Origin of the sequence: Chryseobacterium sp. 6424 (assembly GCF_003692615.1) — a bacterium.
GTDB lineage: Bacteria > Bacteroidota > Bacteroidia > Flavobacteriales > Weeksellaceae > Kaistella.
In genome coordinates, this window is the sequence record NZ_CP023540.1 from 1,557,127 (window position 1) to 1,614,797 (window position 57,671).

At 36.8% G+C, this 57,671-nt stretch carries 51 protein-coding genes and 1 pseudogene (2 of these 52 only partly in view); 30 read left to right on the plus strand and 22 right to left on the minus strand.

The features are described 5' to 3' along the window. Window positions 1–2,156 carry the 3' portion of an outer membrane beta-barrel family protein gene (locus tag CO230_RS07245; protein ID WP_122027986.1) on the plus strand. The gene continues 7 nt to the left of window position 1, outside the view, so 2,156 of the gene's 2,163 nt are visible here — the last part of the coding sequence; its start codon lies off the left edge, out of view; its stop codon occupies window positions 2,154–2,156. Window positions 2,157–2,537: 381 nt separating this feature from the next. Here the strand turns inward: CO230_RS07245 and CO230_RS12620 are convergent, their stop codons facing one another. The 6 genes from CO230_RS12620 to CO230_RS12200 form a co-directional block, all read right to left on the minus strand. Continuing rightward, window positions 2,538–2,810 (minus strand): GIY-YIG nuclease family protein, encoded by a 273-nt coding sequence (locus CO230_RS12620; RefSeq protein ID WP_122027987.1) that lies wholly within the window; start codon window positions 2,808–2,810, stop codon window positions 2,538–2,540. A 466-nt stretch (window positions 2,811–3,276) separates the two neighbouring features. Then, window positions 3,277–4,098: an HU-CCDC81 and SPOR domain-containing protein gene (locus CO230_RS07255; protein WP_122027988.1), complete on the minus strand. Its 822-nt coding sequence runs from the start codon at window positions 4,096–4,098 to the stop codon at window positions 3,277–3,279. Beyond that, window positions 4,095–4,979 (minus strand): AAA family ATPase, encoded by an 885-nt coding sequence (locus CO230_RS07260; protein WP_122027989.1) that lies wholly within the window; start codon window positions 4,977–4,979, stop codon window positions 4,095–4,097. The genes CO230_RS07255 and CO230_RS07260 overlap by 4 nt, the downstream gene beginning before the upstream one ends. A 2-nt stretch (window positions 4,980–4,981) precedes the next feature. After that, complete coding sequence (locus tag CO230_RS07265; RefSeq protein WP_122027990.1) at window positions 4,982–5,491, minus strand: hypothetical protein; 510 nt, start codon at window positions 5,489–5,491, stop codon at window positions 4,982–4,984. An 8-nt stretch (window positions 5,492–5,499) separates the two neighbouring features. After that, the gene (locus tag CO230_RS07270; RefSeq protein ID WP_122027991.1) at window positions 5,500–6,486 is read right to left on the minus strand and encodes a CBASS oligonucleotide cyclase; all 987 of its coding nucleotides are present in this window, start codon (window positions 6,484–6,486) and stop codon (window positions 5,500–5,502) included. Between the two features lie 249 nt (window positions 6,487–6,735). Beyond that, entirely contained in the window at window positions 6,736–6,912 is a 177-nt protein-coding gene (locus CO230_RS12200; protein ID WP_162989998.1) for a hypothetical protein, read from the minus strand. A 166-nt stretch (window positions 6,913–7,078) separates the two neighbouring features. On the opposite strand from CO230_RS12200, the gene CO230_RS07275 reads away from it, so the two are divergent. The 5 genes from CO230_RS07275 to CO230_RS07295 all read left to right on the plus strand — a co-directional run bounded on the left by CO230_RS07275 (window position 7,079) and on the right by CO230_RS07295 (window position 11,149). Then, the gene (locus CO230_RS07275) at window positions 7,079–7,774 is read left to right on the plus strand and encodes an RNA polymerase subunit sigma (protein WP_122027992.1); all 696 of its coding nucleotides are present in this window, start codon (window positions 7,079–7,081) and stop codon (window positions 7,772–7,774) included. Continuing rightward, the gene (locus CO230_RS07280; RefSeq protein WP_122027993.1) at window positions 7,761–8,105 is read left to right on the plus strand and encodes a hypothetical protein; all 345 of its coding nucleotides are present in this window, start codon (window positions 7,761–7,763) and stop codon (window positions 8,103–8,105) included. The genes CO230_RS07275 and CO230_RS07280 overlap by 14 nt, the downstream gene beginning before the upstream one ends. Next, entirely contained in the window at window positions 8,098–8,898 is an 801-nt protein-coding gene (locus tag CO230_RS07285; protein WP_122027994.1) for an ImmA/IrrE family metallo-endopeptidase, read from the plus strand. The genes CO230_RS07280 and CO230_RS07285 overlap by 8 nt, the downstream gene beginning before the upstream one ends. Window positions 8,899–9,271: 373 nt before the next feature. Continuing rightward, window positions 9,272–10,294, plus strand: coding sequence for a hypothetical protein (locus CO230_RS07290; protein ID WP_122027995.1), 1,023 nt, complete (start codon window positions 9,272–9,274; stop codon window positions 10,292–10,294). Between the two features lie 15 nt (window positions 10,295–10,309). Further along, window positions 10,310–11,149, plus strand: coding sequence for a hypothetical protein (locus CO230_RS07295; RefSeq protein ID WP_122027996.1), 840 nt, complete (start codon window positions 10,310–10,312; stop codon window positions 11,147–11,149). 354 nt (window positions 11,150–11,503) lie between these two features. Here the strand turns inward: CO230_RS07295 and CO230_RS12625 are convergent, their stop codons facing one another. The 11 genes and pseudogenes from CO230_RS12625 to CO230_RS07350 form a co-directional block, all read right to left on the minus strand. Beyond that, the gene (locus CO230_RS12625) at window positions 11,504–11,860 is read right to left on the minus strand and encodes a phospholipase D-like domain-containing protein (protein WP_122027998.1); all 357 of its coding nucleotides are present in this window, start codon (window positions 11,858–11,860) and stop codon (window positions 11,504–11,506) included. Then, window positions 11,860–12,006, minus strand: a complete 147-nt coding sequence (locus CO230_RS12205; protein WP_162989999.1) for a hypothetical protein — start codon at window positions 12,004–12,006, stop codon at window positions 11,860–11,862. The genes CO230_RS12625 and CO230_RS12205 overlap by 1 nt, the downstream gene beginning before the upstream one ends. After that, complete coding sequence (locus CO230_RS07310; RefSeq protein WP_122027999.1) at window positions 12,006–12,842, minus strand: hypothetical protein; 837 nt, start codon at window positions 12,840–12,842, stop codon at window positions 12,006–12,008. The genes CO230_RS12205 and CO230_RS07310 overlap by 1 nt, the downstream gene beginning before the upstream one ends. Continuing rightward, window positions 12,839–14,434, minus strand: coding sequence for an AAA family ATPase (locus CO230_RS07315; RefSeq protein ID WP_122028000.1), 1,596 nt, complete (start codon window positions 14,432–14,434; stop codon window positions 12,839–12,841). Before CO230_RS07315 ends, CO230_RS07310 begins: the two co-directional genes overlap by 4 nt. Next, window positions 14,431–16,047: a restriction endonuclease subunit S gene (locus CO230_RS07320; RefSeq protein WP_122028001.1), complete on the minus strand. Its 1,617-nt coding sequence runs from the start codon at window positions 16,045–16,047 to the stop codon at window positions 14,431–14,433. Before CO230_RS07320 ends, CO230_RS07315 begins: the two co-directional genes overlap by 4 nt. After that, window positions 16,044–17,465, minus strand: coding sequence for an N-6 DNA methylase (locus CO230_RS07325; RefSeq protein WP_122028002.1), 1,422 nt, complete (start codon window positions 17,463–17,465; stop codon window positions 16,044–16,046). Before CO230_RS07325 ends, CO230_RS07320 begins: the two co-directional genes overlap by 4 nt. A gap of 13 nt (window positions 17,466–17,478) precedes the next feature. Then, window positions 17,479–18,282 (minus strand): nucleotidyl transferase AbiEii/AbiGii toxin family protein, encoded by an 804-nt coding sequence (locus CO230_RS07330; RefSeq protein WP_122028003.1) that lies wholly within the window; start codon window positions 18,280–18,282, stop codon window positions 17,479–17,481. Next, the gene (locus CO230_RS07335) at window positions 18,279–19,100 is read right to left on the minus strand and encodes a type IV toxin-antitoxin system AbiEi family antitoxin (RefSeq protein ID WP_122028004.1); all 822 of its coding nucleotides are present in this window, start codon (window positions 19,098–19,100) and stop codon (window positions 18,279–18,281) included. Before CO230_RS07335 ends, CO230_RS07330 begins: the two co-directional genes overlap by 4 nt. A gap of 502 nt (window positions 19,101–19,602) precedes the next feature. Beyond that, the gene (locus CO230_RS07340; RefSeq protein ID WP_122028005.1) at window positions 19,603–19,920 is read right to left on the minus strand and encodes a hypothetical protein; all 318 of its coding nucleotides are present in this window, start codon (window positions 19,918–19,920) and stop codon (window positions 19,603–19,605) included. Between the two features lie 91 nt (window positions 19,921–20,011). Then, window positions 20,012–20,167 (minus strand): annotated as a pseudogene (locus CO230_RS07345) (DUF1016 N-terminal domain-containing protein); the annotation flags it as partial. Between the two features lie 332 nt (window positions 20,168–20,499). Further along, window positions 20,500–21,351, minus strand: a complete 852-nt coding sequence (locus CO230_RS07350) for a hypothetical protein (RefSeq protein WP_122028007.1) — start codon at window positions 21,349–21,351, stop codon at window positions 20,500–20,502. A 36-nt stretch (window positions 21,352–21,387) separates the two neighbouring features. Between CO230_RS07350 and CO230_RS07355 the strand changes: the two genes are divergently transcribed. Then, the gene (locus tag CO230_RS07355) at window positions 21,388–21,873 is read left to right on the plus strand and encodes a hypothetical protein (protein ID WP_122028008.1); all 486 of its coding nucleotides are present in this window, start codon (window positions 21,388–21,390) and stop codon (window positions 21,871–21,873) included. Window positions 21,874–22,064: 191 nt separating this feature from the next. On the opposite strand, the gene CO230_RS07360 is transcribed toward CO230_RS07355, so the two are convergent. The 5 genes from CO230_RS07360 to CO230_RS07380 form a co-directional block, all read right to left on the minus strand. Next, window positions 22,065–23,204 (minus strand): hypothetical protein, encoded by a 1,140-nt coding sequence (locus CO230_RS07360; protein WP_122028009.1) that lies wholly within the window; start codon window positions 23,202–23,204, stop codon window positions 22,065–22,067. Continuing rightward, window positions 23,185–25,245 (minus strand): AAA family ATPase, encoded by a 2,061-nt coding sequence (locus tag CO230_RS07365; RefSeq protein ID WP_122028010.1) that lies wholly within the window; start codon window positions 25,243–25,245, stop codon window positions 23,185–23,187. Before CO230_RS07365 ends, CO230_RS07360 begins: the two co-directional genes overlap by 20 nt. 311 nt (window positions 25,246–25,556) lie before the next feature. Continuing rightward, entirely contained in the window at window positions 25,557–26,936 is a 1,380-nt protein-coding gene (locus CO230_RS07370) for a helix-turn-helix domain-containing protein (protein WP_122028011.1), read from the minus strand. A 218-nt stretch (window positions 26,937–27,154) separates the two neighbouring features. Further along, window positions 27,155–28,222: an argonaute/piwi family protein gene (locus CO230_RS07375; RefSeq protein ID WP_162990001.1), complete on the minus strand. Its 1,068-nt coding sequence runs from the start codon at window positions 28,220–28,222 to the stop codon at window positions 27,155–27,157. A gap of 671 nt (window positions 28,223–28,893) precedes the next feature. Next, the gene (locus tag CO230_RS07380; RefSeq protein WP_122028013.1) at window positions 28,894–29,703 is read right to left on the minus strand and encodes a DUF4365 domain-containing protein; all 810 of its coding nucleotides are present in this window, start codon (window positions 29,701–29,703) and stop codon (window positions 28,894–28,896) included. A 1,176-nt stretch (window positions 29,704–30,879) separates the two neighbouring features. Between CO230_RS07380 and CO230_RS07385 the strand changes: the two genes are divergently transcribed. The 23 genes from CO230_RS07385 to CO230_RS07495 form a co-directional block, all read left to right on the plus strand. Beyond that, window positions 30,880–31,245, plus strand: coding sequence for a hypothetical protein (locus tag CO230_RS07385; protein WP_122028925.1), 366 nt, complete (start codon window positions 30,880–30,882; stop codon window positions 31,243–31,245). Next, window positions 31,235–32,665, plus strand: a complete 1,431-nt coding sequence (locus CO230_RS07390) for a relaxase/mobilization nuclease domain-containing protein (protein WP_122028014.1) — start codon at window positions 31,235–31,237, stop codon at window positions 32,663–32,665. Before CO230_RS07385 ends, CO230_RS07390 begins: the two co-directional genes overlap by 11 nt. Beyond that, window positions 32,665–33,306 carry a ParA family protein gene (locus CO230_RS07395; RefSeq protein WP_122028015.1) on the plus strand — a complete coding sequence of 214 codons (642 nt, stop codon included), beginning with the start codon at window positions 32,665–32,667 and terminating at the stop codon, window positions 33,304–33,306. Before CO230_RS07390 ends, CO230_RS07395 begins: the two co-directional genes overlap by 1 nt. Window positions 33,307–33,351: 45 nt before the next feature. After that, complete coding sequence (locus CO230_RS07400; protein WP_122028016.1) at window positions 33,352–33,867, plus strand: hypothetical protein; 516 nt, start codon at window positions 33,352–33,354, stop codon at window positions 33,865–33,867. A gap of 44 nt (window positions 33,868–33,911) precedes the next feature. Continuing rightward, the gene (locus tag CO230_RS07405; RefSeq protein ID WP_095074545.1) at window positions 33,912–34,226 is read left to right on the plus strand and encodes a DUF4134 domain-containing protein; all 315 of its coding nucleotides are present in this window, start codon (window positions 33,912–33,914) and stop codon (window positions 34,224–34,226) included. Further along, on the plus strand, window positions 34,226–34,531 hold the full coding sequence (locus tag CO230_RS07410; RefSeq protein ID WP_122028017.1) for a DUF4133 domain-containing protein: 306 nt from the start codon (window positions 34,226–34,228) through the stop codon (window positions 34,529–34,531). Before CO230_RS07405 ends, CO230_RS07410 begins: the two co-directional genes overlap by 1 nt. Then, complete coding sequence (locus CO230_RS07415; protein WP_122028018.1) at window positions 34,512–37,577, plus strand: TraG family conjugative transposon ATPase; 3,066 nt, start codon at window positions 34,512–34,514, stop codon at window positions 37,575–37,577. The genes CO230_RS07410 and CO230_RS07415 overlap by 20 nt, the downstream gene beginning before the upstream one ends. Then, window positions 37,564–38,220, plus strand: coding sequence for a hypothetical protein (locus CO230_RS07420; protein ID WP_122028019.1), 657 nt, complete (start codon window positions 37,564–37,566; stop codon window positions 38,218–38,220). The genes CO230_RS07415 and CO230_RS07420 overlap by 14 nt, the downstream gene beginning before the upstream one ends. Continuing rightward, window positions 38,220–38,906, plus strand: a complete 687-nt coding sequence (locus CO230_RS07425; RefSeq protein ID WP_122028020.1) for a hypothetical protein — start codon at window positions 38,220–38,222, stop codon at window positions 38,904–38,906. The genes CO230_RS07420 and CO230_RS07425 overlap by 1 nt, the downstream gene beginning before the upstream one ends. 3 nt (window positions 38,907–38,909) lie before the next feature. Then, window positions 38,910–39,581, plus strand: a complete 672-nt coding sequence (locus CO230_RS07430; RefSeq protein WP_122028021.1) for a hypothetical protein — start codon at window positions 38,910–38,912, stop codon at window positions 39,579–39,581. 9 nt (window positions 39,582–39,590) lie between these two features. After that, window positions 39,591–40,430 carry a hypothetical protein gene (locus CO230_RS07435; protein ID WP_122028022.1) on the plus strand — a complete coding sequence of 280 codons (840 nt, stop codon included), beginning with the start codon at window positions 39,591–39,593 and terminating at the stop codon, window positions 40,428–40,430. A 1-nt stretch (window position 40,431) separates the two neighbouring features. Continuing rightward, window positions 40,432–41,658: a type IV secretion system protein gene (locus CO230_RS07440; protein ID WP_122028023.1), complete on the plus strand. Its 1,227-nt coding sequence runs from the start codon at window positions 40,432–40,434 to the stop codon at window positions 41,656–41,658. 5 nt (window positions 41,659–41,663) lie between these two features. Beyond that, window positions 41,664–42,278, plus strand: a complete 615-nt coding sequence (gene traK, locus CO230_RS07445) for a conjugative transposon protein TraK (RefSeq protein ID WP_122028024.1) — start codon at window positions 41,664–41,666, stop codon at window positions 42,276–42,278. Between the two features lies 1 nt (window position 42,279). Then, entirely contained in the window at window positions 42,280–42,633 is a 354-nt protein-coding gene (locus tag CO230_RS07450) for a hypothetical protein (protein WP_122028025.1), read from the plus strand. Then, window positions 42,623–43,837: a conjugative transposon protein TraM gene (locus tag CO230_RS07455; protein ID WP_095073861.1), complete on the plus strand. Its 1,215-nt coding sequence runs from the start codon at window positions 42,623–42,625 to the stop codon at window positions 43,835–43,837. Before CO230_RS07450 ends, CO230_RS07455 begins: the two co-directional genes overlap by 11 nt. Before the next feature lie 4 nt (window positions 43,838–43,841). Beyond that, window positions 43,842–44,711: a DUF4138 domain-containing protein gene (locus CO230_RS07460; RefSeq protein WP_122028926.1), complete on the plus strand. Its 870-nt coding sequence runs from the start codon at window positions 43,842–43,844 to the stop codon at window positions 44,709–44,711. Window positions 44,712–44,730: 19 nt separating this feature from the next. Further along, window positions 44,731–45,165 carry a hypothetical protein gene (locus tag CO230_RS07465; protein ID WP_122028026.1) on the plus strand — a complete coding sequence of 145 codons (435 nt, stop codon included), beginning with the start codon at window positions 44,731–44,733 and terminating at the stop codon, window positions 45,163–45,165. Then, entirely contained in the window at window positions 45,165–47,156 is a 1,992-nt protein-coding gene (locus CO230_RS07470) for a type IV secretion system DNA-binding domain-containing protein (RefSeq protein WP_122028027.1), read from the plus strand. The genes CO230_RS07465 and CO230_RS07470 overlap by 1 nt, the downstream gene beginning before the upstream one ends. 5 nt (window positions 47,157–47,161) lie before the next feature. Then, window positions 47,162–47,989, plus strand: coding sequence for a M23 family metallopeptidase (locus CO230_RS07475; protein WP_122028028.1), 828 nt, complete (start codon window positions 47,162–47,164; stop codon window positions 47,987–47,989). Then, the gene (locus CO230_RS07480; protein ID WP_122028029.1) at window positions 47,979–48,713 is read left to right on the plus strand and encodes a hypothetical protein; all 735 of its coding nucleotides are present in this window, start codon (window positions 47,979–47,981) and stop codon (window positions 48,711–48,713) included. The genes CO230_RS07475 and CO230_RS07480 overlap by 11 nt, the downstream gene beginning before the upstream one ends. A gap of 12 nt (window positions 48,714–48,725) precedes the next feature. Beyond that, complete coding sequence (locus CO230_RS07485; RefSeq protein WP_122028030.1) at window positions 48,726–51,488, plus strand: JAB domain-containing protein; 2,763 nt, start codon at window positions 48,726–48,728, stop codon at window positions 51,486–51,488. Window positions 51,489–51,561: 73 nt separating this feature from the next. Continuing rightward, a complete protein-coding gene (locus CO230_RS07490; protein ID WP_122028031.1) occupies window positions 51,562–52,224 on the plus strand; it encodes a hypothetical protein in 663 nt (220 codons plus the stop codon). Window positions 52,225–52,763: 539 nt separating this feature from the next. After that, a protein-coding gene (locus CO230_RS07495) for an Eco57I restriction-modification methylase domain-containing protein (RefSeq protein ID WP_122028927.1) crosses the window boundary here: on the plus strand, window positions 52,764–57,671 show its 5' portion. 183 nt of this gene lie beyond the right edge of the window; 4,908 of the gene's 5,091 nt are visible here — the first part of the coding sequence; it begins with the start codon at window positions 52,764–52,766; its stop codon lies beyond the right edge, outside the window.

The following is a 57,671-nucleotide window of genomic DNA, read 5'->3' on the forward strand; positions in this document are numbered from 1 at the left end:
AAACTATTATTATCGCCGCACTGCTTTGTGGTGTGATTACCCAAGCGCAGGAAAGCAAGACTGATACTGCCAAAACTGAAAATATAAAAGAAGTGGTGGTGATCGCCCGCAAACCTACGATTGAGAATAAAGCCGACCGCACCGTTTTTAATGTGGCTAACAGCGCTATCCTCACCGGAAATTCTACTTGGGATGTACTGCGAATGACGCCCTTGGTGAATATTGATAATAATGATAACGTACAGGCAGAAGGCAGTAGCGTGACGGTGTACATTAACGACAGAAAATCGGTTTTTACAGGGAAGGAGCTGAAGGAATATCTAAAAACCATCCCTGCGGACAATCTTATGAAGATTGAAGTCATCACGACCCCGTCAGCGAAATATGAAACTCCCGGCGCCGTCATCAATATTGTTTTGAAAAAGAATGAAAATGAAGGCTTAAAGGGCAGTGTTACCATGAATAATTCGCAGAGTTCCAAAAACTCTCAGTCATCAAGCCTTAATCTCAATTATCACAGAAAAAAAATTACACAGTCGCTGAGCGCAAGCTTCAATAACAGTAATAGTTTGCAGAGTTCGTATAACGAGAACCTGATTTACGCGGACCGTTCGCTAACCAAAATTAATACCGTCAACAACAGCAACTGGCAATCGCCTTCCGCATCGTCCTCCACAGAGTTCGAACTTGATGATAAAAACAATATAGGACTGGTGATGCAATATTATGGCTCTGAAAGCACCGCAACTTCTGAGGCAAAAGGAGAATATTACCTAAACGATTTGCTACAAAACTATTACACTAAAAATGTAAACTCTAAAGGCCACAACCATTTTATCGGCAGCAATATTTTTTACAAATACTACGATAAGGAAAAGAACAAGATACTTGATTTGAACGCAGGCATCAACTACGAAAGCCGCGACAACAACAGCCTACACTCCACCATACTAAGTACACCAGCTTATGAGGATATAAAAACCCTTTCTGATGACCAAAACCGCGAATATTATCTGAAACTCGACTATTCACAACCTGTAGGAAAGGCTGGGGACCAACTTGAATTCGGTGGGAAAACAAGTTTCCGTAACAATGTAATGCCCTATGAATACTTTAATGATGTAAACAACAACTGGATCACTGACGCCACAAGAAGCAATACGTTTCATTACCTTGAAAACCTGAGTTCAGCCTATGCTAATTTCAGTAAGACTTTCTTTAAAAAATTTGAAACCCGCATCGGACTAAGGTATGAATACATCAATTTCACTGTAAAACAAGAGGTCGGAAATATCGAAAAGAAAGAGTCCTATGGGACGCTGCTGCCAGATTTATTGATAAAATATTCCTTCAACGAGAATTACAATATAACAGCTACATACAAACACAGCCTTTGGCGACCTTGGTACACTGAATTTAACCCGTTCCTGATGCCTGCAGAAAACGGAACCTATTACCGCGGAAATATGGAGCTACAGCCAAATCCTAACGACAGGTTCGGGCTGAAACTGGGACTATACAAGAAATACTTTATTGCGGCTAACTTTTCTACAACTAACCAAGATTACTGGACTTCTTACTCTATCGAAGACGGAAATACTATCCTGATGCCTACCACTTATTATGGGCGGGTAAATAATTACTCCGTTTATGCCAATACCAACCAAAGCTTCCTTAAAAACAAACTGAACATCAATCTTAATTTAGGAGTTTCATATACAGACAACAGCGATTTCAAGCAGCGAAATAATTTTGTGGGTATGAAGGAATATATCACCAACTTCAGTGGCTCTTCTAATTTTTCGTACACCAATCTTTTCAACAAAAACATCAACCTAAATGGCTGGGTGGGCGTACACTCCCAGAACTGGGGAAATTCGGTAGGTAATAAAATGAACGTGTTTCACAGCATCGGCGCCACTAAGATCTTCCCCAAAACACAAATGGAAGCCGGCATCCGCCTGAATAACATCTTCCGCAGACCCGGAAACGATTTTGTCAGCTATTCCCCGATCGGCGCCTTCAAAAATGTAGGAAAATGGGACTGGTACGGGCTAAATGTATCGTTTGTGAAACGGTTCGGCAATCAAAAAGTAAAAGAAAGCACCAAACAAAATGTAGAAAAAGAAAGCGGCGGCGGAAAAAGCAATAATTAGCCGATAACCACCATAAAATTATTTAAGCTCTTTAGATTGTTTTATCTAAAGGGCTTTATATTACTTTCCCTCGCCTTTCGGATTGGTAATTCCTGTTTTTCTGAAATTCGGTATCCTTTTTTTCAAGGAACACCACTTTCAGGAAGATATTTTTTGTACACTGCGCAAATACCAAAACGGGACAGAAATCTAAAAAAAGGGGTCTTTTTCAGTTTAGCAAAAAAATTGGGACACCGAATTGGACATCTGATCCTTGCGTTATATTGCCGTATTATGCATTTTGCAAAAAAGAAAAACCCTCTGAATACACAAGATTCAAAGGGTTTTTGTAGCAATTTATGCTTTTGCAAAGCGATCCGGACGGGACTCGAACCCGTCTCGTCATGCATGACGAGATGACAGGGCGGCATTATAACCACTGATTAATTTTAGAATGGAGGTCCTGTTCAGTCGTTTTAAGCGTTTCTCCTCTATTAGGGCCTCCTTCTTGGTTTGATAAGCTGCTGTATAAACAATTTTCCAGTCACGTGCGGAAGAGGTGAATTTATGTAAGCCTTTCAGATGATATTCGAGACGTTGAGATACATCTGTTGAAAATCCCTTGTTATAGACATCTAATTCTGCCGAATACAATATGTAAACAAAATAAGGCATATACAAAAAAATCTCCCCAAGTAAGGGAGATTTTGCGATCCGGACGGGACTTAATTTATTTTCGTAAATGCCCTATCCATCATCTTTATGCTGCTTTGGCTTTTAACAGGTCACTAAATAGGTCACTGAAAATATACCAATAAGAGCGTCGTTTTCAATGGTGCAAATATAGGTCTTTTTTTAGTTTTACCAAAAAAAAGACAATTTTTCAAGACTAAATTTCACTAAAACACAGACTTTCAAAGACAAAAAATTCCTCTCCATATTTTTCATTCTTAAAATAATAATCATGATAACAAAAATTGTCAATTATATATTTGAATAAACGAAATTAAAAAACTAGGAAATTACTTTTGTGCTAATCTGGTTTATATTTGATAAATTGTAAAAATTTAATTAAGTAAATTCAATGCAATTACCTCCTAATGATTACGTACTATGTCATAAAAATCAACAGTTGATGTTTTTATTTACTCCATTTTAAGTTTTGTGCATACTTTGTATGTGGCCCAATTTCATGCGGAAAAGATTTCGACCCGGTCTCATGCCCTAGTGTTTGAATAACTTCATCTGTAACCCAAATGTAATTTTCAGATGTTTTACTCTTTAAATCTTTAAGTAATGGCATTTGCTCATCATTAATTACTAAGTCAAAAACTTCATAAATAAAAAGACCTTTACCTCCCATATCCAGATCAATTATAGGTGATTGAATTTTTTTCTTAAACTTGTAGTCGATGTATCTAAAAGGCCTCCACTCTAAAATTTCTGTCGCAATTAATTCTTCACAAAATTCTCTCCAAGGCGAAATCTCACGATCCTCTTTTGAATCGAACCATTTAAGAAATTTAATTAGATTTTTACCTTTTACATGAACACGGAGATCATTTTTTGCTATTCCTTTTTCAGTTTCAAATTTTCTATCAGGTCTAACATCTAATTCTTCGAATATTTTTTCACAGCCAGGTAACGTTTTATAACAACCACCCACAGGCTGAAAATATTTTCTTGTTCTGCTTTTAACAAGTAAGTATTCATTTTCAACTTTTATTCTATACAGATATGAAATAGAAACACGAACATCAGTATTTTTTAATAAAACCTTTGACTGGAAATAAAACCCAAGTCTATTGTAGTTTTCATATACAAAAGTTACAATGAAGGTAAGTAAAGTGATATATCCCGTGGTGGAATATTTAGATTCTGTCCAGTTTCCTTTTTCGATATATCCTCCAACGATTAGAATAACAGACAGAATTATTTGTAGAAAGATAGGTCCTTTTTTCATACAATTTTGGGGCTTGGATTAAGTTTTTTAATTGTCTCGGCAACAGTTTCAAAATCTAAAGCTTTATCCGGGAAACATTTTGCAACAGCTTCTGGCAATATTCTTAATCTTATATCTGAAAAAGAAAAAGAAAGTCCATTGTTCGATTCCTCTCCTGACAGGTTAGCCAATTCCTCTAACTGCTTATCTGTAATTTCAACACCAGCGAGAGAGGTTTTAAAAAGAAGCACTCTTTCCTCAAAGGTGGGACGCTCAAATTCTAAAATAATTGCCGCCCTTCTCACAATAGCTTCATCAAGAAAATGCAATCTGTTTGTCGACATAAACAATATTGCTCGCCCATTTAGTTCACGAATTTCATCAATTTTTTGAATCAATGTATTTACAGCTGCTTTTTCTTCCTGATGCATCTGCATAGTAGATCGTGTTGAAGCAATTGCATCTGCTTCGTCAATTAGTAAAAATGCTATTCTTTTCTTACCTGCTTGGGTTTTTAGTTCAGCAAATGCATCATTTACTAAATTGCCCATTTGCCCATGAAGACCTTCTCCTCTTACTCTAGTACTCAGTTTTAGAAAAAAGCCCTCCTTTTTTAATTCTCTAAGCATTCTATCCGCAATAGCTTCTGCAGAAACAGTTTTACCAGTTCCCGCATCACCTGTTAATATAATTAAAGGATATTTCTCTTTGAGTTGTGAGATTACGGGTAGTTCCGTTTTGTGGAATTTCTTACTCCACTCAACTAGACCTTCCTGATCCAACAATAGTTTTAAGTTTGAGAATATCCTACTATACTTGTCTTCAAAACCTATTAAGTGTTTAGCTCTTTCTGCAATTTCTCTGCTAGGAAGTTCTGTTATATTATCGAAAATTGTGCTCATATTTATTTGAAATTCTTTTTTTGTAATTCATATCCATTGCTTGCGTACAACTGTGCGTCTGACTGTTGTAGATGTGGAAAATTAGTATTAATATCTGTACTCCCCCAACTCAGTTTTAATTCCTTTTGAAAATTTGCTTTGTCTTCAAAAGTTAAGCTCCTCCATTTCTGAGTATGAGATAATATGATTGATAGTGAAGTGTTATCAGTATCTGGCCAATCATTATTTTTCCCAGCACGTTCGCTATCGGTTGCATCACCTAAATCATTTACAATAAATTTAGCTGCTTTCACAGGTAAACCCGTATTAGTATTAATCAAGGTTATACTTACTGATTGTAAATAATATTTTTCTGCAAATTTGAGCACATCATGGAAAACCTTATCTACATATTCCATTGTCCACTTATTAGTGCGTCTGGCAATTGTTCTGATATCTGCCTCACAGCTTTCAAATGTTTTTCGTATATCAAGGACAGTATAAGTATTGGTTTTTGTATTTGTTCCGTACATAGTTTAATTTATTTAATGTTAAAGGTTGGGCCGAAGACGCTTTTCCATTCTTGTATAGTATCTCCTTCATTATTTCTTGCTTGAGCAAAGTTCAAAGTATCAAATGCCTCTTCAGCCTCTTCAATAATTTCGTTCCATCTTGGTTTGGTCATTCTCTTTGCAACATTGTTTTCCTTATTAGTGTTGTCTGCTACATAAATAGCTGAATCGTATTGCGACGGAACACTACGAATGGAATCTTGAAAAATAATTTCGGGAAATTCAGTTGAACTTACAAATTCAAAAAACCGAATGATTCCTTCTTCGATATTTGTTTGGATTCCTTTATTTATGTCAAGATAGGCAACAATCAATTCAATCGTAAAAGAAGATAATCCTGGTTCATTATCAGAAGGTTTTAATTCTTTGTAATTTCTCCACCATTTTATAGCTCTTACAATTGAAGTGTAAGCAGAATTTTCCTGTCTTCTGTTAAGTGAAAAACTTAACTGTTTGGAAATACTGGTAATATACTTTTTACCATTTCCGTGTCTGCTGGGTTGCCATACATAATCCTTTGGTGTGCTTAATGGGACTACAGGAACAATATCAACACTTAATCCTGAGCCTGAAAAATAAATGGTTACCGACTTTGTATTTCCAGCAGCATCCACATCTTTAGAAATGTCTTTTTGTGGATAAATTTCTTTCAAATATTCTACAATAAAATCAAAAAGCTTCCCAATATCATTATGGATATCTTCATCACCAGTAACAAAAAGCACAAGATCAATATCTATGGGATGGTCTCCTGTAGGCTTCAAAATCGTATGCTTTTTCCACGAACCAGCAAGAAGATATTTCTCAACCTTTAATCCGTGTCTGTCATCTTCAGCAATTTTTTTATCTAATTTTTCTTTTAGGTTGTTTACCTGATCTCTATACTTGCCCATGTTTTCAGGCTGCAGTTTGATTTTACTAATAAAAAACTGTAAATCTTTGTCTGATAATTTCATTTTTTTGTTTATTAAATTTATTACATCAAACTTTTCTCCTACAATCGTAGTAATGACAAACTGTCATAAAAGTCTGATTTTAATATAAATAGAGCCAAATGTAATTTTATTTTTCAAAAATATATTACGGAAATCCGTAAGCATATTATAATCTTTTAAAGAACTACACCTCTTTCTCATTTATATAATGATATTAAAAATTGGTAAACTCCAAGTATCATTTTTAGGATACCTGGAGCTTAAATGGAGTTACTTTTCCTTGGTAACTCCTTTGAAGGGAGTGTTACTAGAAGTTTTTACATCCATAAATCTACCTGTAGCAGTATCGCGTTTCACCCAAGAATCTGTTTGTGGATTGTAGGTTTGGGAACGCCCCTTAACTGCTCCGTTTCTGTGACCGTCTCCAGCCGGTTTGTTAGTTGCCATAATTAGTATGCATTTTTTCCTTTAACATTCTAGGCCATAAAGGAATTGACCATTGAAAAAACTTCAAACATATACTAATTCCATTAGAAAGATTATTTTAACTTTGAAGTATATGAGCCTATCCACTCATATACTAATTCCATTAGTAATGCTTTTTGGTATATAGATGAATGTAGAACAAAAAAAAACCGATGAAATAGTTTTTGAGACATTACCCAGTGATGAGCTTATAGATTATATTTCTTTTAAAGAAGAATATCCTGAAGAAGCTGCTGCAGCGTTTACTGAGTTTTGTAGTAGGTTTGAAAGAGATATTTTGCAAAAAGCAGAAATATATTGTAATAAATTTAATTACAGTGAGGTTGTTGCACTTGAAATAGCAACTTGTGCTTTTGCCCGCGTTTGGAAATATCACTCTTTTAATAAAAGTAAAGCCAAGTATCCGGATGATATTGATCGGTCGATTTTGTTATGGCTTTATCCAATAGTATATACTCAATTGGTAAAATATGGAGATCTAAATACCTGTGCGGAACCTGATGAAGACGATTTATCAATTGTAGAGAATATTGATGATCTAATTTCTTTAACAGTAGGAGACGACGATATACAAAAGAAAAGAGAGCTGAAAATTAGATTAGAAATCATTGAGAGAGCTATTCTAGGTTTATCTGAAAAACATAAGATTGTGTATCTTACATATAAAGCTTACGAAAATACCGGAAAAAAAAATATACCAAGGTCGGTGGGTAAAAAATTGAGAGACAGATTGAATTTAGTTCAAAATTCAATTCAGGTTTATAAAAAAGAAGCTAACGATCACATTAATAACTATCTAAAAGCTTTCAATGGGAATAGATAAAAAATATATAGGAAAGGTTACAGAGACTAACCTTGATGATTGGTTACACTCAACAGGTTTTTTATTTCCTCAGACTAAAACTCAGATAGAGAGGTTTAATAAACTTTATGAAGATTATGATTTTAAGTTGAAAAACACAGGTATTAATGTCAAATCAATTATTGATGGTTCTTTTTGCGTTGAAAAAGAATCAAAAATTATATCAATTGACACAAACCTAAGTCATGAAATAGAAAGTTTGAAAATGGTCGCCAGAAAAGGGCAAAGCAATATTTCTCAAAGCGTCTTTGACAAAATGAAAGAGAATCAGAAAAAGAAGAAAGGTGATTGATAGCAGTTCCTTATCAAAAATTAAAAAGATTGCTGGGTCCATTAGTGGAAATTTCAATACTGAAAAAATAATTCCATTACATCTTATTGCAGAATCTGAGGACATTGAGGTGTTTTATGACCATTATGACAAAGGGACTTTTGATGGAATGACTGTATATGATGATAATGAATTTTATATTCATATTAATATAGATAATCATAATAGGTTTAATTCTCCACGTTCTAGATTTACACTAGCTCACGAACTTGGACACTATTTTATAGACACACATCGCGTTGGGCTAAAACTGGGAATTTTAGAACCTCATCCCTCGAAAATTGACAAGGTTCAATTCGATAAAATTGAAAGAGAAGCAGATTATTTTGCGGCTTGTCTCTTAATGCCGGAAGAATCTTTTCAACGAGATTTATGGAAGAGAAAAAAATTTAGTTTTAAAGTAATTGATGAGTTAAGCAAGGAATATAATGTTAGTAAAACTTCATGTGCACTCAGATTTGCAGAAATAGGAAACCATCCTATCAAAATAGTTTATGCTGAGAATGGATTTGTGAAATGGCAAAAAAACAGTCAGGGCTTCCCTTTCTGGAACTTACTTAATGATAAAAAAGTTCCTGAAGGTTTAGCTATGGCTGATTATTTTAATAATGTAAAAACTTCAATTGAAAATCCAGAAGAAATTTTTGCTATAGATTGCTTTGAAGGTGTAAAATCTGAAGATTCCAGAAGAATTTTTTATGAACATTGTATAGTGTATGAAAATTGTGCACTAAGTATTATTTGGGAAGATTAAATATTCCTTAAATTGAAAAATTCAATCTAAATACACTTTATACATTATAGTAAATATTCAAAATTTTAATCTAAAGTTATCATAGATAAATTAGAAGTAAATCAAGTGACTATCTATTCGAAGTAAAATTATATTTTAATAAAAATCAACTCTATTCCTTTCATAGAATTAAACTGGATAGAGTATCAAATAAATAATATTTGGTAACTACATCCAAATATTTCAATTATCTAACGATGCGGTGTAAAAACTTCTTCTTTCCTTTTGATTTTAATGGTTTTATATGTGATCGGAAAAATAAAAACAAATATTGGTACTTTGAATATCTTAACAAGAGAAAAAACAATTAAACATCTGATTTACGGTGAGTGAAATGTCCGATTTTAAAAAGAATTATTTTAAGCATCTTGAAGAAGAAGCCACGGCGATATTGAAAGAAAATCAAAATATTATATCTGCATTTATCAACTTTGCACAATCAAAGAATATTGATTTGACTGAGCACGAATTTAAGTATAGTCAGGTATCAGGAATAACCGTTAACTCAAAAAATTTATTCTTAAAATTTAACGAAGATATTATACCTGACAAAGATGGTTTATTAGATTACAAATATCTCAATTCAAAATTTAAAAAACACGTCTTTAGTGATGGATATTTTTTTGCTGACAATTACATAATTATGGCTGACTATTTATTTAGACGAGCATACTCTCCCCATAATGGTTTTCAACCAAGATTTATTGAAAAATTTTGGAGAATGGATCCTGCGGATTATGATGAAATAAAAATTAGATTGGATGTTGATAATTTAAAAATAGATATACAAGATTCTTCCCTATTAGAACTTGATACTTGGTATGGTGCAACTTTTAATCAAGATGTTGGGAAAATTTCCGATCAAGTAGTTAAACTGAGACCTTCTTATGATTTTGACGATTTTGATATATCTTCATTATTCGGAGGTACTTATTCCGTAGACGTTAAGTGGTCTTCATCACAAAATATTAAAACTTTTCAGGCAGAGGAATTTAAAACAGAAAGTATTAATTTGACAATTGCTGAAGAATTATACTTCCCAGTTCGCTATGTTCATGCAGAATTTGATATGAATACAAATACTTTCAGACACTTTGATGGTGCATTCCATTTCTACACAGAACAAGAGTATTATCAAAGAAGAGATTCAGATCTCAACTACAATAAAAAGGAATACTCTCAAATTAAATCGAGATCAAAAAAATTATTTAAAATTAATGGTCAAATTTCAACTGAAACTTTTGTAGATCTCACAAGTCATTTTTTCTCAAAAAATCCTCTGATATATGAGTACTTTACCGGTCAATACCCTCAACATATAAAAGATGTTTTAGAGAAAATAAGAAATAATAATTAGTAACACTTGTAAAATATGAAATGTTGGATCTGTCAAATTAACGAAGCAAATTCGGAGGAACATAAATTTAAGGCATCTGATATAAGACGCCAATTTGGTAAATCTTTTGACGCTGTTTATTATGACGGAGAAAAGCTATACCCTTTTAATTCTCCAAAAGATAAACTGATTAAATTCCCAAAAATCATTTGTATTGATTGTAATAACAACAAGGCGAGAAATGCTGATGATGCCTACACTATATTTTTTGAGAATATAGACAAAATCAACAATATGATTGAGCAAACAGGACATATCAATTATAACGAGATTTTTCCGAGTAATTGGAAATCTTCAAAAATTGACATACATCGTTATTTTGCAAAGCACGCAGGATGTAAAATAATGACTAGCAATTTTGTCGATCAAGTGGATATTTCTCAGCTTCGATTATTTATATTGGGTAAAGAAAATGTTCCTAATTTTTATGTCAGAATTTTTCTCAACGAGATTACAAAAGAATTTACTGAACAACTTAAAATAAATCCTCGTGATAAATACCGGAGTAATATAGCATTTGGATCAACAATCTATGTTGGAGAAAGTAATGATATTGGTTTTGCAGGGAGCATTATCAATGGTTCGTTACGAATAGAATGGTATTATGGAAATCAAAATCACTTTAATAGAAGTATTGACTTTAGTACAGAATCAGATTTTGTTAAAAAAGTCAATATTGAGGATTACTATCCTAAAGCTTTCACCGATTTTATTAACGAAGACTTTTTTTCATATTTAAATTTTGGAAAATATCATTTGAATGAAGAACTTCTTAAAAACCATTATCGAACTATGTTTAGATTCTTATATTATTAATGAATGAGTCGGGTCTATTAATAGATTTATCACCATTTGAATATTTAGATATTTCAGCTTTTGATTTTCCGTAATGAAGCCAAATTGAATTAATATAATTTCCACTATATTTATTAAAAAAATGACGGCTAACAATTTCGCGAGAATTATGATGACAAAATAAGTCAGACATACCAAAATTTTTGAATTGAGGATATATTATTTCATGAACAACTTTAAATTTATCATGAATTTTTTTTCTAGTATGCATTAAATCAGCACTGTTGATTTTATGATATCTTTCTTCAAAAATTTTGTGTTCTGACGCTGAAAAGAACTGCCCTGCATCTTCTCCAATTTCAGAATTTAAATCGATTACTGCCTTTTCAATAAATTTATATTTAGTTTTATGTGACTATACATTGTTTTATATTTTTCAATAAAATCCTGAGTAATAATGTAACCTCTCTCGTAATGTTCATTAAACCATTTTAATAATTTCACACATTCTGCCTGATCATTTACTTGAAAATTCATTTCAACATTTTTTTCAAGACCCCAATTAGTTGTATTTGATGAGCCAATATAGGCAACATATGAATTGTCTAGTTTTTGAAAAATATAAACTTTAGGATGAAAAGTAAAATTTGTTTGATATACTCTCGCATTAATGTTTAGATTGTCTAATAGTGAATCAAAAACTATTGGATCTGTTGCTAAATCAATACCAATTAAAAATACTGTTCAGTATTTTTAGAAATATTTTTTTGAATAAAACTCCAACCATTATTGCTTATCATAGCTGTTGCAACCCAAAAAGATTTAGCATCTATTAGTTCAGATTTGATTTTTGATTTTATATTAGTTTCAATTATCATTAAGCAGCCATTCTAATTTTATTTTTTTCAATACAGGCAAGTGCAACAGCCGAAAATTCAGCATTTTTAGATATCATTTCGCGTAAATCTTGCCGAATATTTGCAATACGTTCTTCATCTCTTGATGTTCTATGAGCTTTTCTAAAAATTTCTCTTAAATCATCAATCTTTCTTTGGCAATAATTCCATACAACTTGACGAGCCTCTTTTAATGGAGTGTGGTTCAAATGATATATATCAATAGAAATTTTTGCTCGTTGAAAATTCCATGGTTCTTCTTCTTCAGAAACAGATGGAATAGCTATACCTTCTTCCGTGAAAAACAATAAATCAGGATCATTTGGATTAATAGGATCAAGCAATAGAATAATTTCATCATCAATTTCATCAATACAAGTTGCTGCATTACATCCTTCACGTAATGGAAAGAAAGAACCTTTTCCATAGGATTTTTTATCAACAGAATGTTTATCTTTTCGTAATCTATTAGAGTATATAGAACTAAGTCGGTAGTTTTTCCATTCATAAGCTAACCACCAATAACCATCTCGAACTATCTTTTTTCCATTAATATTAATTTGTAAAGCTTCCATTTTTGGCCGAAAGTGATCCACATCCATATCTGACATCACCTCTTGTGCTTCAGAGTACCAACACTTATTGTTTGATAGTTTTTTTAATTGAACTAACAAATCCTGCCAAATTGGATTGTCTTTAAATATTTTTACTCTTTCTTCTTTTGACTTATCAACAAGTTGAACGCTAAGATCTTTTGCTCTTTCTAACCATCCATCTGGTAAAAGACTCTCCACTTCTAAAATGTTAATAGTTCTCATTTTTTTGATTCTTTTAAAATATCTTCTAAAATTGAAAATGCTAGCTCATTTTGTTTTATGCGTTCATCTTCATTTAAAGGTATTTGTTGAAATTCTTTTAATACTGACAATTTTTCAACAAATAGATTATATAGTGGGTCACGTGTAAACTTATTAAAACCTGCTTTTTCAAAAAATTCTGAATACTTTTCTAAACTTATTTTTTGAGTTGAAGTCAATGTTCCTTGTTGTTCAAGAACTTCTAATTTACGGTATTCATTAAGTTCATTTTGTGTTTCTGGTCCTAGTGTTGTGGATAATCCAAAAATTGGACTCATTAAAACTCCTGCAACACCTAATCCTTTAGGATCAAAATCTGGTTCTAGAGCTTCTGTTTTTACAAATTCTTTACCTTCCTCGTCAACAAACTTATTTGTTTGGAAAATACGAATTTCTTCTTTTGTCAAATCACCTATAACTAAAGGATCATGCGTAGTCATTATTATTTGAGAACGATCATTTTTATCAACAATATTTTGCAATAAACTCATGTATTTCCATTTCCAAAGCGGATTCAAATGAGTATCAGGTTCATCTAAAAGAAATAAAGACTCTTTTTCTTTTGTAAAGCGAATTAGACCTAATACAGTCAACAATTGTTGCTCTCCTTCAGATAATTCCTTAAAAGTTATGTTACCATCAATATTTCGTTTTTTAACTTTGATTCTAACTTCTTGTATCAAATCAGATACATATGTACTCTCCAATATTTTGAAAAATAGAGAATGGTTTGAATATTTATCTGCAAGCTCTTGCAATTTAGTTTCGTTTGAGACATATAGATACATTTGCTGTTGAGAAGTTCGTTTAACAAAATCGACTCTCACGGTTTCTGTGGTTACAATTGGCGCCATAGATATTTTCCAAAGGTCCTCTAAAAAACTTCTAACTAATCCTCTTGCACCCCAAAAATCTTCGGGATTTTTATTACGGAGCCAATTAGGTTCTTTAAAAACAAACAGCACCGACTCAAGTCCAGTTATATCAAGATATTCACTAAGAAATTCTTGAATTTGAGAATCACTAAAGGAGAAAAACGACATTAACACAAAATGGCTATGTATATTTCTAGCATAAAATAGTTTTCTAATTGGATGATCAATTCCCTTTAATAAATCATCTCTAAAACGGATTTGGTGTCTATCAAAATATTCTAAAAGACGATTACTTATTCCCGAATAATAAGAAAAAACGTGTTTTGGCAAATAACTATCTTTATCTTCTTTGAACAACTTTTTCGATAAAGGTTTGGATTGATACTCTATAGTACTATTTTCTTCTTTACCTAAATATAATTGATATGTTCCTTTAACATTTGGTCCGCCAATTGCTTTTATGTAATTACCACTACATCTGTATTCTATCTGATAATTAAATGTTGTTTCTCGTTCATGATCAAGATCTCTGAAAATTAAAACAATGGCTTCTATGAAATTTGATTTTCCAGCAGCGTTTTGACCCAATAGAACAGTATGTAACTTTGTTTCATTTATATCAATTGAGAAGTTGCGAAGATTTTTAAAATCTTCTATAAAAACTTTATCTATTTTCATATTATTTCTAAGTATCCTTTTTCATTATTAACTTCTCGAATAGTTTTATCTATTTCAATCTTTTCTTTTAAATCAGCATAAAATTTATCTAAACTATTCCCAATGTCTGTATCATCATGATGCTCTGACATTTTCCAAAGATCTTCAGCGTGAAGCTTTCCATTTTCTTTTAATAGGGTTACTAAATCCATATTTTCTGTTTTACTATTGAATTTTATTACTCTCTGATTTCTTATTCTTATTTTAGCTAAAGAAGATTTATTCGAAATTTGATTTTTTTCATCACCTAATATGTTTACTAAAAAAGATTGAAATAGTTTGTTGGACTTATCTTTATTTGAAGAAATCTCTAGCTCAATCTTTTCACAATTAGAATGTAATTGGTTAGTAATTTTTACAATCTCTGTTTGCTCATTCAGCGGAGGAAGAGGAACTAATATGCTCTTAAGTTTACTTCCCGAAAAATTTGCTTGGTTCGTCTGAGCTATGATTAATGGTTCGATTTGGCTTTCTCTACATGTAGGAGAAATAATGTAATTATTTATATACTCTGAATTTAAAAAATCATTAAAAAGAGAAACTTTTATTAAGTATGAAGCTAAAGTATATTTATTATTCTCTTTATCAAATACTGCACTTTTTCCAACTAGATCATAGCTATTTGTTCTATTAAAGACTAAATCACCATTTTCTAAAAAAAGTTTAGGTAAATCTTTATGTTCTGGAGAGATATATTTCAAATTATTAAAAATCAATTTCCCATCAGAAGTTACATTTCCCATTCGTAAGACAGGCACATTATTTGTGTTGTCATCTGTTTTTTGTGATGTACCATAGGCCATAAATTTTATTATTTCACCAAATCTTATCCAAGACCAACTGGCAGGAATTTTAAAAGGAATTTCATTTGGTTTTATTGGTGCAAGAGACTTTTCTTTTTTTAATATATTCTCCTGAATGAGTTTTTCTTTTTCAATTTTTATTTTTTCTAATAATTTTTTTGAAACTTCAACACTTGAATTCTCATTTCTCCAATTCGAAGATAACTTTCCACTAACACCATCATTTAATATTGATTGACGAAGCTTAATTAGATTCTCCTCTTGTAGTTGTATTTCTTTAACTAATTTTTGATTATTAAACTCTGCTTTTTCAATTTCATATAAAACTGTCTTTTGTTCTTCTTTAGTTGGTAAATAGATATCCAAATCAAAAAGTTGTTTAGGTTGGATTCGTTTTGAACCAACACCTTTAGCTAAGTTTTCAAGCATTAAGTAAAAATCACCTTTCCTAAAGAAGTAATAAATCCACTCTGGATAGCAGGAATCATTAATATCAAAAGCTGGTATATCTGAACTAGATTCATATCCGTCCAATTCATCTGGTACAATTCCAAAAGCACCTTTATGCAAATTTTGTTTGCCATAAATAAATTGGCCTGCTTTACGAATATAATATTTAGTAGCTCCTTTTTTATCTTTGGTAACAGGTCTTTTTTCAACGCCTAATACGTTTAATTTTACCCTTATACGATTATCTGTACTTGGTTTTTCAGAGAGAACTTTAGATTCCGTTAAAAGAGTTCCTAATTTTACTTTTGGCCAGTTTTTCATAGAAATGCTTTTTTGATTTCATTTAATAATTCACTGCTTTTATGAAAAGAGGTTTCTAAAATTGATATCAATTCTTGAGTTGAATATAATTTTTCTTGTTCTAAAACATTAGTGTTTTTAATATCTAAATTGAAATTTCTACTTATAATTTCCTTAAAAGGAACTTTCCATGCATATTCAGTCTCATTTCTATTAAACCACCATTTTTTGATATCATCAAAATGACTAATGTCAATTGGTCTTGAAGCACTATAGTTTTTTATTTCCTCTGGATATGGCATTTCATAATACCACGTTTCTTTAGTTGCTTTTCCTTTTTCAAAAAAAAGTATATTCGTTTTAATAGCAGTATAAGGATTGAAAACTCCATTTGGTAACCTAATAATTGTATGTAGATTACATGTTCTTAAAAGTTCTTCTTTTATTCTAGTTTTTACACCCTCGCCAAATAATGATCCATCAGGTAAAACAACAGCCGCTCTTCCATTTTTCTTTAAAATTTTAATAATTAATGCTAAGAATAAATCTGCTGTTTCTTTTGTTCTAAATTCTTCTGGAAAATTTTTTTCAATTCCATTTTCTTCTTGACCTCCAAAAGGAGGATTTGACAAGACGATATTTACCAAGTCATTATTTTTCCAACTATCATATTTAACTGACAATAAATTACCTTTAGTTATTGCGGGCTTTTCTATGCCATGAAGCATTAAATTTGTTGTGCAAAGTAAATGAGGTAGTGGTTTTTTCTCAATACCTCTTATTGAGTTTTGAACTATTAATGCTGTTTCATCAAAATCTTTTTGTTTTGATAAATTTACCAAAGAACAAGTTAAAAAACCTCCTGTTCCACATGCTGGATCAAGTATGCTTTCACCAATTTGAGGATTAATCATATCAACCATAAATTGAGTTACAGCTCTAGGAGTATAATACTCACCTGAAGAACCTGCACTTTGTAGTTCTTTTAATATTGTTTCATAAATATCATTAAAAACATGCCTATCCTTGTTATTTTTAGAAAAGTCAATTTTATTAATTTCATTTATAACTTGACGGAAAAGATTACCACTTTTCATATAGTTATAAGTGTCATTAAAGACTGATTTTATTATTACTGATTGGTCTGTGTCTGTAGGTTCAATTGTTTTTAGTACTGGAAATAATTCTTCATTAATAAAACTAATTAGTTCATCTCCTGTTAAACCATTCTCATCAGCAGCCCAGTTTTGCCATTTTAATTTTTCAGGAATTGGACTTTTGTATTCTTTTCTTGAAATTTTCCATTCTTCTTCTTTATCTGCAAAAATTTTCATAAAAAGCATCCATACCATTTGTGAAATACGTTGTGCATCACCATCAACGCCTTCGTCTTTTCTCATTATGTTTCTTATGGATCTTATTATACTTGTTGTATTCATTACTATTTGTTTGTTATTTCATCCAATTTTTAATCTTTCTGCTGACTTCTCTTTCAACTTGTTCGAAATCAGGTAAATCTTTGATTTGGTCACTCATAGATTTTTGCCAACGGGCTTTATATTGTGGTAATTTTTGTTCTAATTTATTGTGGAAATCTTCCGGCTTTAATTCTTTGCTCAAGCATTTGTTCCGGAACTCATTTGTAAAATATTCTACATTCATTTCTTCCACCTCTACTAAATACCAAATGTCATAATAGTCTCTTGGTTGAGTACGTTGCATAATACATCGCAATTTTTCAACCAGAAGCTCTTCTAAAGGATAACATAAAAGTTCATAGTCTTCTAAATCAGAATATTCTATGAATACCTTTTTTACTAAAGGTTCAAATTCTAACTTTTCACTTCTTGAAATGTCTACTTTTACTTTTTTATTGTTTCCAAAACCGCCTAAAGGACCAACATAACCAATGTAAAAGTTAATCCCTCCATCTTCATGCTCGTTATCATCAATTATTTCCAATGGAATATTGGCTTCATCCTTAATTTCTTCGAAAGTTTCTTTGAACCAGTTAAAAATTTGCTCATTTGTTATGTCATTATCCAACAATGTAAAATCTAAATCTTCTGAGAAACGATAGTCTTCAAAATATACTTTCTTTAATACGGTTCCGCCTTTGAAAACCAGCATTTTTGCTAGTTGTTCGTGATTTGCAATACCCCAAAGGATCCAAGATAGTAGGTAGTCTTTTTCGATTTGCTGGTCGCGAACTCCGACTTGGTTTGCTCTCTTTTGTATTTCGCCTGGCTTGATCATGTGAACATGGCTGATTTAATGGTTTCAGTATCTAAATTTTGTTGAATACTCCAACGGCTGTTTCTTTTTCCTGTCTTTGGTAATTCGGTATCTAGAACTACATAGGAAGCTGTTTTTAGTTTTTGAAGTTCTTCAATGATTACTGTTTCAATTTCAAAGAGTTCTAAAAGATATCCTAATCTTTTAACTACCGCTTGCGAATTGAATTTTATAGCATACTCTAAAAGTTTATTGTAATCTAATTTTTCTTTTGTGCTGTATATTGCTCTTGCTACTTCCACAATTCCTCCAGCATAATCTGGTTTGAATAGACAATCTACTATTGTTTTTTCAATGTCGGAACATAACACTTTATTGAAATCATCAATCCATATTTTCTTTTCTCCGAAGAAATGGTTTTCATTATGGTAAATAAACTGGAAGGTTATGTTTTTGATTTTTACTTCAGAAGGTCTGATTTGTTTTGCAACCACAATTTGTTCTTTTAATGATGGTTGTGTTATCAAATTATGGATTTGTAAAGCTGAATAATATCCTATGTAATGTTTGGCTTCTTTTACTAAGTATTTTACAAGCAAATGCCAATCGGGCATAAAAGTTTCCGGGTTTTCTTCATAAGGAATAATATAATACACGCCATCTCTAATTCTCATCAACAACCCTCTGGAAGTCATATCACTGAGTAATTTCCTAACCGTATTTTCTTTTGAATTAGATAAAACTCTTAAAGCATCTTTATATTCAAAACAAACTTTATTTTTGTTATTAAAAAAAGAAAGAATTTCATTAGATTGTGTTGAAGTATTCTTATGTTTCATAGTTAAATTAAGAGAATTAAGCTCACTACAATGATACAAAATATAATGATTAGTTAATAAATTATTTTCTCTAAAATTACTTTCTATATCAATATTGGGAGCTATAAACTCACATACAAGATATGGAACATCTTTTTTATGCCTTAAATAAATCAAATTAAAAGAACTTTATATTAATTACAATCATTGTAGAAATATTTAGTAGTTTTTTCTACCTACGCTATCTACCCACCTATATGTAAATCCTTTAATTTTCTAGTTTATGTCTTGTAATTTTTATCCTTCAACTCTATTATTTGATAGTTTTCTACCCATCTTTCTACCCAAGTCTCAGAATCAAATGCTTCTAAGTATCATTTACATTAGATAAAATTTTGTCCCAAAAAATCACCATAATTGGGACAAAAAAAATATACTGTTTGCCATCTATTACACATTTCGTGGTACATCGCAAACGAAATATAATCATTACAAGTCCCTTATAACTCCGAAGAAGCGCCATTCATTTTCGTTTATCGTTCGAAGTTTCTTCATATCCAAAAAGGCTGAAAATTTCTCTCATTCTTGAGCAGAGGCGGTTGCCATATTGAGATTCGATTTCGGCGGCAGAGAGATTGGTGGTAATATGAATGATGCCTTTTTCTTTAAACAAATCGTATCTCGTTAGAAGAATTTCAGCCATTACATTGCAGTCGTTGCCGAAGTATTTGGAGGTGGATCCGGTACCTAGATCATCGAAGCAACAGTTTTTGGGAATGCGACTGTCATTATAAAGACTACTCCGGAAATAAGTTTCCAACAATTCAAAGGCAGAGTGCATGAATTCTGAGACTATCTGAAATTGGCTTGTCGGTAGAAATATGAGACAGTATCTCGTAATTTTGGTAAGTGAGGGAAAATTTGCACATAAATTACAGATTGTCAATAGAATACCCTCTTTCGAATTCTGCATTTAGTTGTGCGCTTAGTTTTTTGAGTGTTTCTTTGACATAGCCTGCCCATACTTTACCGTTTTGCTCGTCTTCTACAATCATTTGCCCGATTCGGAAGTTGGTAAGAAGCAATGTGTATTCACATTGCGGGTAATGGCGGTTTTAGCCTGCTCAATGAGTTGCTTTATGGATTGGAATAGAGGTTTTGTACATTTTAGACATAGAACAAATTTATAAAATGATTGGGAATATTGTTTTGATGTTCAGAATAAATTTTAGATTTGGTATAGAGCCTCATAACCCACTGAAGAACTGGTAGGCTTATATAGTGTACATTACGTAACTTGCTGTGGCCGGGCGGGGATTCTCAAAACAGATCCAAACAGCTTTCGCTTTCATCATCTTAGGGGGAAGCATGGTATCATACAATTTAAATCTATAAGAAAGGGCCTACTTCTCTTAACTTTCTATATCCCATTTTGCGAGGCTGGGAAGGATTTGGAATCATTTATTTGATACTGCTGTAAAATGGCACAAATATTATGGGTAAACTGAATGTCATTAAAATCATAGCATAAAGGCCCGGAGGTAAAAACGGCATTCTTATAATCAGAAGTGATTTCAATATCCAATAGTACAAAATCAAAATCTTGACGCACACTGACTAACCATTTATTTAATACTTCTAAAGTGAGCACTGGTATTGCCATGAATTTTCGCCAATACTTCTCTGCCATTTTTTCGGATTCGTAGTAATGAATAATCTCATCTATGGAAAGTGCGTATTCGATGTATTTTTTCTGAAAGGAATAAATGTTGTAATCAAAATAGGCGTCTAGATCGTAGAAGTCCAGATATTCATAAAACCACTGGCGACAAAAGTCCAGTTTTAAGAAGCCATTTTCCATCAGTTCAGTTTCTATTTCAGAAACGGCGTCGGACAATACCGATTTTAATTGGCTAAGCTCATCCGTTTCTGTATAATCAAATTTATCGTCCAGGTAATATATATGCGGCTCTAAGTAAGTCACCGGAATTTGTGATGGACTGTCAATACACCACTGCTGGTGTATATCTGTAACGTGATGCTGATCTCCGTCAAAAGAAAAACCAAAGGCCCACACCCCTAGTTCATTAACGAAATTATAGGCTGTCTGCTCCACCGGGGTATCGTAAACTTTGCCCATGTAGGCGTTAAAGGGCGCTGCACCATAAGGATGCTTATTTACCTCATCAAAATACTCCCGAAACCTTTGTACAAATGTTTCCTTTGGATAGCCGTCATATACTCTATCCTCTTCCAACAGCAGTTCAAGCATATTGGCGTCGAGGTTCTCGAAGGCTGTGATTATTAATTGCAGCTTATTTACACTGGTAACCTTGGGCAGACAAAAATCTCATCAGAGAAGTCTGCCCTTTTTTTAGAGAAAGTGTATTTAAGTTTTAGGAAAGGGATTTTTAATTGTGTTCCAGCCAAAGAACATGTAAAAAACAGAGCCTTACAGGTAGAAGATTTAGAAATCGGATTTAACAGCGGACAGCTCCATTATGCAGAAAGAAAAGCCGGAGAAAAGGGACTCATACAAAATTTATTAGATGTAGGATTATTATCCTTAGCCGGAACTAACAGCAGAACAGGCGGACAAGCCTATAAAACTTTTGGAATTAAAAGCATTGTTTTTCCATTGAAAAATAAAGAAAATCAGATTGTAAGCTTTTATTTTAGAAGTATTGTAAATGATAAAGAAGCGAAACATTTTTACTTAAAAAACCGTAGCGGAATCTATCCCAACTATCCGAAATCAGATACTAAAAAACTGATATTAACAGAATTGCCTTGAAAAAAATTAATATTATGTTTACTCGCCATATTGAAAATATTAAAAACTTTGTAAAACAATGTATTTTACTAAAATACAAGAATGATAATTTATTTAATTTACAAATATACAACTGAAGTCTATTTTCAACTAACAGCAATATATACCAAATATCATTTTAATAGATAATCTACAACCTACTAATGTGCGAATCAAATAATTCCAAGTTGCTTTGCCACATCCTTGCGATATTTATCAAATGGTTTCTGCTTATTCTCAAAAAGATCAGAACCAAAAATATCTTTTTTTATTTCAGCTACATCTCTATTTAAAAGCTTCGATAGTTCGTCAAGATGGCTTTCAGAGTATATATCTCTCTTTTTAATCAGTCCAAGAGATTCATTTTTATGAAAACTAAATCTACCTTGCAGATTTAAAATTGTAGTGAAATCAGAAGGTTGCTCAATTTTAATTGTATATTGATTTATTGAATTAATGCCAAAATAATTACTTATCGGATCTTTGTAATAAATCTTAAAATTAATTGGATGTATAAATTTTGTGGATGTTGGTGAAAGTAATTCGATTTCATTCAAATCTCCCAACATCTTTTGTTTCTTAAGTTTTGAGTTACATGAATAACATGTAGGTACTAAATTATAGAGGCAGAGTGCAAAATAAGGATAAGCGCTTTGGGGTAAAACATGATCAATTGTAAAATTATTTTTCCAATTTTTAACGACTTCCCATTTAATAGAATTATCTGTGTTTTTGCAACTATTTAAGGCATTAAATAATAAACTGTCAGTGATGAGAGTACTTTTTAAAGTCATTTCATCAGAGACTTTTCCTGCGCAAAGTTTCACTATTTTTTTTGCATTTGGTTTGGTAATGCCAGTCAACTTCATCAAATCTTCAATATTGCCGGTATTTATTAAATCATAGAAATCAAAATAATCATTAGAGAACGGTATATAGGCATTTACAAAATCAATCTCGCAATAATAGCAAGTCCGGATATTGAATAATGATGTATATTTCATGAAGAATTTCGAGATTCCCTTTTGAAGACAATTTTGATAATCAAACCATTTTACTAAATCACTTTTAGAATAAATTTCTCCTGCTAATTCAAAATTTTCCTTTGACGCATCAGGCTTTATGCGGTTAGCTAAAGCAATAATTTCATCAAAAGGAAGAACCAAAAATTCTTCTAGTTTTAAACCTGGCTTTAATTTGTCTAAAAATAGATTGATATGCGGAAGAACATTTGAACAACATTTTGTCAGTTCATTTTGATAATCCCTTTCAAAGTTTGAATTACCTTCATTCCTATATTGAATTCTCCCCATTTTCTTTCATTTTTTTTAATTGCTCCTGCAATTTTTCTATTTCTTTCTCTGTTTCCTCAATTGATTTTTCTCTCCACAATATTCTGTCAAGTTGACTTAAATGATTCTTAAGAACAGTTCTAATATAGTCTTCACCAATAAGGTTAATTAGTTTGACAAAACTTTTTCTTTTATGAAAATACTCCGCCTTATATTTTTCTATAAGTTTAACATCTCTTTCTATTTCTTTAGAAGTTTTTTCATAATACTTTAAAAAAGATTCTATTTTTCCTCTTGCAAACGCCCCTTTTGTGTCGGACAAAAAGAATCCATTATTCAATATTTCGTGAATATTTTCTGCAAAAGTATTGTCAGATTTATATTCAATAGGTTTTGATACGCCTTCCTTTGATTCTAAAAATAAAATATTTTGCTTAGGTATATCCGATAAAACAAACGGAGAATGAGTAATAATCAGAAAGTTCAATCCTTCTATTGAGTCAAGTTTTACATTTTGTAAGATATCTAATAGCCTTTCAATAAATTTACGTTGAAACTCCGGATGGAAATACAATTCTATTTCGTCTAATATCACATTTACATTTCTATACTTTATTAACTCAAAACTATTTACAGAATTAATATTTACTATATGATAAATAATAGAGGTTAATGTGTAAATCATTTGTCTTTCACCAGAGCTAATACTCTTCAGTATATCGACATTGTCCTTGGTCATAAAACAAATATCAAAAGTTGGTGGTGGAAGATGATCCAAAAATTCTTCATTGATTATTGGTTGTATTTCTTTTAAATGACTTAAGCTTAATTTTTGATCAACATTCCTCCAAATTCTATCATACTCTTTATAATAATTTATAACCTGTTTCAATTTTAAAAGAATATGACTGTTGTTGTCAATAAATTTATTTAGAAAAAGATTTGTATTGATTATTAAATATTCGTAATTTTTGTCCTTACCCTGCTCTACTATACACTTTCCAAAAGAGTGATATTTTTCGCAAATGCTTATAATTTTGTAGAGAATATAAATGTCAAATCTATATTGTTCTGTGCCTAGTGAAATATGATAAATTTCAAATCTTTTTTTAAATTCTGTGAGTAAAGATTTTAAATTAAAATAAAATTTTGTTTTACCTGCTAGTTTAGTTGTAAAGATAAAACCTATTTGATCTTCAAGAACATTAAAAAAATTCTCGCTTCTTCGTTTTTCCGAACCGAATTTTGTGATTTTCTTTTCGGAATTTGTATTTAATATAGTAAAGGATCTTGAATCTTTAAGTTTTAATTTTATATGATCAACAATTAGGTTTTCCGTAATTGAAAGAAACTGGTTTTTAACCAGAATTGAAATTAACCGTTGATGTAAAAGATAATTTTCATTATTAATATCAATAATACCAGAATAGTTACCTGCCTCTCTTTTTGGATTAAGTACGACGGGAATTTGATAGGAATCGTTTTTATGAAATAATTTGTCAATCCACTGACCTGCTTCTGATGAATTGAATGAATGTATTGAATAATTTAAGATGCTTGTATAAAAGAATTCAGTCAAATCTATTTGAAGTCTTGATTTCAGTTCAATCAATTCTACAATACCTCTATTTATGTTGAGTATATAATACTTTTGATTAATCAAATAATAAATTTCACAACAAACTGTCTCACCAGATTTATTTAGAAATTGTAATTCTGCAGAAGAATTAAGTTCTTTTTCTTTAATTTTACGAGCTGCTAATTGGTTGATAGCAACTATAAACAGTTCAATTAATGCACTTTTACCACTCCCATTTTTTCCAACAATTGCTGAAATTGACACTTTCTCGTTGTCGAAAAAATTGTGAGGTAAATATTCAGTTTCATCAAAATTAATTGTTCTGACAGGTAAGTCAGATATTTTATCATCTATTCTTTCTTCATTAGCAGAATAGAATTTAGCCTCAGCGTAAAATTTGTAAATTTGATTAACTTGAAGATTCTTCAAAAATTTTCGGCTACAACCTTTCAATGGCCTTATAGCAAGTAGTTTAAAACTCATAAGCAAATATTTTTACTTTTTAAAAATTTTAAGACAGCATCCAACAATTTTTAATTAATTATCCTTGTTTAATATTGGGTTCAAGAATGTCTAATGCTTTATTTACTCATACACCGTTTTATATTTTCATAAAAGTAAGATTAAACTTGAACTTTACTTTCAAATAATTATATGAGTTCAGGTTTACAAAAACATATATAAAGTTGATTTTTATAATTTAAGAGTTTTATCTCATTCAATTATAAAAACCTATTAATTAGTAAAACCCATCATCCAAAACAGTTCCTTTCTACCCACCCTTTCTACCCACCCTAAGGTAAAATATAATTGATTCTCCAATAGCCACCTCTATCGCTTCCTTCTCTTTCAATTAGTCCCAATTCTTTTAAAGCATCTATGTTGTTATCTATTGCTGAGGCACTTATACCAACTTTTTGTTCTAATTCTTTTTTAGTAACTCTATTGTCTTTATGAACTTCTTCAAGAATTTTAACTCTATTATCCGTTAGTTTTTCTACCCACCTATCTACCCACTTTTTGAAATCGAATGGTCTTCTAAGTGTAACAGTAAACATCCCATCCATTGCAAATTCGGGAGGAGTCAAATTTGCTTCCTCCATTAAATCATTCATTCTAATGATTCCTGAACCAATTTGCTCAACCATTCTTATTCTTTCAAATAAACCAAAAATAAGAGGATTTCTACTTAAACTTCTTTTACCAAATTCATTTCTTGGAATACCACTTACTAGACCTCCCGGATTGGAAATTTCAACTCTATCCGAAAACAGTTCAATAGTAATCCGAGCACCCTTTTCATAATAATCTCTGTGTGCTAATGCGTTTATGATAGCTTCTTTAAAAACAGTTTCAGGAATTTCCCACAGTTCATTTCTTGGTTTGGAACCCGCACCTTCTATATCGTATCGGACATCTAATTTTCCTTTTAGCCACTCCATACTTTGTAAAAACTGTTGATAAAGTGTGCCGGTCATTATTTTATCATCAATGATGAATCTTTTGTCGATGCCTTCGAACGCAACACATCTTACTACAGCCTTTTCAAAAAATATTTCGGGATCTTGAGCAAAAAATAAAACTGCTCCATTTTTCAAAAAAGAATCTTTAATAAAGAGTTTCAAATTACTGAAAACCTGTTCATCATCAATTGCATTGTTCAATCCCGCCAATTCTCTGAACTGCCTAATATTTTCATTCGGAATATCCCGTTTAATGTCAATTGTTTTGCACGGAGCTTCATCAAAATAAATACGATCTGCCTGTTGAAAGAAATCTCTCATTTCTTCCACCGTCGTCAATTTTTGTGAATTTGGACCTTGTCGAACATAGATCGCACCTGAAAGAACATAAGGTTTGCTTTCTCCTGAAGGCACTTCAATGACAACAATTTCTTTTCCATCAATTTCAACAGTATAAATATCACAATGGAGAGAAGGAGAAATTTCCCCGATAGAATTTTGCAGAGAAGAACGCTTGGAATTGTCAAAAGATATTCCTTTGATATTATTTTTATCGTCAACACCAATCAAAAGTGTACCACCTGCCGCATTAGCAAAAGCGCATATTTCTTCTGTTATTTCTTTAACCTTTGAAGGAAAATTTAACTTAAATTCCGCATTATATCCCTCACCTGAAGAAATGATGGATTTTAATTCAATTTCTGTCAGCATTTATTCTAGTTTTTGTTCTTGATTGTAATTTATGAAAATTATAAACTCTTTTTTCTTTGACTGTATTTGATAGTAATCTTTCACTACTCTTCATTCACATTTACAAAACATCCTTTAATCTCTAATTATGTGAGCACTATTTACTTTACTATCATCACACTTACACCATTTATACGTGTTTGCTATTACGCTGCAGCCAAAAATTTGATATTTCATGATTACATATAAAAAAAATATTTGTTTGGAGGATTCTCCAAATCTTTAGGAAAATATTGTATAATTTCTCCTACTTTTTTTGAAAATTGAATAGTTATTGGTAGCCCATCACAATAGCTACAATTATTAAAATTCATTTTTGTCAATGCTAGAATTTCTTGACAAATCTCCACAATCGGAGTTTCTCCAATATTTTCAACCGATAAAGGCATAGGCACGTAAGCTCCGGGATAAGTATCGTAGTAAGGTATAAATCCGTTCGAGTATAAAAATGCCTTGTCGTTACTAACCTTCAATAGTGTTCCGCGCAAAACAGGATAATCGCTATTTCGCAAAAGTCTTAATTGAGAATTTTTGATAGTAACTAAATCATATTCAATATCTTCACCCAAAGATTCTTTAATTCCATCGACGATACCATCAAGTTCATTATAATCCGGATTGACATACGCGTCCCAAAAATCAGATGTCTTATGAATGACAATTCGTTTTGGAGTATGCTTATTTAATAGTTTGTATTGATTTAAAACATTAATAATTAACTCTTTAGCATATGCATATTTCAAGTGCGGCGTTACCACTTTAGTTTTTTCGCTTCTCCATTCAAACTGTTTGCCTGTAAAAACCAAACCTTTCCCATCCTTATTAAATGCTTGTGCGATACTCGATCTTAGATGATTTTTACCTTTTTCATTAATTTTATGAAAACTAATCCCTAAATAACAAGTATCTGCATCTATATCTCTAATCGTCCAAGGTGTGCAATTTGCGGTTTTGTAGTATTGAGCAACGCAAAAATTCCAAGCAATCATCGACAAATCCTGCAAACTTTTTTTGGTTCCATCAATCGTATTCTCTAAGATAATTTGAATAGGTATATTCTTTCCTGTCGCCAAAATATCTGCCTTAATCTTTCGTCTTAAATTGTGAAAAACATTTCCCAAAGTGAAGGTTCCAATTTTTTTAAAAACATCTTTACCTATAATAAGAATGATAATATCGGGTCTTCCTGTCGTATTTTCTATCAATTCAAGATAACAATTTGTATACAATTCAGAAATATCATTCAATTTTTCAATCTGCTTTTTCTCTGATTCAATTATCTCGGTAATTGCACTCGAATTTATTGTATAATCATCTCCATCATTTAGAAATTCACATTTAAAACATGATTCAGAGTTAAAGCCTGGAAAGTCAGGATTAGCTTTCTTATTAATTATTTCACCACTTTCAATGTCTTCTTCAAAACCGCTATCAAAATCTTCATCGTCGAAAAGTGACTCTATGTCTATAGTTTCATCGTCATCATCATTAGGATCATCGTCATTGGTAGTACTAACTTTTAAAGATTTTGGTTTATAATTTTTTGTTGATTCAATCGGATTGCTGAATTTATCTATCCAACTTTTATAGTCACTAATCTGCTTTTTAGTTCCTATTACGGAATATTTTTATGCGATTTATTACTTATTGAATAAAAACCCATTGCTTCAATTCCCTTTTTTGGGTCTTCGCATAGAAAATCATTCGCAAATTCAATAAGTGGCTCTTGTAGATATTGTATTTCCATTAGTCAAATAACGATAATTGTTGTGTTTCCTCATCAAAAACCCGTTTCGGGTTCAGTTCTCTAATACCAAAGCTGACTTCAAAGAAATTCCTTTTAAATAAAATGTCAGAAAACCCATCTGTCGACCTCCAACTATTTCCACCTAGATAGCTTGTTAAGGAGGTGATATGATTATTGTATTGAGTTCACAATTTCAGTTACTATATTCCTATTTTCTTTTTTTGACTGAATAAATCGTAGTGGTACATTTGTTTCTACCGATTTTTTGTTATTCAGTAATTTTTCAAGTATGGTAGGTGATATTATTTTTAAGTCTGTAAATGTGTATAGAAAATTTGATTTGATGGTAAATTTTGGAAAATCAATTCCTTCTTCGTTTATTATATTATAAATATCAATATTGCTTTTAAATTTACAATCATATTTATATATAAATTTGGGAAATTCAATAGAGAAAATGTTTGAAAAAATTTTCTCCCGAGTCCCAAATTGAACCCTGTTCACAAAGCTTTGGTTGATTGCTTCGCTGAGAATAGTTTGTCTTTCAGTTAATAAATTAAGTTTCTTATCAAAAGATATCTTTAAACTGTTTTTATTAGTTGCCAAAGTCTTGTCAACCGTTTTCGCATAAAGTTTGTCCTCTCTTTCGATATAAACAACCAAAATAACGGACAATACATGCTTATTCCAATAGTCAATATCATTTTTTTGAGCTACAAATTTAAAAAAATCATCATTTTCATCAACGATGTAACTACCTCCCTTTACAGTTGATTTTAATTGAATTTTTAGAATCTGACCTGTTGCCTCAATCTTATTATCTTCATTAACCGATGTAAGTTCAACTTCACCATCAATTCCGAAATCATTTTTAGATTCCTCTCTAAAAATTAAATACGGAGAATGATTTACGCAAAAGGATGAGAACTTAACTACACCTTTTTCTCCCGTGATATGCTGTGAACTTACAATTTTTGCCATTAATAATGTTTACTGCTAAATTACTGATTTTTTTATGATAATTTTTCAGTAGTTATTGCTTATGTACTTTATCCGCCATCCGTAATTCAACAACCCAACACCCTTTATCTTCAAAAATTTGGACTAACTTTTAATCTAGGTGAAAGAAAATTATGATTTTCTATTTTTTAGAACTAATAAATGATTAAAATAAAAGTCCTCCTGCTCAATCTAAATACAACCAACCTGCGCATTTCAAATACAACCTCTTGCCCAAAATAGATACAACCACCCTGCTCAATTCAGATACAACCCCTGCTCAAAATAGATACAACCTCGAAATCGCATTCCTTTTTCAGACCATGCTCAAAATAAATACAACCCCTGCTCAATTCAGATACAACCTACTTGCTCAATTCAGGTACAACCCACCTGCTGAATTCAGGTACAACCCACCTGCTCAATTTAGATACAACCATCTCTTTTAACTAATTGAAATTCATTATTTTAAAAACTCCATTAATTATACAAACCTCTACAATTTTGAAAACGATTTTTCTAATCAAAACTCAAACTTCAATTTTTCTTCTGCAACCGTCAATCTTTAAACATTCGAAAAACCGCCTGCTTAAAGCCTTTTTCACCGCTTGATGTAAACATTCATTGCTATCGATGTGAAGTTGCAAGATGTGTCTTTGTACGCACAATTTTACAAATTGGCTTCCAAATACCCTCTTGCCTTTCCTGTCGGAAAGGGTAAAAAAATTCGGAACTCATTTTTCTTTTTTCTGAACATTAGATTTTGGATTTTTTATTCAACAATATTTTTATCAAAATCATCAAAATATTTTCAGGAAAAAAATTCTAAAATTTATTTCCATTCATTTCTTTTTTCAATCATATTTAGTTTGCCATCAACTACACAATCCGTAGCAAATCGCAAACGAAATTTTTACTTTCAAAATCTTGAATTAATATGCTCAGCAGTCTTTTAGAAATCTAATCTGCGACAATTCAAATTACCCAAACTGCAAAAAATTCCACCGCAGTCCATTCTATTTCTTAAAATTTAGAAAAACGTGTGTTTATGTATCACAGGTTATGTTTATAGTCTTCCGAAACTGAAACATAGTGATAAAAGTGTCCGCACAGTGCAACTTTGTCCTCGAAGAACAGAGAAATATTTTGCAGGCAGAAATGAAAACAAGCACCAAAAATGTCAGACTTTTTATACGCCTCCAAAAAGAAAAAAAAGAGTCTTGGAAGAAATTGTGTGACACAAGAAACATCAGCCTCACCAATTTCATCATCGATTCCGTGGAGCAGAAGATGCACTCGGACGAGAGAAGAAAAGTATTGGCGTTCATTGAAAAACAGGATAACCTATTTGCGAAAATCGAGAACAACATCAATCAGGTGGCGAGAATTGCAAACTCCCAAAAGGTCATTAGCGAAACCGACTTGAAGGCGTTCAACCAAAAATTGGAAAAGATTGCTGAACTGAAAAATCAGCAAAACCAAATCTTCCTCAAGATTTATGAAATGGTGTCTGATGCTAGTTAAGATTTTGGGTTCGTCAGGCGATGATTTTCACGGCGTAATATACAACGAGAAAAAGATTGATTCGGGAAAAGGAGAACTGATGCTGATGAAGAACTTTCCGTCATTCATTAACGAAGAAAGCAGTTCCGAGGAGGTAAGAAATTACCTGAGAGCGATTTCCAAAAGTGACCGAGTGAAAAAACCACAGTTTCACGCCGTGATTTCGTCGAGATTTCAGGAGGAAACGAAAGAGCAACTCACCGAAACCGCCGAGAAATTTATGGATGAAATGGGATACGGGAAACATCCGTTTCTAGTGATTTTCCACAGCGATACCGAGAACAACCATGTCCACATAGTTTCCACGAGAGTCAATAAAAAATCGGGCAGGAAAATCAACGATTCCTATGAGAAACTGAAAGCACAAAAAGCATTGGCAAAAGTTCAGGAACAGATTTTTGGAATCAGCCAAGAATCAACCTTAAACAAACTCTTGTGTTACAGATTCGCTTCTATCAACCAATTGGAAACACTTCTGAACCGGAATGGATTCCGGGTAGCGATGAACAAGGCAGATGAAAATTCAATCGACCTCCTTAAAAATGGAGTGATTCAGAAAACGCTCGACATCGGAAAAATTTCATTTCAAGATTCAGATGATTTAAGCCGAAAGAAACAGATTAAAGCCATCATTGCCAAATACAGGGAAATATGCTCCCCGAAAGTATTTAAGGTGGAAGACAGCAGAAAGTTTGAAGGTTTGTTTGAAAAGCAAGCCGATTCTACACCAAAGATTGAGTTTGAAAGCGAACTTCAGAAGAAGATGCGCGATGTGTTTGGAATCGACATCGTCTTCCACCATAAAGATTTTAAGAAGCCTTTCGGTTGCACCATCATCGACCATAAAACAGGAAGCGTCTTCAAAGGAAGCGAGATTTTCAAGATGAACGAGATGTTTGAGTTTACCGAAAACACCATCGACAAAAGGATGTTTGAACGCTTGAAAGATTTCAGCATTCGGGACGAAAAGGAAAAGGAAGTTTTGATTAAATCCTTCAACGACGATTCCATCAAGGATTTTATGGTTTTTGAGAACAAGTTTAGAAAGACCAAGGAAATTTATCAGTTCATCAGAATGGATGTTTTACAATACCTGAAAAATGGACAAAACGACCAAATCTCCATAGTGAAGAACGATGACGGCGATTTTTATGCAGTACACCACCGATACAACCATATTCAGGACTTAAAGTCTTTGGTGGGGGAAAAAATCATCGAGCAAATATTTTATCCTGAACAAAATCTGCAGGAATCAATGGGAACTATTCAAAAACAGGAAAGCAACCTTTCAAAACTGATTGACGAACTCCTGAAATCTTCCTTTACCGCAAAAGATCCTGCCGAAGACGAGCTGAAAAAGAAAAGAAAAAAGAGAAAATAATGATTATCACATTTGCCACACAGAAAGGCGGCGCCGGAAAAACCACGCTTGCCATTGCCTTTGCCAATTATCTCGCCTTACAGAAAAAGGAAATCCACGTTTTCGATTTCGATTTTCAGAAATCTTTCTACAACAAGTGGATGGAGGATGAAGACTTGAATCTCCCCAAACTGTACGAGGTTCAGATTTCGGAGGACAATCATGCTCCCTTCTCCGATTTTGAAACGCTGATGAAGATGAAGTCCGACGACGCGGTCTATCTTTTCGACCTTGCCGGAACACTCGATATGAAGTATACCGACATCCTTCAATACAGCGACTTTATCATCATTCCTTTTGAATATTCCGACATCTCCACCAAATCGACCTTGGTCTTCATCAACTTTTTGGGGCTTTTGGAAAGTGAAGCCGGAAAGATTTTCATCCGTTCACGCTACGAAAAAAATTTTGAGTATCCGAACAAGCCTATGATGGACGAGGAAATTTCAAGGTTCGGAAAACTTATTACCCAACCTGTCCTCAAACGGAACATCCTTCAGAAAATCAACACCCGCTCGCTAAAAGGTCCCCAAAGACTTGCCGTGAGAGATGTTTTCTCGGAAGTGATGGAACACATCGAAAAGGCTTCCAAAGATAAATAACATTCAAGAAAGTTAATCTTCAACACCTAAAAACCTTTATCCATTATGGGAAAATTTACACTCATTATTTTGGGAATCTATATTCTCTACTATGCGGGAAACTTCGTCTATGACTTGTTTCTAAAGAAAACCAATGCCGTGAAAACCGACGACACCGAAGTCTTCTCGATTGGCGATTTTGCAGAACGCGACCAACCGGACATTATTCAAGTCGGAATCGAGGATGCTGAACCGCTAAATGTTCCAAATTCCTTTTCTCCTTCAGATTATGCTTTGGAAGACGAACCACAATCTGTTTTAGAAATTGAAACAGAACCGGACATCGAAACTCTTCGCAGAAAATTCGAGCAGGAAGAATTTTTTGGTCAATTTGACGAAGCATTGGAAAGCTTATCAAAAATAACTAAACCTGCTCCCAAAACTGAAGAAATCCAACAGAATTTTATAAGCAGGCAGGAAGACAAATTCAGGCAGATGCTCAACCTTGCCGAAACCAACGTACAAATGGTCAATGTTAACGGAATCAAATCCTACAAGTCTGTACTCCCCTCTTTCAAATAAATCGAACCCTAATTTTTTAACCCTTACGAATTATGAATTCAAAAATGAACAAAAGAAAATTGTTTGGAAAAATGCTGACCGCCGGACTACTGTTTTTGGCGGTTGCACCACTACTCGCACAAGCCGGAGGAGCAGGCGCACTTGCCGGAGCGAACACCTCTATCCGTTCCTATTGGGAACCCATCAAACTGATTATTCAGGCGATTGGTGCCGTAGTCGGACTTATTGGCGGTGTCAGAATCTACAACAAGTGGACGAATGGTGACCAAGACATCAACAAGGAGATTGTTGGTTGGGCGGGAGCCTGTCTTTTCTTGGTGATTGTTCCACAGTTCGTCGGCGCTTTCTTCGGAATGTAATGGGCTTTTTTCTTTACAAGGGGCTTAAAAAACCCCTTGTCTTTTTCGGACTGAAGGACAGGTATATCTACTATGCGATGGGAACGGCAGTCGGTGGACTTTTTTGCGCCGCCATCTTCTCCTCACTCATCGGGATTTTCGGAACCGTGTTGGGATTTATCCTTGCCGGAAGCGGAATCTATATGATTTACAAAATTCAGGACAGAAAAGGACTCTACAACAAGACCAAGAACCACGAGCAAATCCACATTTTCCCAAAACGCTTCAACCTAAATGAGCAAAACAATGAAAAAGAAAAAAATTGAAATGGACATCCCGTTCATCGGCTATGACCGCGGCAGCAAACACGATTGGAATTTTGACGTGATGGTCGGAAAGTTCGGAAATCCCATTATCGGAATCAGAATAAAAAATATGGTGGAGCAATATTCCGCCGACCCCGACCTTTACCTGCAATACCACACGCTTTTGAACCAAATCGCGGCGACTTTGGGAGAGGGACACCTACTTCAAAAACTCGACATCTTTTCCAAAAGGCAGTATGCGGCAGAACCGTCCAATCAGTTCCTGCAGCAAAAATATTCCGAACATTTCGAGGGAAGAATCTATAAAAGTATTGAAACAGTTTTACTCTTTACCGACATCATCGACCAACAAAAAAAGAAGACCTCGTATTCCTTCTCGGAAAAAAACTACAAGGACTTGCGTGACCGTTGTCAGAAAATTTTTATGCTTCTTTCCCAATACCACTGCGAACCGAAGTTCTTGAGGGAGAAAGATTTTGAATATTATGTAGGTGGAAGTCTTTCGATGAATTTCGTACAGAATCCGGTCTTCGACAATATCTACTCCAACAACGAGTTTCTGCGCATTGGAAAACAGTTCGTGAAAACCATTTCCTACGTTGATGTGGAACGCATCGAACTTCCCTCCGAAATTGAACCCTACTCGCTTTTGGGCGGAAACAACGCCTCTTCCGATACGGCGGTGGATAATTTTTCCTTCATCAATGAATTGGAAGACTACAACACGATCATCTACAACCAAATTATTTCGATTCCCATCCAAACCCAACGACAGCGGGATTTGGAAAAGAAGAAGAAAAAGCACGAAGGCGTCGCCAACAGCGCACCTTCGAATGCGATTGTCGCCGCCGAAATAGACGAACTCCTGCACAATGTGACGGTTGATGGTCAACTGATTGTGGACGCACATTTCTCCATCGTCTATTCTGCCGATTCGCTCGACAGGATGGAGGAAACACAGTCGCTGATTGAGAGCAAACTGTTTACGAAGGGCATCAACATTTCCAAGAACGCCTTCAACCAATTGGAACTCTTCCGTTGTTGCCTTCCCGGAAATGCGGTCGAACTGAAAGACTACGATTTATTTACCACGACGAGCGAGGCTGCGTTATGTTTTTTTTTTAAAGAAAGTAACCCCGTGAGCGAAGATTCCAATTTTTACCTAAGATTTACCGACAGACAGGGCGTTCCGCTTCGTGTGGATCCCGCCGATTTGCCGATGAAGAGCGGAAGAATCAACAACCGGAACAAGTTTGTTTTGGGACCTTCGGGAAGCGGGAAATCTTTCCTGATGAACAATATTGTGGAGCAGTATCTCACCTACAATTACGACGTGATTATCGTGGACACGGGAGATTCCTACTCCGGAACTTGCAGTTATAAAGGCGGAAGATATATTCAGTACACCGAGGAAAAACCTATTACGATGAATCCTTTCCTGATGAACAAGGAGGAATTCAACATCGAAAAAATAGAGTTTCTGACCAACCTCATTTTTTTGATTTGGCAGGGAGCGGACGCAACAATGAGCAATACCCAAAAATCCACCTTGGACAATGTGCTGATGTCGTATTACCACCAATATTTTAATGCGGGAACCAATTGGTTTGAACACAAGGATTCCGACGAACTGATGCTCTACCTCAAAAAATACAATATCGACGAGGCGGACATCGAGTCGGAGTTTGAAAAGGATTTTCAGGATGCCAAGACTTTTTACGATTTGTTGGGACTTCCATTTGATGCCTCGACCAAAGAAATTAAGGAAACGGGAAGAAAACTCATCCGTTATTACCATCCCGATTCCAACATCGGAAACCCCGATTACGATAGCGAGATGTTTTACCGAATTTTTGAAGCGTATGAAACTTTGACTGACGAGGAAAGACGAAAAACCTACAACGAGTCGCAATTGGTTCTGACCAAAACGAGAGACCTTATAAAGCGTCCCGAATCCTCGCAGGAATGGAATGACGCCTACCGAAAGACGCTCATCAAAAAAATTGTCGGTCTTGAGGAAAAACTCGCTGTAAAAGAACTTTCTTTTAATGGGTTTTATGAATACTGCGAGAAATTTCTTCCTGTCTTTTTGAACAATAAAAAGCACATGATTGGTGAAAAGGAATTCAACCTGCGAACTTTCTTGTTTGTTCTGAAGGATTTCTACAAAGGCGGAAGGTACGGAACAACTTTGAACGAAAGTGCCGATAACACTCTATTCGATGAACCTTTCATTGTGTTTGAAATCGACAATGTGAAGGACAACCCCAAACTATTTCCCATCGTGACGCTCATCATTATGGACACCTTTATTCAGAAAATGAGGTTGCGAAAAGACCGAAGAAAAGCCCTGATTATCGAGGAAGCGTGGAAGGCGATTGCCTCTAAACTGATGGGGGGATACATTCTTTATCTCTATAAAACAGTGAGAAAGTTTTGGGGCGAAGCCGTAGTGGTGACACAGGAATTGGACGACATCATCGGAAATGCAGTGGTAAAGGATTCCATCATCAATAATTCGGACACCTTCATTTTGCTGGACCAAACCAAGTTCAAGGACAATTTTGACCGAATCGCATCGCTCCTCTCGCTGAACAAGGTGGAACAGAACAAAATTTTTACCATCAACAACCTGAACAACAAATTCGGAAGAAGCCGATTCAAGGAATTTTATCTGAAGCGGGGTTCGAGAGGCGAAGTTTACGGAAACGAGGTTTCCCTTGAACAATATCTCACCTACACCACTGAGAAACCCGAAAAGTCCGCCATAGAATATTACGCCAAGAAAAGCGGAAGTTATGACGAGGCGCTCAAAAAGTTTGTGGAGGATGTGAAGGCTTTCAACCACGATTTGGGAAATGTGGTTTCCCTCGTGAACCTCTACAAAAAACCTTTGGACAAAAAGGCGACCTCCTTTTACCAAAAAATGAAATCAAAGTTCAAAGGTCAGAACGTGTTCAAGAAAATCACCGAAATGATGGAGGATTCCGAACTGACTTTTCAAGAAATAATTCAAAAAAACGATTTGCATCATGAAAAAGTTTAAGATTTTGACCGCCTTTTTTGGAGTCGGATTTCTTTCCGCCCAAAATACCTACATCGACCCGACCACGACCGCTGCGCTGATTCTTTATTCAGAAAATTTAAAATCACAACAGCAAAAAACAATCGAACAGCAGAACAAACTGCAGCAGGCTCAAACTTGGGTGGGTGCGCAAATGGTGGTAGCCAACGATATTCAGAACAAGATTCTGAAGGGGCTTCGTGAAGTTTCGGGAACACTTCAAAATGGTATTCAGGTAAAGGAAATCTATTCCGACTTACAGGATTGCGCCACCTATTCCTCGCAAATTTCAACATTGGTAAGCGATGCACCCGAATACGCCATTTTCGGGGTAAAAGCCACCAAGGAAACTTATGAGAGCGTCCTTGCGATGAGTACCGATGTTTCGGAATTGCTGAAGTCGGGGGAACTTAATCTCGCCACTGCGGGAGACCGTTACCGCCTTTTATTCAGCATCTCTGAAAAGGTGAAAACATTGAAGATTTGGCTCCTGACCATCATGATGAACATCGAACGCGCCAAAAGCCTCGGTTTTCTGAAAGCCATCAATCCTTTTCAGGGCTACATCAACACCGACAAGACCATCGTGGAAAACATCATGATTAAATACAAGCACAATTTCTGATGAAAGCCAAATTCTATCTTTCGGCGGTGCTGATTATGGCACATTCGCTTCTAACTTCGAGCAGTGGCGGTTCCACGCCGTCGTGGCAACAGGAAAATGTGTCCTTTCCGATGATGAATTTGGAAATCCGCCACACGATGGAGGAAAACGGTCGTCAAAAGGAGATGAAGAACAAGCAGGCGCTGAACCTCGCCACCGAAAACCAAAACAAGAAGCAGTGGACAAAACTTCGGGAAACGACCGTGAAGATTCAGGAACGGCTCCGTTTCGTTGATTTTGCGATGCAGTCCATTCCTACAGGTTACGCCATCACGCAGGAAGCAGCTAGAATCCGAAACAACGAACTTTTGATTATCGAGGAACTGCAAACCGCTCCTTATGCGCTCATCGTAGCATTGCCGGGACAGATTCAGTTTGCAGACGACCTGCAGATGGTGGTAAGACTTTTGGCAGGCATCGTGGTTTCCTACGGCGCCATCAACCAAATGGAAAAAGCCGAACGGAAAGTTTTGTTGGATTATGCCCTTGAGGAAGTGAAACGGCTAGAAAGCGAATCCTACTATACCCTTTTCCTGATTCGGGAACTGCGAAGAAAAATCGAATATAAGAAGGCTTTGTTGCAATACTATGTCAACCGAGACCGACAGGTTGTTCAGAGCATCATTAACGGAATAAACACTTTTTAAAATATGAAAAAAATTCTTTTGACAGCATTGCTTCTTTCGGGATTCTGTTTGTTTCATGCACAAAGCACAAGCTTCATCGTCATCAACGACAAACTATTGGCGCAGCTCACCAAAAATCAGGGTGTCCGTTTGGCGAGCAATCAGGCCTATCTCGATTCCTATGAAAAGCAGAGAAAACTCTACGAGGAGGCGAACCAAAAAATGATTCAGGTGGTCGCCATACACGAGTTTATCTACGACAAACTTGCCAACATCAATTCCGCCATCAGAAACGGGAAACAGCTCGTGTATTTCTATAATTATTTGGGCGACATCCTCACCCATTCTCAGGAAATGATGCAACTCAGCGCACAAAATCCCGAATACGCCATTCTTCTGACCAAATACTACAACCAAATCATTCGGGAATCCATCCTGCTGAAGCAGGAAATGGTGTCCGACATTATGAACGAGAACAAGGATTTTCTGATGAACGCCTACGACCGCGACCTGCTTATAGAGAAAATGTTGGCACGCGCAAGAGCCATCGACGGATGGATTTTGTACATCAACATCATCCTGAAGACCGCCAAAAACAGACCCTACCTCTATCAGATTCCCGTCCTGCAAGACTATATCAATCTCGACAGGATTTTGGTTCAAGACATCATCTCCAAATACAGAAACCTTTTTTAATGAATCATTATGAATACTAAAACAAACTTCGCCTTCTTCATTGCCCTTATTGCACTGATTTTCTCTGAAAACCTGAAGGCACAATTTACAGTCAAACGACTGAACGACCCTTCCATCGTGGCACAGCAGAAAAGGATGGTCTTCGAGGGATGGGGCGATTGGAGACCCTATCCAAAATATTTGCTCGGGATTCAGACCAATTTTGCCTACGCCACGGTTTGGGGAATGTGGGCACCGTCTAGAAACCGAGACTATAAGAATGGTTCCGATATCCGACCGCTAAAACCGACAGGCTTGGAAACCCAACGATTCGGCGAACTCGAACTACAAAGAAAGGAGACGGAACGCATCAAGATGGAAACCGACACCATCCACAAAAGAAGTGTACAAGATTTTGCGCATTGGACTTCAGCCACAGTCAGCGCAGACCCGCTTTGGTTGCTTTACTATAACAGGATGCTGAAACCGCTACTAGAATTTCCCGACAACCCTCAAAATTATTTGGAGTGGGGATTTCAAAAACCCGAAGTCTATCAGACTTTGCTTTCTACGGGCGGAATCAGCCTTCTAAAAGAAAAATTGGATTTGCTTAAAGACAGGTACAATATCTCAAGAACGGTGGATATGCCGAGAGGAAAACGCTTCCTGATGTACCACGAAACTTTAATCGGATGGAGAAAATTTTCGTCCGAAATCCGAAGCCACGACCTAAAAGGCGGACTGTATATGGATTATCACAAGATCCTTCAAGACATAAAAAATACCACCAACCTGTTCGGAACGAAAAATTTCAAGACCGACAAGGAAATCGCACAGGAAGTGATGAACCACTACAAACACCAATTTTAAGATGAATAGCAAAACAATTTTAACCGTGCTTTGCCTTATGGCGCTCCTGCTTCCCGTAATGGGATTTGCGCAGACCAACAACAGCGTCAACAGTTTATTGCAGTTTCTGAAAGGTGACGGCGCATTTGAACGATGGTATATGGAGGTCTTCACCCAATTGGACACCGACATTCAAAGCAACGCCATCGCGGCGAGTATGCTCGGAAGAACCATCGGCGGTTTGGGAGCGTTAATGTATCTCGGATTCCTCGGATTCCAAATGCAGGAAGGAGCGAGACCTTGGGAAGTGACGCCGATGATTAGACCCATCATCATCGGGATGATTCTCCTGCATTGGGTGAGTTTCTACCAAATGATTCAATATCCGCTGCAGAAATTGGCGCAACCGTCCAAGGATATTTTTTTATCTATTGAAAATCAGGCGAACGACATACGCGTCAAAAGATTTGAAAAACAGACCCAATTGTTGGAGTTCCTGATTAAGCAGAAAGCCGAGGAGGAAGCCAAACAGAAGGAACTTCAAATCAACGAGGACAAAGGATTCGGTGACCGAATCATCGAGGGAATGAGCAAACTTTTCACGCCGATTCAGGAGTGGATGATTAGGATGGATTTCCAATTTCAGAAACTTATTTCGGAAGTGTTGGAGGCGGTTTCGCTGACGATTTTGCGGGTCTGTACCTACTTTATCTTCTTTATACAAAAAATTTGGAGTTATGTGTTGATTGTGCTCGGTCCTGTCGCCGTCGGTCTTTCGCTGATTCCGGGATTTGAGAGTTCCTTTCAAAATTGGGTGGCGAAATTCATCAACATCAATCTCTACACCTTCGTTTCCTACACCATTATCAACATCGGTCAGCAACTGATTATCTCGGGCTATCAACTTGAAATAGAACGCTACGACCTGCTTTTGAACAACGGAACCGTGACCGACCTCAATATGCTCGCTGCCTACATTTCTAATAACGGGATGATTCACACTGTACTTTTCCCCTGCGTCGCGTACATCGTAACGGGAATCGGCGTACTGATGACCCCGACCATTGCAGACTCCATCGTTTCTGCGGGAGGTGCGGGAATCATGACCAAAGGAAAGAGTGCGGCAGCCAAAGTGATGAGCATGGGTAAAACCGCTGCGGCTTCTGCGGCAACGGGAGGAAAGGCAATCGCATTATCTGCCGCCAAGACTGCGGGTGAAATGGGAAAATCAATCAAGGCTTTACGATAAAAACTATGCTGATAAAAAGTATTGAAGAAAAAATAAGGATTAACAAGGCGGTCTCCATCACGGCTTTGACGGTGTCTCTGTTTATGGTTTTGGCGGGATTCGGATTCGCCTACCAACTTATCAAGGAATCTAGAAAATCGCTCTATGTCTTGGATAACGGCGTCCCGGTTTTGGTAAAGCAGACCGACGAACTGCTGAACCGTCCGGTGGAATACCGTTCGCAGGTGGAACTCTTCCACCGACTGTTTTTCACCCTTGCTCCCGATGACCAATACATCAAGGACAATATCGAGAAATCGCTATACCTGATTGACGATACGGGAAAAAAGGAATACACCAACCTGCGTGAAAAGGGATTCTACAACCAACTGATTTCCTCGAACTCGATGGTGACGGTTACCACGGACTCGATCCAAATCAATTCCAACGATCGAAAGTTTATGTTTTTCGGGAAACAGATGATTAACAGAAAAACGGCACTCATCGTGAGAAAACTCTTTACCGAAGGTCGTTTCGAGGACATCGTCCGAAGTCCGAACAATCCGCACGGTGTGCTGCTGAAAGATTGGCGCATCATCGACAATTCAGAAATCTCCAACCAACCCAAATTCTCCTATTAACATGCAAGAAAACATCATCAAAAAATACGGGGTGCTGAAGGAACGAATATTCTCCCAACCCCGAAAAGTATTCGCCTATGCAATGGCGGTACTCATCCTCTCACTGATTTTCTCCATCCTGCAATACTGCTTCTTTCCGCCGAAAGTAACCTTGGGAAGCGCAATTCCAAGTTTGTACACCAAAAGCGACAAGGTAAAGCAAAATCAGGAGGCGAAAGAGAAATCGATGGAAAAAATCGTGGGCGAACTTTCGGCCTTTAAAGCGAAAGGTTCGCAGCAGTCTTTGTCGAAAACCGACAGCATCAGGATTGAGTACCTCTATAACCAATATGAAAAATTAAAAAATGGACTTTAAAAAAATAAACCTTAAACAGCAGAAATACATCCTTCCGCTCATCGCACTGCCCTTTATCCTGTTTTTAGGATTTCAAGGAAGCAAGTTTATGGGAAGTGATGATGCGAAGAAACCGCCACAGCAGGAACTTTCGGTATCGCTCGGCGAAACGCAGGACTCTATCCTCTCCAAAAACGACGCCTACGACAAATTATTCTCGAAAACCGACGGCAGGACGATGTTGGACGGACTGCAACAGGAAAATGACAGCCTGAATCAATTCAGCGACAATTTGGAATACCGACAGAAACGCTATATCGATTCCCTGAACGAGTCGAGAAAAAGTCAGATTTCGGAAAAGGGAAATCAGGGACAAAACTCTTACTACACACCGAAAACTTCCGACGACGGAGACTTTCAGCGTTCCAAGGACATCATCCGAATGTTGAACCAAGAAGGTTCGAGCGGAAGTTCAAATAATGCGCAGAATTTAGCAAAGAACACCTCTCCATCTGCTGAGGATTCAAAAGCGTTGGATCCGGTAAAGATGATGCGTCAGCAAATGCTCGTGCTCGATTCCTTGGAAAAATCAAGAGACCCCGAATTTCAGGCGCAATTAAAGGCGCAGGAACTGCTGAAGAAGAATAAGGAAAAGATGGACGCCTTTCTCAATTCCACCTATTATGTCGCAAAATCCAATATCCACAACGGCTTCAATTCCATCTACCGTGAAAAGGAGGGCAACTTTGTGAAAGCCGTCATCGATGAAAACCTGACCGGATTTCTAGGCAGCAGGATACGGTTGCGATTGTTGGAGGATGTCTTCGCAGGCGGACAAAAACTGCCGAAGGGAACCCTGCTTTATGGTCAGATTTCGGGATTTTCTTTGCAGCGGGTGAACCTGAACGTGGTTTCCGTAATGCGCAGTGGCGAAATCCTACCCATCAATTTAACCGTTTACGATACCGACGGAATGCAGGGACTTTATGTTCCGAACAGCACCTTCCGTGAAATGTTGCGAGAGCTTGGAAGCAATTCCGTGCAGGGAACGAACATCGATTCCGAAGGCAAGGGATTTTACACGAGTCTTTTGTCGGGAGCGTTCCGTTCCGCCTCACAAACCGCGGCAAACCTGATTAGAACCAACAAAGCCAAACTCAAGTACAATTCCTACATCTTTTTAATTAATGAAAAAGACCTTAAACAAAATACCAATCAACCTTAACATTATGAAGACCTTTTTTTACACCATCCTCTCCTTTTTATTTTCGGCAAGCGTTTTTGCCCAAACTTCCACACCCGAAATCCGCATCACCCAACTTCCCGAACTTGACATGGGCGAAGGCGTGAACGTGCACATCATCTCCCCCGAACCGATTCAGTTTGTGGACTTGTCCTCGGATTTTTTGGTGGGCGACCTTCCCGCTGAAAATATTGCGAGAATTAAAATCAATCCCGCTCCGAAAGATTCGATTTCCTCGAAACAGTTCAACAAAAAAATAATGAAGTCGAGCGAGGAAGTCGGCGTGGTAACCGTAGTGGGACAATCGTTTATGGCGCAATACCGCGTGCTTTTTAGAACGGACGACCGAATCAATGTGCAGACCAACATCCAAATTCAGCCGGAAGATATGCAGCCCTTGGAATTTCCGAAACAGGCTTTTTCCAACACGGAACTCCACCGATTTTCGAAAAACATCATCGAAAAAACCTACAAAACGCCTTTGAGGACGGTGAACGAACTGAAACTTTCCCTGCAACTGAACAATGTGTACGTGGTTGGCGACTACATCTTTCTCGACATCAATATCGCCAACAAGTCGAATATGAGTTACCAAATTGACGACGTCAAGTTTTCCGTGGAGGACAAGAAAATCTACAAGGCAACCAACAACCAAAGCATCGAAATGAAACCGATTTACCGATTTCAGTCGCAGAAAGGTTTCAAGAAAAACTACCGGAACATCTATGTCTTCAAGAAGTTTACCTATCCGAACAGCAAGATTCTGAAAATACGCTTCGTGGAGGAACAACTTTCGGGAAGAACTATTGAGATGGGAATCAAGTATTCCGACATCCTGAACGCAGACACTTTTTAATCATTTAAAATCAAAAATTATGGCTACCAAAACCACCAACACACTGAAAACACTTTTTCTAAATCTGAACCTCGACGGACTTATGACCCCGAAAACCGACAACCCGAGATTTGTTGACGAATTCAACGACACCGTCAACGAGGCAAGCATCATGAAGTTTCAAAAGGAATTCATTAGCCTGTTTGACGAAAAATATTTCTGCATCCGCTTTTTCTACGTTTACGATTGGCTTCAATTCAGAAAGCGATTTGAAATCTCCGCTACAGATTCCGAAAAATTTGAAAAAGCCGTCCAATTGATTAAGCCGCTTTACGGCGTAAAGGTGTATTACGACAAGATTTCCAAGGAACATTTTACGGACATCATCCTTTTCCTGCGGGAATTTGCCTCGCTGTGCCACATCGACATCTCTTTGAACGACATCAACACCATTATTGAAAACAGATACCCATAATGCAGGAACAGCAGCACCAAATCAAGATTTACGGATTCTTCCAAAAATTGGTCTATGCCGTCGTGGCGATGGAATGCATCACGCTGTTTTTCCTACACGCCAATGTTCCCGTGCTTTCAAAACTGTTGGAGGGATTTGCCAAGATGGGGATTTTCTCCCCGCCCATCAACGCCAAAATTTCGACACTGATTTTAATCGCCATCGTGGCGGCGGGAACCAAGGCGAAGAAGAAACAGGATTTGAACATCGTGAAATCCATCATCCTGCCGATTATTTTCGGTGTCGGAATGATGGTCGGCTCACTCTTCCTCATTCCTCTTACCGACGACAGATCCATCCCAAACATCCTGCCCGGAATGAACGTCTTCCAAATCGGATACGCCCTGCTTTCCCTTTTGGGAGCGATGATTGCACAGATGGGTGCCGACAGCATCTCGAAATACATGCAGCAGAAAATGGGGAAAGACCGATGGAATGTGGAGGAGGAAAGTTTTGCTCAAAACACAGAATTGGCGGAAACCGACACGTCGGTGAACCTGCCCTATTTGTTCCGCTACCAAAAGAAGACGCACAAGGGATGGATCAACCTCAATCCGTTTCGTGGAACGATGGTCATCGGAACGCCCGGCTCGGGAAAATCGTTCGGCGTCATCAATCCCGCAATCCGACAGATGGTCGCCAAAGGTTTCTCGCTGTGTATCTATGATTTCAAGTTTCCCGACCTTTCACAGATTGCGTACTACCACTATCTTTTGAAGAAATCCAATGATGGAGGATATCAACATCAATTCAACATCATCAATCTGAACGAGGTGGAAGGCTCGAAACGGGTTAATCCCTTTAAAAAGGAATACATCCGAACTTTGGCGGAAGCACAGGAAATGGCGGAAGCGATGGTTTCAGCACTGCAAAAAGGTGGCGCAAGTGCGGGTGGCGGTTCGGAGCAGTTTTTTACGCAGTCGGCGATTAACTTCCTTTCTTCGTGCATCTACTTTTTTGCAACCTACGAGAACGGAAAATTTTCTACACTGCCCCATCTTTTGGCTTTTATGAACAAGAGTTACGAGGAAATTTTCGAGACTCTCTTTACCCACGAGGAACTGACCTCGCTTCTTTCTCCCTTCAAGACGGCGTATGATAACAAGGCATTCGACCAATTGGAGGGACAGGTCGGAACCTTGAAAATCTTCCTCTCAAGATTGGCGACCAAGGAAAGTTTTTGGGTGTTTTCGGGCGACGAAGTGGAACTGAAGATCACGAAAAGGGAAAATCCGTCGATAATGATTTTGGCTTCCAATCCCGGAACGCAGGATATCAACTCCGCCCTCTACTCTTCGGTCTTGAACAGAACTTTGACCTTGATTAACAACAAGGGAAATCTTCCCGGCGGAATTATTGCCGACGAGTTCCCGACCATCTACATCCACAAAATCGACAATGTGGTGGCAACCGCGAGAAGCAACAAGATTGCCGTGCTTTTGGGACTACAGGAAATTCCGCAACTCCGACAGTTTTACAAAAAAGAAGTCGCAGACACCATTTCCGCCATCGTCGGGAACATCCTTTCAGGTTCTGCAAGGGATAAGAACACCTTGGAATGGCTCGAAAAACTATTCGGAAAAATCAAGCAGAAAACCTACTCACAGAGTATCTCGCAACAGGGAACCACCACGAGTATCAACGAAAAGATGGACAATATGATTCCTGCAGGAAAAATAGCCGCACTCCGCACCGGAGAAATGGTCGGAATGATTGCCCAAAGCGAGGAAAACGACACCTCGGAATACAAGTCATCGGCAATCAGCGGGAAAATCAACCTCGATATGCGGAAGATTAAATACGAGGAACAGAACTATGTGAAAATGCCGACCTACTACAATTTCACGGACAAAACGGGAAAAAACCGAAAAGAGGAAGTGTTGATGACCAATTTCCGAAGAATCAACAAGGAGGTGGAACTCATCATCGACGCCCTGAAAATTTTAAACTGACCAAAATGAAACGATACATCCTAATTTTTACGCTGCTCATTCAATTTTCGCTAAAAGCACAATTCAACACTGTGACTTTTGTGAAGAAAATGGAAGAAAGCAAACCCGAATTTATTGAAAATTCAACAGAGGAAACCAATTCTAAAACCGAAGAAACAAGAGTTTCCGAAAAGGAAAATTTCTTTCTTAAAAATTCTTCAAAGAAAGTCTTGCGGAAGGAACTTGATTCTCTGAGAAAGATGTTTTTGGAGATGAACAAGTTAAAGACAACTCCTCCGCAATTTGACACCAAACACGTGGAAGATTCACTTATCCAAATCCTTAAAAGAAATCTTTCTGGGGAAAAATCGGGATTGCAAAAATCCTTAAAACCGAAGGAAGAAAACACGCTTTCCCCGAACAAGATTATGATGCCCGTGAAAAATGCGCTTAACCTGAGTTCAGGTTTTGGAAACCGCTTCCATCCCATTTTTGGCGGACAGAAATTCCACAACGGCATCGACATCAAGGCTCGATATGAAAATGTTTTTGCCGTGATGGACGGCATCATTACCGAATCAGGATGGGACAGTAAAGGTGGCGGAAACTACATCAAAGTCCTGCACCACAACCGTTTTGAGACCGCCTATCTGCACCTCTCCGAAATGTACTACAAAGCCGGAGAATTCGTAAAGGCGGGATTCATCATTGGCAAGAGCGGAAACACCGGAAATTCAACCGGACCGCACCTGCATTTTTCCGTGAAGGAATTTGGAAGGTTCATCAATCCCCTGAATTTTCTGAACGAACTCATTCAAGCAAAACAATTAATCGCACAACATTATGAACACTAACCCACTACCAACAGACGACCTGAAAAAGTTCGGCATCATCGAAGCCGACAATTCGTTCTCAAAAAGATTGAACGCCAACGACATCATCGAATTTATGCAGGGAAATATCCTTGTCGCCGACAACGAAAAAGACCGAATCACCTTCCAACTGACCGACAACAACTCCAAATTGGAGGTAAAAGTCTATCAAATGGAGCATTCCCTTTCCGAAATTCTAGACCAATCCAAAAAAGAATCGGTACAGTATGTTTCGGAGAAAAATCTGAACGGCCAAAACCCCGATTTCAATATCTCCAAAAAAGCGTTCCTCTACAACGAATCCACAAAATCTTTGGAGGAATACGATATGGTTTTTAATGCGGAAGTTTTGACCAAGACTATTTTAGGTCGAAACGATTCCGAGGAAATCAACCGCTACAAGGACGAACTCCTGAAACTGAAAGAATTCCTGCAGGATAAAATCGACAAGTACCCCGAAATCGCCAAGGACATCATCAACAACCTCAATATCCTGTCCAAAGAAATCAATACCGTGAACGAGGTGGCTCAATCCCCGAAGCAGGCGCAAAAACAGCAACAGTCCGAAGTACGGCTTGACGTGAACGACCCCGACCTTTATCAGGACGCGAATTCTGTAAGGGAAGCCAAATCACAGCAAGAGGACGAGGAAAACGAGCAAGAAATCGAACAGGAACAGGAAAAACGCAGAGGATTCCGCAGGTAATTTTTTATAGCGATGGACATAGACCTTTTTAATTATCAAAGCAAATATGGACCGAACACGAATTTTCGCTTTCCAACGGACGAGGCGACGAAATATCTCAAAACTTCGGAAGGCAAAGTTTTACCTTACAAACTTTTCAGCGGGCGAAATGATGCTTACCCAAATTCCGCCATCCTACGGGAAAAGGACAATCAAGGTTACACCAATGATTTTGCGCTCGTAGAAAGGCAGTTTTCGGAAAATAAAAGTCTTTCATTTCGAGCGGGTACGAAAGTTTCGGATGTGAACGATGTGGCGTGGCTTTTCCGTGCGCTTGAGGACGAGGCGGTGGAACACACTTTTGCGCTTTACAAATTCAAGGACGACAGTTACCTCGTTCAGCATCTTTCGACAGGCGGAATTACTGCCACGGTCGTGGATTTGCGGTTGTTGACGGGGAATGTCTTCAAAATGCAGCCCGAAAGCATTACCCTCGTCCACAACCATCCAAGCGGACAACTGATTTCGAGCAAACACGACCGACTGATGTTGCAGCGACTTCACGAAATTTTCGAGCATACGGGAATTAAGGTGGAAGACGGCATCGTCATCAATTTGCGTTCGGGAAAATATTTGGTTTTTAACGGCGAGTTGGGAAACGACCGAGTGTTGGAACTTTCCGAGCAAAACCAACTGCAGGAAAAAGTCAGCACCTTTTCCTTCAACAAGCAGATTTTTGCCGCCAATTATCAACCGTTTAAAATAAGCAGTCCCGAAGATACCGCCGCCTACATTTCGAGCCAAAAATTTGGGTTGTCCAACAAGACGGAAGCCATCATCCTGAACAATGCGAACGACATTGTGGGGAAGTTCATTCTTCCGCAACATCGGCAATTCGAGAAATTGACAGAACTGATGACCATTCACGCCGGAACGGGAGTCATCCTCTACGGAAACAATGTGAACGAGCAGATGTACAAGGAATACCGCGAAAAACTCGAACTGATGGGATTCACGGCTTTGGACGCGATTTTATTGGAAAGCGGAAATTTTCATTCCCTCTACGAAAAGACCAAAATCAATGTCTATGACCATCTCGTCGACAAGTTCTGCAAGGATAATCTGAATGCGGAACCCATAGTCGGCGAATTAGGAAATCGATACAGCTCGAATGAAAAGATAACCGTGGAAATAGGTGTTTATGCGAATGACGAAGCCAAATCCGTGGCACCAAAACCTTTCGATTTTGACTCGACCGAAGAACTAAAGGCATATTTGGATTTGACGATGTCGCAATATGATACAGACCCGATTCTTTTGGTGAGAATCGCCGAAGGAAAACAGCCCTTCTTGTTGGACAGGCTTTCGCAATACGCTCTGAATAAACTGATGAACGAGGTGGAAAACCATAATTCCTCAAAAAATGTCGTTGAAAATAACTTGACTGAAAATCAGCAGGAGAAATTTCTCAAACATATTCCCGACGAGCGTCAAGGGGAAGCATTCAATATCAAGGTCAACCGCTCGGAAGCAGAATACCTTTTGGCGAACGATATTTTGGAAGATATTATGTGTAAGGAATACGGCGACGACGATGAGTGGGTCGGCGTCACCAAAGATGATATGGATGAGGAAATGGGTGGTTTTGATGAGGAATACCAAACTTTTGAAATCGACCTTTCCCATAATCCGACGGAAGACTTTGTAAAGGAAATCCTTGAAGAACTCGAATTATTTAACAGCGTTTTTCATCAGAAGGAGATTCCAAAAGATGTTCAAAGCCATTATGAATTGACTTTTTTTGACAAATACATTACGCCCAAAACCAAAGCCTACAAAGATTTTATTTCCGAAATGGAAACTATTTCTCCCGAGATATTCTTTAAGGACGGAGAACGCGAATTTTCCGAGAAAGAAAAAAAGTGGATGCAGATTTATGATTTTAGAAACGGACTGAATCCCGCTCCCGAATCTGCTTCCCTACAACAAACAAAAAATCAAGACAACCAAAACAATTTTATTAACAACCCAAAAACAAGCATTATGAGCACACAAGAATTCGACACCGCGCAGTACCTGAAAGACCAAATGAAATATTTAGGTTTCGGGGAAGGAGAAAAACTCCACAAAGATTTGGAAAACGGAATCAACGGAGAGGACAGACAGTTTGAAATCAAGACGACTTCCGACAAAACCCTGCCGGAAAACAAGGTGGATTTTACCCTGAAATTCAACAAGTCAGAAAAAGGCGGAATCTTTCTGAACGCTTATCAGGCAGAATTGACCAACGACAAAGGCGAAAAATTCACGCACAACTTCGGCGTGGGCAAGGAGAATTCCTTTACCGCAAAGGAAGCCGTAAACCTCCTCGAAGGTAGAGCCGTGAAAACGGAACTGAAAAACACCAAAACAGACGAGATGATTCCCGCCTTTGTGAAACTAAAGTTCAACGAGGACAAAAACGATTGCGGCAACTACAAACTCGAAATCTACAACGAAAATTACGGGGTGGATACAGGGAAAATTGTGGATAAGGCAGGTCTGATTTTCGACAAACCGGAATACCGAGACAACGTCATCAAGTCTTTGGAGAAAGGCAACATCGTGAAAGTAAAATTTTCACTCGACAACCAAACCGTGGAAGGAAAAGCGGTCTTGAATCCGCAGTACAAAAATCTCAATCTGTACGACAACGAGATGAACCGCATCAATACCAACAAGCCTTTGAAGGGTTTGGAAGTTGAGAGTACTGAAAAAAATCAAGTGAAACAGCAGAGTATTTCAAGAGGAATCTAAAAACTATTTCAACATTTAATCTTCGGCGGTAAATGACGGTGTTGTTTACCGCCTTTTAACAACCATCAATACTATGAAAATTATAATTCTGCTTTCCGTTCTAATATCCATTGTTTCGTGCAAAGAAAAAGTCATTTCAAAAAAAGGCGGAATCGACATTATTTCCAACGTCTATGTCGATGCTTCCAAAAATCTTGAAAATCGTAAGAGTTTTTTGATTTCGAGGATGAATTATTCGGGCGACTCCATCGTGGAAATTGTTCCCGAGCCGGAACTCCCCGAAATGACCAGACATCTTTTCTTCATCAAAGATTCCATTTTTTATCATTTAGAACCTACAGAAAATTTGTTGTTTTCTGAAATTTCAAAGAAAACGAAACCTTCATTGGTTTTTGATAAAAAAGCGGGCGCCATCTTTTCAAAAGACCCGATTCCCAATTATAGAAACCGCCGAAATTTGAGCGACACCATCTTATTCAATAAAAAATTCAGACGCTTCGAAATCAATTCGCCGTGGAATTACACGAGATATTATGTTTATCCAACCGACACGATTTTGCCCTATGCAATTTACCGACACGCCGAGAAGGATTATTCGGGAAGAATCGAGCGCATCGATTCCTATAACAAGAAAGATGATGTATTTGTCTCGATGCAATTGATTCCAAGAAAAAATTGGGACAACGAGGCGAAGGAAATTTTTGAGTTCAACCATTTTGCAAACCAAAGGAAATAGTGGAAAATAGATATTCTCAGGATGAAATACGGCAGATTTCGGAAAGTCTTTCGGTTTTGGATTATTTTCAGGATTTGGCGCGAAGAAATCTCGTGCGTTACGACCGAAAATCGGGAAAAGACCACTATTTCCTCACGCCTGAAAACAAGTTTTCGGTGAATGAAAGAAAATATTTCGATTTCAAAACCAAGGAAGGTGGCGAAATCATTAAAGCCGTGATGCATTTTGAGAACAAAAGTTGGAAGGAGGCAATGGAATATTTGAAACTGTTTTCTCCCAATCCCCTTAACAACACCATCTCCACAAATCTACAGCCAATAAAAACCCTGAACTCTTCAATTGCCGTGAACTCCTCGCCTAAAGTATTGAACATCATTCCGCCTAACAACGAAACGCTCATCGACTACTTTGCAAGTCGGGGGATTTCTCGGGAGGTTCTTTTGGAAAACACCAAACAAGTTCATTATGAATCTAGCGGAAAATCCTATTTCGGATTGGGTATCGAAAACCTTTCCGGCGGTTTTGAATTGCGAAACCCGATGATAAAAAGCAAAATCGGGAAAAGCGACATTTCCGTGGTGGAAGGAACAAGAAAGGATGAAGTGATCGTTTTTGAGGGACCGACCGATTTGCTTTCTTTTCTGCAACTGCAGAAGGATAATCAGGTGAAGAACACCCGAACTTTGGTGGCGCTCAATTCTGTAGTAAATGCGGACAAATTCATCAACGCCTTCCAAGATTTTGAGGGGAAAATTTTTCTTTGTCTCGACGGAGACGAAGCAGGAAACTATGCCACGAAAAAAATCCTTTCCGAAATGAAAGACCTTAAAATAAAGGATGTTCGACTTCTTTACGGAATTTCGGAAACAGGACATAACGATTTGAGCGATTATCTGCAAAAGAAAGTGGAGAATCTGAAAAAAAGCCTTAATTTAGAATCTTTAAAACACAGCCATAATGGAAATCCTGAACCTCAATCCGAAACAATATCCCAAACTCTCCAATTGGCAGGAAGAACATCTGAACGAGACCTTGGAAAACCTGAGCAAATCAGCCAATCCGAGCAAGAAAACCATCAGCAGAGCGGACAAAAAATGGACGGCGAAAATGCTAGAGATGGATTTACAGGCGCAGTCGGGAGCCATCTTCGAGGAACAGGAAAAGTGGGAACACCCGCACTTGGAACACAACCAAAAAATGCTCAAGAAAATGCGGGAACAGAAAATTCCGTGGTCGGACGGTTATCCGAAATAGATGGCAAAACAGGAATTGCTGAATTAGACCGAATTTTAGACCAACATAGAGGTCAGAAACCGACTAACGAACAAGTTGCGGAAATCGTCTCCGCGACTTGTTTTGTTTCGGATGATAAGGAGGTTCATCTGAAAGAGCATCTGAACATTACCGACGAACTCAAAAATATTTGCCGTCAGTTCAAAAGTGGCGGAACCGCAAAGGAAGGTCGTGGAATTCTTGACGAATATTATACCGACACCAAAATCGTCGAAACCGTCCGAAATTTAATCAAAGACCATTTTTCGGGGAAGAACCATATTTCAGTGCTTGAACCGAGTGTTGGAACGGGAAATTTCATCAATGCCTCGAAAAATTTAAGCGAAAACACTTCCATCAATTCTTTTGAAATCAACGAGACTTCGGCGAAAATTACCAAAATCCTAAATCCTGAAACTACAGTAAATCTGCGTTCTTTCGAGACGGAATTTATCCTTGAGAACGGCACGAAGAAAAGTCCTGAAAATTTTTCGGAAAAATACGATTTGGTTCTCGGAAATCCACCTTATGGAGAACATCGTGGAATCTACAAAGGTTTGGGAGAGGAAAGCAAAATCTCAAAATATGAGGACTATTTTGTAAAGCGTTCGTTGGATTCTTTAAAACCAAACGGGATCTTGGCAATGGTGCTTCCTACGGGATGGATGAACCGGCAAAAAAAATTGAAATCCGCCGAATTGCTTGAAGCTTTCCGATTGCCTCTTGGTGCTTTTTCGGGAACGAAAATCGGAACGGACATTGTGATTCTGAAAAAGACTTCCGATAAATTGTCGCGGGATTATTCCGATTATTTCGAGAAAAATTCCGCCCATATTTTGGGAAGCATCAAGGAAAAAACCAACCGTTTCGGAAAACTTGAGAAATATGTTTCCGGAAGTTTGGAAGACGCTCTCGCTATTCTTGAGCAACTTCAAAACAACAAAAAGCAAGTCCGTATTGGAAATCTATTTGAAGACTTTTATGCAGAAAATTCACCGCCACCAAAACCTTTGCAAAAAACGGAAAGAGTTCCGGTCAAAAAAACGCAGGATGCAGAAGAAAAAAATGCAGAAGTTTTTGACCGAACTGCTCAAATCGATTTGGCGAAAACGAAAGTGGAAGACGTTTTGGCGCTCCTTTCCCACATCAAGTTTAAGTCTTCACTCGTTAATTCTGAGATTCTACGCTATGAAAAATTAAAGACTGAACTTTCAGAGAAACCCGAGAAATTTCACCAAAAACAGATTGAGCAACTGCTGAAAAAGGCGGAAATCATCATCAAATCTAGAAAGGATAGAAATTCGGAATATGAAATTCAGACGAAACCCGAAATCAAGAAGGGAATCCTGAAATATCAGTTTTTTAAGAATGATGAAATCGTAGATACGGCGCTTCAAAACTCTTCCAACATCAGTCCCGAACAAATTTCTGCTTTTCAGGATACGGAATATGACGGAACGCTCAACAACAGGGGAAAACATTACAAATTTGCCAACTATTTTGAAGGACGATGGATGCACGATTTTTATTATGCCGAAGGAAACATCTACGCGAAATTGGAGCAATTGGAACGGGATTTTGTCGATAAAAAAGCAGTCGGCGGAATGGAAAACCAATACGAAAAACAGAAGTCGCTCCTTGAAAGCGTTCTCCCAAAACCCAAAAATTTGGAGGACATCATCATCAGTCCAAACCACGAGTTTGTCCACCAATTTTCTATGGGAAAAGTGGAAAAAGAAAAATGGAATCCGAACACGAGACAAACCGAAACCGTGAAAGAAGACGCTTCTTTAGCGGAAACTTTTAAGGCATTTGTGAGTTCCTTGCCTGCTTCTGCATTTGCAGGTTCGTCGTCGTGGGAAGTGCGCAGTTTCGTGGACAATGAAAATGTGACCGGAAGCGACAAGGAAAGAAATGCGCTGATTCGGGAACGAAGAAAGGATGCCGCAAACGACCTTTTCACAAAATATGTGAGAGAGGAACTTTCCGAAGAAACCCGAAATCGCTTTGTGGCGGAATTCAACAAAAAATTCAACAATATCCACGTTCCGGATTATTCGCAGTTTCCATTGTTTTCAAAAATCAACAAAAATTTCAAGGGTGAACCGCTTTTCTTGACCGAAGTTCAGCGAGCAGGAGTCGGAAGATTAACCACGAAAGGTGTCGGACTTTTGGCGCACGAAGTGGGATTCGGGAAAACGCTTTCGGGAATTATCTCGATGCACGAAGCGATGCAGAGAGGAAATGCGAAACGACCTTTAATCGTGGTTCCCAATGCAAATATCTTGAAGCAATGGGTGGAAACCATTTTTGAATCCATTCCCGAAGCAAAGTTGAATATTTTGGGAAACTTGGGAAAAGATTACGATTTGTCAAATTTTGACAATAAAGACGGGGAAATTACTTTGGTGACTTACGAAGGTTTCAACAATATTGGTTTTTCAAGGGAGACGACGGAACAACTTGCTTCCAAGTTTTCCTACATCACGGAATCTGAATTAAAATCGGTGAAAAACAGCGAAAGAGATACGCAGATTGAGATTCAAAAAGAAAAAGAGGTGGAAGGAAAAATGAGGCGCGGAAAAATTTATGATTGGGAGGATTTCGGTTTCGACCACATCACTTTCGATGAAGTGCACAATGCCAATCACATCGTCGGGAAAGTGAGGATTGAGGACAGAAGATTTTCTTCGGATTTTAGAAATCAGAATCAGCGGACATCGGGGTTGGGAATCAATGCTTGGATGGCGTGTCAATACATTCAGGAAAAAAATAACGGCAGGAATGTTTCGCTTCTTTCGGCGACGCCTTTCACGAATAAGCCTTTGGAATACTACTCTATTTTGTCGCTTATCGCCAATAAAAGATTGGAGGAAAGCGGATATTTCAATGTGAACAACTTCTTTGAAACCTTTATGGAAGCCGACAACGAGATGGAAATCGGTGCGACAGGCGATGTAAAATTCAAATCGAATGTGCGAAGATTTAAGAATAATTCACTTTTTCAGCAATTGTTGTCGGAGTTTATTGATTTGAAGGGTGAAGAAGACAATCCCGAACTGACGCGACCTAACCGAATCAATAAAGAGTACAAAATTGAGCAAAATGATTTGACGAAGGAACAATTTGAAATTTTGAATGATTCTTTTTCGGAGAAGGAACCGGGAGCGATTCTAACTCATATCCTGAATGCGAGATTAATTGCGATTTCACCTTACCTTTCCATTCATTACGAAGATGAAAATCCCACCACAAAAGAATTTATCGAAAATTCACCGAAACTGAAACTGACGATGGATTTGATTTCCCAAAATAAAAAGGATGTTCCGAATGCAGGACAAATCATCTATTCCGAATTGGCGGTTGCAGAATTTCCGAAATTGAAGGAATATTTGGTTTCGGAAATCGGTTTTAAACCCAATGAAGTCGGAATTATTACGGGATCGACCACAAAAAATCAGCGGATTGACATTCAGAACGATTTTAATTCGGGGAAAATTAAGGTGATTATCGGAAGTGAGGCGATTCAGGAAGGAATGAATCTGCAGGAAAAAACTTCGGATATGTATCTGCTTTCCCTACCCTACAATTTTACTTCGCTTCGGCAAGTGGAAGGTCGCGCTTGGAGACAGGGAAACCAATGGGAAAATGTGCGCATCAATTATATGCTTACCAACGACAGCATCGATGTTTTTATGCTTCAAAAATTGCAGGCAAAACAGGCGAGATATCTTGAAGCGATGAAAAAGGGAGCAAATGTGGTAGATGTTTCCGATGTGAACACACAGGAACTGAAAACCGCCATCATCACTAAACCTGAAACTCGTGCGAACATCGAAATTGAACTTTTAAAGAAAAAACTGCAAAATGAAAAAGACCGATATTTCGCCGACCAATCTTTTGTCCTACGAAAATTTGAGGATTATACTAAAGTAAAAGAAAAGTTGGACTACGCCATCTCAAGTTTGAAAAGAGTAGAACAATGGGCGAAAGACGCAGGTGAAGACAGCACTTGGAATCGCCATATCTATAATTACGAAGACAATGTGAGCCGAGCAAAACAGGAACTGCAGGAAACCATCGACCATCTCGCAAAAAAAGGCGTGAATATCTCTGAAATTGAACTGCAAAACGAACTCACCGAAAAGAAAATTGCCGAATTTGAGGAGCAGATT

What these genes read in the sequence shown, in the direction of transcription:
- CO230_RS07365 (WP_122028010.1), bottom strand. Translation starts at nt 25,245, where the DNA reads ATGAGTTTTAAACTACTTGCTATAAGGCCATTGAAAGGTTGTAGCCGA.
- CO230_RS07350 (WP_122028007.1), bottom strand. Translation starts at nt 21,351, where the DNA reads ATGCTTGAACTGCTGTTGGAAGAGGATAGAGTATATGACGGCTATCCA.
- CO230_RS07415 (WP_122028018.1), top strand. Translation starts at nt 34,512, where the DNA reads ATGAAAAAGAAAAAAATTGAAATGGACATCCCGTTCATCGGCTATGAC.
- CO230_RS07490 (WP_122028031.1), top strand. Translation starts at nt 51,562, where the DNA reads ATGAAAATTATAATTCTGCTTTCCGTTCTAATATCCATTGTTTCGTGC.
- CO230_RS07380 (WP_122028013.1), bottom strand. Translation starts at nt 29,703, where the DNA reads ATGGCAAAAATTGTAAGTTCACAGCATATCACGGGAGAAAAAGGTGTA.
- CO230_RS07465 (WP_122028026.1), top strand. Translation starts at nt 44,731, where the DNA reads ATGGCTACCAAAACCACCAACACACTGAAAACACTTTTTCTAAATCTG.
- CO230_RS12200 (WP_162989998.1), bottom strand. Translation starts at nt 6,912, where the DNA reads ATGGCAACTAACAAACCGGCTGGAGACGGTCACAGAAACGGAGCAGTT.
- CO230_RS07435 (WP_122028022.1), top strand. Translation starts at nt 39,591, where the DNA reads ATGAATACTAAAACAAACTTCGCCTTCTTCATTGCCCTTATTGCACTG.
- CO230_RS12205 (WP_162989999.1), bottom strand. Translation starts at nt 12,006, where the DNA reads ATGATAATTGAAACTAATATAAAATCAAAAATCAAATCTGAACTAATA.
- CO230_RS07420 (WP_122028019.1), top strand. Translation starts at nt 37,564, where the DNA reads ATGAAAAAGTTTAAGATTTTGACCGCCTTTTTTGGAGTCGGATTTCTT.
- CO230_RS07480 (WP_122028029.1), top strand. Translation starts at nt 47,979, where the DNA reads ATGAACACTAACCCACTACCAACAGACGACCTGAAAAAGTTCGGCATC.
- CO230_RS07455 (WP_095073861.1), top strand. Translation starts at nt 42,623, where the DNA reads ATGGACTTTAAAAAAATAAACCTTAAACAGCAGAAATACATCCTTCCG.
- CO230_RS07270 (WP_122027991.1), bottom strand. Translation starts at nt 6,486, where the DNA reads ATGAAATTATCAGACAAAGATTTACAGTTTTTTATTAGTAAAATCAAA.
- CO230_RS07395 (WP_122028015.1), top strand. Translation starts at nt 32,665, where the DNA reads ATGATTATCACATTTGCCACACAGAAAGGCGGCGCCGGAAAAACCACG.
- CO230_RS07390 (WP_122028014.1), top strand. Translation starts at nt 31,235, where the DNA reads ATGCTAGTTAAGATTTTGGGTTCGTCAGGCGATGATTTTCACGGCGTA.
- CO230_RS07385 (WP_122028925.1), top strand. Translation starts at nt 30,880, where the DNA reads ATGAAAACAAGCACCAAAAATGTCAGACTTTTTATACGCCTCCAAAAA.
- CO230_RS07320 (WP_122028001.1), bottom strand. Translation starts at nt 16,047, where the DNA reads ATGAAAAACTGGCCAAAAGTAAAATTAGGAACTCTTTTAACGGAATCT.
- CO230_RS07360 (WP_122028009.1), bottom strand. Translation starts at nt 23,204, where the DNA reads ATGGGGAGAATTCAATATAGGAATGAAGGTAATTCAAACTTTGAAAGG.
- CO230_RS07440 (WP_122028023.1), top strand. Translation starts at nt 40,432, where the DNA reads ATGAATAGCAAAACAATTTTAACCGTGCTTTGCCTTATGGCGCTCCTG.
- CO230_RS07280 (WP_122027993.1), top strand. Translation starts at nt 7,761, where the DNA reads ATGGGAATAGATAAAAAATATATAGGAAAGGTTACAGAGACTAACCTT.
- traK (WP_122028024.1), top strand. Translation starts at nt 41,664, where the DNA reads ATGCTGATAAAAAGTATTGAAGAAAAAATAAGGATTAACAAGGCGGTC.
- CO230_RS07425 (WP_122028020.1), top strand. Translation starts at nt 38,220, where the DNA reads ATGAAAGCCAAATTCTATCTTTCGGCGGTGCTGATTATGGCACATTCG.
- CO230_RS07370 (WP_122028011.1), bottom strand. Translation starts at nt 26,936, where the DNA reads ATGCTGACAGAAATTGAATTAAAATCCATCATTTCTTCAGGTGAGGGA.
- CO230_RS07325 (WP_122028002.1), bottom strand. Translation starts at nt 17,465, where the DNA reads ATGAATACAACAAGTATAATAAGATCCATAAGAAACATAATGAGAAAA.
- CO230_RS07330 (WP_122028003.1), bottom strand. Translation starts at nt 18,282, where the DNA reads ATGATCAAGCCAGGCGAAATACAAAAGAGAGCAAACCAAGTCGGAGTT.
- CO230_RS07485 (WP_122028030.1), top strand. Translation starts at nt 48,726, where the DNA reads ATGGACATAGACCTTTTTAATTATCAAAGCAAATATGGACCGAACACG.
- CO230_RS07255 (WP_122027988.1), bottom strand. Translation starts at nt 4,098, where the DNA reads ATGAAAAAAGGACCTATCTTTCTACAAATAATTCTGTCTGTTATTCTA.
- CO230_RS07265 (WP_122027990.1), bottom strand. Translation starts at nt 5,491, where the DNA reads ATGTACGGAACAAATACAAAAACCAATACTTATACTGTCCTTGATATA.
- CO230_RS07335 (WP_122028004.1), bottom strand. Translation starts at nt 19,100, where the DNA reads ATGAAACATAAGAATACTTCAACACAATCTAATGAAATTCTTTCTTTT.
- CO230_RS07315 (WP_122028000.1), bottom strand. Translation starts at nt 14,434, where the DNA reads ATGAAAATAGATAAAGTTTTTATAGAAGATTTTAAAAATCTTCGCAAC.
- CO230_RS07295 (WP_122027996.1), top strand. Translation starts at nt 10,310, where the DNA reads ATGAAATGTTGGATCTGTCAAATTAACGAAGCAAATTCGGAGGAACAT.
- CO230_RS07340 (WP_122028005.1), bottom strand. Translation starts at nt 19,920, where the DNA reads ATGCACTCTGCCTTTGAATTGTTGGAAACTTATTTCCGGAGTAGTCTT.
- CO230_RS07400 (WP_122028016.1), top strand. Translation starts at nt 33,352, where the DNA reads ATGGGAAAATTTACACTCATTATTTTGGGAATCTATATTCTCTACTAT.
- CO230_RS07430 (WP_122028021.1), top strand. Translation starts at nt 38,910, where the DNA reads ATGAAAAAAATTCTTTTGACAGCATTGCTTCTTTCGGGATTCTGTTTG.
- CO230_RS07475 (WP_122028028.1), top strand. Translation starts at nt 47,162, where the DNA reads ATGAAACGATACATCCTAATTTTTACGCTGCTCATTCAATTTTCGCTA.
- CO230_RS07470 (WP_122028027.1), top strand. Translation starts at nt 45,165, where the DNA reads ATGCAGGAACAGCAGCACCAAATCAAGATTTACGGATTCTTCCAAAAA.
- CO230_RS07275 (WP_122027992.1), top strand. Translation starts at nt 7,079, where the DNA reads ATGAATGTAGAACAAAAAAAAACCGATGAAATAGTTTTTGAGACATTA.
- CO230_RS07290 (WP_122027995.1), top strand. Translation starts at nt 9,272, where the DNA reads ATGTCCGATTTTAAAAAGAATTATTTTAAGCATCTTGAAGAAGAAGCC.
- CO230_RS07460 (WP_122028926.1), top strand. Translation starts at nt 43,842, where the DNA reads ATGAAGACCTTTTTTTACACCATCCTCTCCTTTTTATTTTCGGCAAGC.
- CO230_RS07450 (WP_122028025.1), top strand. Translation starts at nt 42,280, where the DNA reads ATGCAAGAAAACATCATCAAAAAATACGGGGTGCTGAAGGAACGAATA.
- CO230_RS07310 (WP_122027999.1), bottom strand. Translation starts at nt 12,842, where the DNA reads ATGAGAACTATTAACATTTTAGAAGTGGAGAGTCTTTTACCAGATGGA.
- CO230_RS12620 (WP_122027987.1), bottom strand. Translation starts at nt 2,810, where the DNA reads ATGCCTTATTTTGTTTACATATTGTATTCGGCAGAATTAGATGTCTAT.
- CO230_RS07260 (WP_122027989.1), bottom strand. Translation starts at nt 4,979, where the DNA reads ATGAGCACAATTTTCGATAATATAACAGAACTTCCTAGCAGAGAAATT.
- CO230_RS07410 (WP_122028017.1), top strand. Translation starts at nt 34,226, where the DNA reads ATGGGCTTTTTTCTTTACAAGGGGCTTAAAAAACCCCTTGTCTTTTTC.
- CO230_RS07405 (WP_095074545.1), top strand. Translation starts at nt 33,912, where the DNA reads ATGAACAAAAGAAAATTGTTTGGAAAAATGCTGACCGCCGGACTACTG.